Genomic DNA, 48,782 nt, shown 5'->3' with positions numbered 1-48,782 from the left:
TGGCCGCGCGATCAATCTCGAAGACGATGCGACGATCACCAACGAGGCCGGCGGCCTGATCAACACGGTCGGCGACAACGACACGATCCAGACCGGCGACAACCTGGTGCTGGTGAACGCGGGCACGATCTCGAATGACGGTTTCGACACCAAGATCGTCGATGCGGGCGACAATTTGACGGTGACGAACAGCGGGCTGATCACGTCCGACTGGAAGGGTGTCGAAGGCGAGGCGGATTTCACCCTCACCAACACCGCGACCGGGCGGATCGTGAGCACGATGGACGAGGCGGTCGAAGCCGACGGGCCGGGCCTGACCGTGGTGAACGACGGAGAGATCATCGCGCCGATGGACGATGCGATCGATGGCGGCGCGGACGTGATGATCACCAATAACGGCCTTATCCGGGGCGGCGAGAACGACGCGGTCGAGCTCGACAACGGCATGATCATCAACACCGGCATCATCGAGAGCCTGGGCAGCGATCCGGGCGGCGATTTTTCCGATCCGGGCCTGACCAATCGCGAGCTCGATGCGGGGATCGATTTCGACGGTCTCGACGATGCCAGCGCCAACATGGACGGCACGGTCATGAACATGGCCGGGGGCATCATCCGCGGCGATATCGGCGTGAATGCGAGCTCGGGCAATTTCGTCGATGACGGCGAAGGCGGCTCGGAGCCCGGTTCGGCGCCCAATCTCGGCGACCAGACGGTGGTCAATTTCGGCACCATCACCGCCAATGCGGTAAACCCGGTGACCGGCCGCAGGGACGCCGTCCTCCTCAGCTTCGGCGACGACGAATTCCAGCAGTGGAGCGGCGCGGTCGTGAACGGCTGGATCGACCTCGAGGCGGGCGACGACCTGTTCATCCTCGAAGGGTCCAATTCGTCGGTCACCGGCGGCATCAGCGGCGGCGTGGGCGATGACACCGCGATCCTCGCGGGCACGCTCGACAGCGACAACTTTGCCGGTTTCGAGACCTTTCAGCTCGGCTCGACCCTGGGCGGGACGCTGAACGACCTCGCCATCGACGGCAACCGCACGGTGGACGGCAACGTGATCCATGTCGGCGAGGTGCTCGTCGATCTCGGGGTCGACAGCCTTACCGCGACCGGGTCGATCACGCTCGAGGAAACCGGCACGCTGACGATCGCCACGCCGCTCGACTTCGCGCTTGTCGGGCAACGGGTCACGGTGCTTCAGGACGGTGCCGGCTTCACGAACAATGGCGCTACCGTGAACATCCTCGACGACGACCTGCTGCTCGATTATCGGGCCGTCATCGGTTCGCTCGCGGTGCAGGTCAGTGCGGTGAACCCGCTGGTGAATTCGGCCGACAGCAATCTCGCCGCTTTCGGCAATGCCCTGCGCGTCGGCGCCAATGCGGGCACGGTCGACGGCGCGATCCTCGCCCAGCTCAACGCCCTGCCGGACGCCACCGCTCTCGGAATTGCCGGCGCGGACGCGCTGCCTTCGCTGAGTGAGGGTATGGGACGCGAGATTTTCGAGACAGCGAATCTCGCATCGGCCGCTCTCGACCGGCACCTTGCGGGCGAGGGCACCGGGGTCTGGGGCCAGATCGCGGTGCGCGGGGCCGAGCAGGACAGTCTCTCGCTGACAGCCGACGGTTACAATTCGGACCAGCTGGTCTTCACCGTCGGCGCCGATTTCGCGCTCATGGAAGATGTGCGGCTCGGCCTGCTGGCGAGCTATGCCGACATCGAGACGCGGGATGTGCGGGGAGACAGGATCCCGACCGAGCTGAACGAAGCGGAGAGCATCAAGCTCGGCGCCTACATGGCCGTCGCCTTCCTCGGGCGGGGCTTCATCAACACCGAGATCGGCTATCTCACCGGTGAGATCGACAGCCGGCGCGACGGGGCTTTGGGCGCGATTCGCTCTAATTACGACTTCGACGGGCTCACCTCGCGGACCACTGCAGGCTATGACCTGATCGCCGATGAGAACATCTCGGTCACCCCGACGATCGGCGTCAACGCGGCGCGGATCGAATTCGACGACGTTACCGAAAGCGGCGGCTTCGGTTTCACCGTCGAACGCGGCGACGCGGCGTTCGTTGAACTGCGCGCCGGGCTCGACATTGCAGCCCAGCTTTCCGAGGGCGTTAGCGGCTTCGTGTCCGGCACGGTGATTCACGACCTTACCGACAGCGAGCGCAGCTTCCGCCTCAGCTCATCGCAGCTCGGCACGTTCTTCACGGTGCTGCCCCTGCGCGAGCGCGATCGCTTCGAGCTGGCCGCAGGCGCATCGATCGACGTATCGGAGAGCTTCGCGATCGATCTCGGCTATCTCGGCGATTTCAATCAGGGATACCGGGCGCATTCGGCCAGGGCGACCGCACGCATCGTTTTCTGATCCGCCTTATCGAAAAGGTTGGGGGCCGGCTGCGCGAGCGGTCGGCCCCTTACCTTTCGTCGCCCGGATCAGTCCGAACGCGCGGCCAGGATTGCCTTGTTGCGCTTCTCGAGAGCGAGAAAGGCCTTGAACGGCGCAAGGTCCTCGCCGTGACCCTCATGGCCGAGGCTCCATAGCTGCTGGTAGAACCACGCCATCCCGGCAAAGCCGTTCACCGCCTTCATCATCTGCAAGCGTTTGAGAAAGCCGAGCCACCCGGGGATCACCTCGAGATCGTCCTCATAGCGCGGCAGGCGTTCCAGTCCCTCGATCAACCGGCGCGGCGCGTCGGTCATGACGCACATCGGCCGGCCCAGCCCGATCACGTCCGCCGCGCCGATCTCCAGCGCCTGCACCATCGCTGCGCGGGTGCGAAAGCCGCCCGTCACCATCAGCGGCACGGCGACCTCGTCCTGCATCGCCTTGGCGAAATCGACGAAATAGGCCTCGCGCGCGGCGGTCGAGGGGGCGATGTCCTGCGCTTCCTCTTCTTCCATGCCTTCCATGCCCATCAGCTTGGGCTGTTCGTAGGTCCCGCCCGAAATCTCGATCAGATCGACGCTCGCCGCCTCGAGCCATTTTGCAACCGCGAGACTGTCGGAAAAGGCAAAGCCGCCCTTCTGGAAATCGGCGCTGTTCAGCTTCACCGAGACGGGGAATTCCGGCCCCACCGCCGCGCGCACGGCGCGAACGATGTCGAGCAGGAAACGCGCCCTGTTTTCGAGGCTGCCGCCATAGTCATCGTCGCGCAGGTTCGCGCGCGGGGAGAGGAATTGCGAGACGAGATAGCCGTGCGCGGCGTGCACCTGCACCCCTGTAAAGCCAGCGTCCCGGCACGCCTTCGCCGCGATTGCCCACCGCCGGACAAGCTCCGCGATTTCATCGCGCGTGAGCGGCACGGGCCGGGCGAACTGGCCGCCCGGAAGCGCCAATTGTACGTCCGAGGCGGATTTGGGCGCAGGATTGACGCTTTTCTGGACCTGCCGCCCGCCATGGCTGATCTGCGCCCACAGATGATTGCCCGCGCGCGTCCCCACCATCGCCCAGCGCTCCAGCGCACGGGCCATGGCCGCATCGGGCGGGCGATCGATCACGACATTTCCCGGCCTTTCCAGATGGTCGCGGTCGACGATAACATTGCCGGTGATGAGCAGGCCCGCCCCGCCATCCGACCACAGGCCGTAGAGCCGTTCGAGCGCGCCTGTCGGCACGCCTTCGGGAGTGGCGAGCCCTTCGGTCATGGCCGCCTTCGCCAAGCGATTGGGCAGAACCGCGCCGCAGGGCAGGGTGATAGGTGTATCAAGCATGGCCATATCCCTCCGCTCCTGCTGAAAAGCACACGCTGTCTGGACTATCCCCGGCTGACGCTCAAGCGAGAGTCGCGTCGGCACCATGCCGGCGCGCGCGCGTTGGGAAGGCAAGAGGCCGATCATGATCTATATTATACTGAACCTGCTGCCGATCGCCGCAGCGACCCTCGTGGGGCTGGCCATCGGCCTCGTCTGGCTGCGCGCATCGGACATTCTGCTGCCCGGCTGGAGGACGCTCGCCGCGGCGGCGCTGGCCGAATTCTGGCTCGCGTCCATCCTCGCCGGCGCGCTGATCCTCGCCCCGCCGCAGGCGGGCGAATGGGTGATGGCGCTGGGCAGTGCGGTGGTAATCTGGATCGGCTTTGTCGTGCCGGTGCTGTGGGTCACGTTCATGGCCTATGAAATGCGCCTCGGCCAGACGATCTCCGCGGGGCTGCACTGGCTCGCCGTCATGGTCGGGCAGGCATGCCTGATGCAATATATCGGCCTCGCCCCGCCACCCGGGGCGTGATGGGGTGCGGTTCGCGCCCTGCAGGCGGCGGGTCAGCGCCGCTCGCTCACCTGCCGTCGAATGCCAGCTGGATTCGCTTCGGCTCGGTGATCCCGTTGGCGATCAGCGCCATCAGCAGCACGCGCGCCTTGGCCGGGCCCAGCGCTCGGGCGGCGACGAAGCCGTGTGCGTCATCGTCCACCTCGACATTGCGGTCGACCATGCCTTCGTCGACCCGTGCCGAGCGGACCACGGGGACGCCTCCGGCCGCCGCCTGTCCTAGCGCCTCGATCACCACTTGCGGCGCATTGCCCTGGCCCATGCCGGCCAGCACGAGACCGGCGCACCCGATGCCAAGCAGCGCCTCGACCGGCTTTTCGTCCATGCCCGCCCCGGCCGTCAGGATCCCGACGCGCGGCAGGGCATCGGGCCAGGCAAAGCGCGCGGCGCTTCCGGTGCGGTGGGTGGGCGCGAACCAGTCGAGGCTCGACGGGGTGACGCGCGCCAGCGGCCCGCGCGGATAACCCCGGAACGCATCGACATTGGCGGTGGCCGCCTTGCGCACGTCGGCGGCGGCGAAGACCGTGTCGGCCATGACCACCAGCACGCCGCGATCGGCGCTTTCGGGATCGCCCGCCACCCGCACCGCATTGGCGAAATTGCGCATCCCGTCGCTGCCCACCGCGTCCGAAGGGCGCATCGCCCCGACCAGCACGACCGGCTTTCCCGCAGGCAGGGTGAGGTCGAGCAGGAAGGCCGTCTCCTCCGCCGTATCGGTGCCGTGGGTAACGATTACCCCGTCGATTTCGGGATCGGCCTGCGCGGCCGCGATTTCGCGGTGGAGCGCGTCCCATTCCTTCCAGCCGATATCCTGCGAGCCGATCCGCGCGATGGGGCGCGCCGCCAGTTCCGCCTCCAGCTCCAGCGTGCCGATCTCATCCAGCATCGTCTCGAGCGCGACCTCGCCCGCGCCATAGGCCTTGCCCGTGCGCGAGCGGGCGGCCCCGGCGATCGTGCCCCCCGTGCCGAGCACGAGGATGCGGGGGCGCGGGTGTGCGTGCGTCATTGCTGCGCCGCGCTGTCGAGCGCCAGCGCAATGCGTGAGCCCGCCGCGATCAGTTTGCCCGGCTCCCCGTCAAGCGTTTCCGGCCGCTCGGCCCCCGGATAGGCGGCGGCGAGCAGTTCGAGCGCTTCGCGGATGCGCGCGGCGAGATCGGGTCGCGCGGCAAGGATAGCGGGCTCTGCATCCTCGAACGCGCTGGCCGCAGCGCGGTAGAAGCCGTAACCGTCGAGATAGGGCTCGTAGCGCCGGGAGCTTTGCGCCTCGCGATACATCGCGGCGGCACGCTCTATCAAGTCGGCGACGACGCGCGATGCGACTTGCGCCCCGTCCACGCCGGTTTCGGGGGCGTTTTCTTCGGCTCGTTCAAGCGCGGCGATGACCGCGCCGTAGCGTTCGCCCACCTCGATCTCGCTGCGCCCGTCGAGCACCGCCTGCGAGGCCTCGTTGAAGCGCGGGGCGAGGTCGGCGACACCGCGTTCGGTGAGAACCGGCTCCATCTCCGCCAGCACCTCGGTGACGGGATGGCCGAACATTTCGGCGGCGGGATCGGTCTTTCCCGCAAGATAGGCCTCCCAGGCGGCAATGGCGTGCGCCTCGGCCACGGCGAGGGCGGTCAGGTAGGCGACCGGATCGCGCGCGGCGGCGGCGGCATCGATCCCGCCTTCGCCGCTTTCGCCCCCTTCACCGGCCTCACCGCCTTCGCCGCCTTCGCCCTCCGGGCCGGGCTGCAGGCCTGCGGCAACGCGGTCGGTGTCACCCTCCGTCTCGGGTGCTTCATCGCTGCATCCGGCGATGCCCGAGCCCGCCAGGGCGCCCGCAAGGCCGAGCGCTGCCCATGTCTTGATTTCAACCTTCATCGCCAAGCTTTTTTTCCCCTGCACCATGCATGCACCGCGCCTGCTCGCGGGCCAGCCCCTAGGCCTGCCGCGAGCGCCAGGCAAAGAAAAGCGGGCGGAACCAGGCCCGCCCGGTCCGTGGGCCGGGAGCGGGTGCTTGACCGGCTTTCCGCCGCACCGTAATCGCCTTGTCCTGCATAGGGGCGATTAGCTCAGTTGGTAGAGCATCTCGTTTACACCGAGAGGGTCGGCAGTTCGAGCCTGTCATCGCCCACCAGCAATCCGCGACTCGAAATCGTCCGGGGACGATTTCGGCCGGATTGCTCCCGACCGCAAGGGAGGGGTTCGGACACGTCACCGCCATCCGGGGGGCGGATTTCGGGTCGAAACTGCCGATTGCGAAAGGCCGCCGGGTGACTTCTCTCCCCCGACCCCTAGTCCGCCAGCGCCTCGTCGATCAGCGCGCGCGCCTCGGCCGAATCCCATTCATAACCGCCCGCCACGCGCAGCACTTCGCGTCCGGAGGCGTCATAGAGCACGGTGAGCGGCAATTGGCCGCCCTCGCTCATGCGCACGGCAAGTTCGCTGTCCGGGTCGAGCCACGGCTCGAGCGCAGCGAAGTCGCGCTGCTCGAAGAACGGCACGACCTTTTCCGCCCCGCGAATGTCCTGGCTGACGGTCACGACCCTGAGTTCGCCTGCCGCGTCGCGCGCCAGGGCGTCGAGCAGCGGCATCTCCACCACGCAGGGCGCGCACCATGTCGCCCACAGGTTGAGCAGGACCGGGCGGCCTTCGAGAGCGGTGAGATCGAGCTGCTGTCCGTCAGGATCGGCAACGGTGAAATCGGGCAGCGGCGTGCCCGCAAAATCGCGCGAGACGATCCCTGCCAGGGCCTCCGGATCGCCCGCCTCGCCGCTCGCACCACGCGTAGCGGGCGCGCTCGCCGGTTGCGCCTCGCCCTCGCTCGCCCTATCGCAGCCGCCGAGCGCACAGACCATCGCGGCGAGAATGAACGAGACACGCAACATCAAGGGCACCCTTTCCCGGTCCGCGCCCGCAGCCGCCTCCCCCGGCGAGAGCGGGGGCAATGCGATGTGGGGCGGACGTTTCGCCGAAGGCCCTAGCGCGATCATGCGCGAAATCAATGCCTCGATCCCGTTCGACAAGGCGCTGTGGCGGCAGGACATCGCCGCATCCGAGGCGCACGTCGCGATGCTTGCCGCACAGGGCATCGTCTCGGCCGAGGATGCGCGCGCGATCAGCGACGGGCTCGCCGAGATCGCCGCCGAATACGAACGCGAAGGCGTGCCCGAGGACTGGGACCTCGAGGACATCCACATGACGATCGAGGCGCGGCTGGCCGAGCTGATCGGGCCGGCTGCCGGGCGCCTCCACACCGCGCGCAGCCGCAACGACCAGGTGGCGACCGATTTCCGCCTGTGGGTGCGCGAGGCGATCGACCAGATGGACGAAGGCCTCGCCGCCTTGCAGCGCGCGCTCGTCACCCGCGCGGGCGAACACGCAGGCGACATCATGCCCGGTTTCACCCATCTCCAGACCGCCCAGCCGGTGACTCTGGGCCACCACCTGATGGCCTATTACGAAATGGTCCGGCGCGACCGGTCGCGCCTTGCGGATGCGCGCGCGCGATTGAACGAATGCCCGCTGGGATCGGCCGCGCTCGCGGGGACAGGCTTTCCGATCGACCGCTTCATCACCAGCGAGGCGCTGGGTTTCGAGAGGCCGACCGCCAATTCGCTCGATGCCGTCTCCGACCGGGATTTCGCGCTCGATTACCTCTTCGCTGCGAGCACCTGCGCCATGCACCTTTCGCGCCTGGCCGAGGAACTGGTGCTGTGGGCGAGCCAGCCTTTCGGCTTCGTACGGTTGCCGGACAGCCTTTCGACGGGCTCTTCGATCATGCCGCAGAAGAAGAACCCGGATGCCGCCGAACTGGTGCGCGGTCATGCGGGCCGGGTGATCGGCTGCGCGACCGCGCTGATGGTGACGATGAAGGGCCTGCCGCTCGCCTATTCCAAGGACATGCAGGACGACAAGCCGCCGGTCTTCGAGGCCGCTTCCTTGATGGCGCTTTCGATCGCGGCAACGACCGGCATGATCGCCGATGCCACTTTCATGACTGCGCGCATGCGGCATGCGGCCGAGATGGGCTATGCCACCGCGACCGACCTTGCCGACTGGCTGGTGCGCGAGGCGAACATTCCCTTCCGCGAGGCGCACCACATTACCGGCGCGGTCGTCAAGCTCGCGGACAGTCGCGGCGCGGCACTGGACGAGCTTTCGCTCGAAGATCTGCAGGCTATCGACGCGCGGATCGACGGGCGCGTGTTCGAGGCGCTGTCGGTCGATGCCTCCGTCGCTGCGCGCATGAGCCATGGCGGCACCGCGCCCGCCGAAGTGCGGCGGCAGGTCGAGCGGGCGCGCTGTGCGCTCGGCATGGCGGCAGGCGAGGAGGCGGGCGAATGACCGGCAGGACGCGGAAAATCGTTTTCGTGCTGCTCGCCGCAGCTCTCGGCGCGTGCGGGGCGCGTGCACCGCTGGCCCCGCCGCCGGGCGAAAGCCTGCCGCCCGCTCCTTATGGTGCGCCCGGTCCGCCCGATGCCGAGGAATTGCTCAAACTCGATGCCCTTGCCGCTCCCGAACGCTCGGTCGAACTGCGCCGCCGTTCGGAAGAACGCGAGGACGACCCCTTCGACCTTCCCCCCGAATAGACCCCTTCCAGGCCACAGGACCCATGGACCATTTCGAATATCGCAGCGGTGTCATGTACGCCGAGGACATTCCCCTGCCGCGCATTGCCGAAGAGGTGGGCACGCCCGTCTACGTCTATTCGCGCGCCACGCTCGAGAGGCATGCGCGCGTCTTCCGCGAGGCGCTGGAGGGCGTGCCGGACAAGCTGATCGCCTTCGCGGTCAAGGCCAATCCCAACCTCGCCGTGCTCAAGGTGCTGCAGGGGCAGGGCTATGGGGCGGACGTGGTCTCGGCCGGGGAGATGCGGCGTGCGCTCGCCGCCGGGATCGCGCCCGAAAAGATCGTGTTCTCGGGCGTCGGCAAGACGGCGAGTGAGCTCGCCGCCGCGCTGGAGGCGGGGATCGGGCAGTTCAACATCGAAAGCGCAGAGGAAGGCGAGGAGCTCGCCGGCATTGCGCACGGCATGGGGCGGTGCGCGCGTTGTGCACTGCGTGTGAACCCGGATGTCGATGCGGGCACGCATGACAAGATCTCGACGGGCAAGGCGGACAACAAGTTCGGCGTGCCGATCGACCAGGCGGGCCAGATCTTCGGCCAACTGGCGAGCCTTCCGGGTGTCGAAATGCGCGGGATCGCGGTTCATATCGGCAGCCAGCTGGCCGATCTCGCCCCGCTCGAACGCGCTTTCGGCAAGCTCGGCGAGCTGGTCGAGGCCCTGCGCGGGGCGGGGCATACCATCACCCATGTCGATCTGGGCGGCGGTCTCGGCGTGCCCTACAGGCGCGGCGAGGAGCTGCCGAGCCCGGCCGAATACGGCGAAATGGTCGCAAGGGTGACGAAGGATTGGGGCGTGACCCTGATTTTCGAGCCGGGCCGGGTGATCGCGGGTAATGCGGGTGTGCTGCTGACCCGCGTCGTGCGGGTGAAGCGCGGGCTCAACCATCCCTTCGTGATCGTCGATGCGGCGATGAACGACCTTGCGCGGCCCGCCCTTTACGGAGCCTATCACGATTTCGTCGCGGTCGAACCTACGGGCGAGAGCATGACGGGCAACATCGTCGGCCCGATCTGCGAAACCGGCGACACCTTCGCCATGGGGCGCGACTGCGACCGGCTGGCCGCCGGCGATCTCGCAGTGTTCCGAACCGCAGGTGCCTACGGGGCGACCATGGCATCGAGCTACAATTCACGGGGTTTCGTTGCGGAAGTGCTGGCCGACGGGGACCGTTATGCGGTCGTTGCGGACCGTATCGAGGCGAGCGCGATCATGGACGCCGAACGCGTGCCGGAATGGCTGTGAGCGCGCGCGCCTGACATGCCCGAACTCGCCAGTCTCCCGCTGTTCCACCGGGTCGCGGGCCAGCCCGTGCTGGTGCTCGGCGACGGGCCGGCAGCCGAGGCGAAGCGGCGGTTGGTCGAACGTGCGGGCGGGAGGATCGCCACCGAGATGCAGGGCGCGATCGACGAAGGTGTGCGACTCGCTTTTGTCGCGTTCGAGGATGCGAAGGCGTGCGAGGTGGCGGCGATCAACCTGCGTTGCGCGGGTATGCTGGTGAATGTCGTCGACCGGCCGGACCTGTGCGATTTCACCACGCCGAGCGTGCTCGACCGAAACCCGCTGCTCATCGCGATCGGGACCGGCGGCGCATCGGCGGGGCTCGCCAAGCATGTCCGCTTAAGGCTCGAACGCCTGCTCCCGGCCTCGTTGGGCCGTCTCGCCGAGGGGCTTTTCGCTGCGCGCCCGCGACTTCGCGAACGCTTTCCCGACGGGACCGAGCGGCGCCGGGCGATCGATGCGGCTCTCGGCGAAGGCGGCACGCTGGACCCGCTCGATCCCGCCTCCCACGAGCGGGTCGCGGATTGGGTCGAAGGGGTCGCGGAGACAAAGCCACCCTTCGCGGTCGAATTCGAGATCCACAGCGACGACCCCGAGGATCTCACTCTCAGGCAGGCCCGTCTGCTTGGCGAAGCCGACCGGGTCTGCGCCGATGCGACCGTATCCCCAGCCATCCTTGCGCGGGCGCGGGCCGATGCGCAGCGCGTGACCTGTGACGGCGTTTCCTGCCTGGCGAATGGCAGGCCGGCTTGCATGGCTGACGTCTCGGGATCGGAAGGCGGCGGGCTTACGGTCATCCTGCGCCGCGAAAATGCCGCGGGCTAGGCCGCCTCGGCGAGCGGCACCTCGATTTCGGCGAAATAGCGGGCCATCGCCTCGAGAGCGCTCTCGGACAGGGCGATAAAGGCGCGGCGGCGATCGGTTTCGTCCGCGATCCGCCGGAAGATGCCCGTATCGACCATCTGCTTCAGCCAGCGCAGCGCCGTCGTCGCAGGCACTTCGGCCGCGATGCACAGGGAAGTGACCGAGACCTGCCGGCCTTCGCCATGGGCGGCGACGAGATCGAGCAGCATGTCCCAGGCCGGATCGGCGAACAGCGCCGCGTCGAAGAAGCGCGAGCGCGCCCGCCTCGCAGCGATGAGCTTTCGCACCATGCGCGGGTCGGGCAGGGGAGGGTGTTGCGAATCGTAAAGCCGCGCCGGGCTCGAAGGCTGGCGTGCGGCCGCATCCGATGCGGAGCGTGCTGCCGGACCGGACAGGGCCTGTCCCTGCGGGGCGAACCCGGCAGCGCTGCCCGAAAGGCCTTCGAGCTTGCTCGCGATCGCTTCGACCTGCTGCGACAGGCGCAGCAGGCTGAGACGATCTTCTTCGGTCAACTCGCGCACGCGCGGATCGGCGATGTCGGCCATGGCGCGTCCGACCGCAACGATCCGGTCCGCCCGGCTCGGCGTGACGAGGATCTGCGGTTCGCACTGATCGAGCGCGGCGAAGACATCATCGAGCGCTTGCATCGACGTGGAGACGATCAACCGCGCCCCCGACTGGGCAACGCGCATGTCGAGCCGGGTCAGCGCGGCAAGGTGTCGTGCCTCCACATCGGGGCAATCGACCAGCACGACATCGCCCATCAATGCGATCGGCCCGTCGATGAGCCCGCCCAGCGCGCCGGCGTCGATCGTGCGGAAACCGGCCCCGGCAAGGTCGCCGAGCATTTCCGCGCGTCGCGGCGAACCATCGGCGAAAACGGCGATGCGAGAGGGAAGTCCGGCGGCATCGCTTGCCGGGTCGTAGGTGAAATCGCTCGCACTCATTCGAATCGCCCTTTCGCTTGGTGAGAACGAGAGTAGAACAAAGGGCGATCAAGTCAAGTCCGACAGTTCTTTCATCAGGATGTAAGGTCTCGGTTCATGGGCGGATCTCGATCGGTGTCCCGTCGGGAACGAGCCGCCATAGTTCCTCGATCTCGGCATTGGAGAGTGCGATGCAGCCGTCGGTCCAGTCGCCCTGAAGCGGCGGTCCCGGATAGCCGTTGGGCTGGCCGTGGATGAAGATATTGCCCCCCGGCGAACGCCCGAGGCTCGCGGCATAGGCGCGGTCGCGCTCATCGGGGTAGGAGATGCGCAGGCTGAGATGATAGCGGCTGTTCGGGTTGCGCCAGTCGATGGTGTAGGTCCCCTCCGGCGTGCGTTCATCGCCTTCGAACCTTTTGTGTCCCATCGGCGCGTCACCGAAAGCGAGGTCCCGGTAGGCGCGGATCGGCCGGCCATTGTTATAGGCGACCATCAGCCGCTCGGACTTGTCGACCAGCAGGTAGTCGGCGACCAGCCTCCGGCCTGAGGGCAATTCACGCGAGGCCGGCCCCCTCATGCCCGGTCGCATATCCGAAACCCCGTCGCCCGGAGCGCGCACAATCTCCTCCGGCGGCCCGGCACAGGCGGAGAGGGCGAACAGCAGGAAAGCGGCGAGAAGGCGGTGCGTCACGCCTGAAGCATACAGGCGCACCGGTTACCGGACAATTGCGCGGGCCCTGCGGCCGCGCCCGTGCCTCAATCCTCGAACGGGTCGCGCACGAGGATCGTGTCGTCGCGTTCGGGACTGGTCGAAACCAGCGCGACGGGACATTCGATCAGCTCCTGCACGCGCTGGATATACTTGATCGCATTGGCCGGCAGGTCGGCAAAGCTGCGCGCGCCCGCGGTCGATTCGCGCCAGCCCTCCATCTCTTCGTAGATCGGCTCCACCGCCGCCTGTTCCCCGGCATGGCTGGGCAGGTAATCATAGACATTGCCGCGCAAGCGGTAACCGGTGCAGATCTTCACCCTGTCCAGCCCGTCGAGCACGTCGATCTTGGTCAGTGCGATGCCCGTCACCCCGCTGATGGCGCAGGTCTGGCGGACCAGTACCGCGTCGAACCAGCCCACGCGGCGCTGGCGCCCGGTGACCGTGCCGAATTCATGGCCCCGCTCGCCCAGCGCCTTGCCGGTTTCGTCATCGAGTTCGGTCGGAAAGGGGCCGGAGCCCACGCGCGTGGTGTAGGCCTTGACGATGCCGAGCACGAAGCCCGTCGCATTCGGCCCGAGCCCGCTGCCGCTCGCCGCCGTGCCGCTGACCGTGTTCGAGCTGGTGACGAAGGGATAGGTGCCGTGATCGACATCGAGCAGCACGCCCTGCGCGCCTTCGAACAGCACCTTGGCCCCGGCCTTGCGCACCTTTTTCAGCCGTTTCCACACCGGCTGCGCGAAACGCAGCACGAAAGGCGCGACGTCGCGCAGTTGCTCGAGCAGCGCCGCGCGATCGACCGGCGGTTGGTCGAACCCGGCGCGCAGCGCATCGTGATGCGCGCAAAGCCGGTCGAGCTGCGGCTCCAGCGTATCCAGATGGGCGAGGTCGCACACCCGGATCGCGCGCCGGCCCACCTTGTCCTCGTAAGCGGGGCCGATGCCGCGCCCTGTCGTGCCGATCTTGCCCTTGCCCGCCGCGCCTTCGCGCAGCGCGTCGAGATCGCGGTGCAGCGGCAGGATCAGCGGGCAATTGTCGGCCACGGCCAGGTTGTCGTCATTGATCGTAACGCCCTGGGCCTCGAGCTTTTCGACCTCCTCGCGCAGGGCCCAGGGATCGAGCACCACGCCATTGCCGATCAGGCTCGTCGTCCCCGAGACGATGCCGGACGGCAGCAGGGAAAGCTTGTATGTCGTCCCGTCGATGACGAGCGTGTGGCCGGCATTGTGGCCGCCCTGGAAGCGCACCACGGCATCGGCGCGGCTCGCCAGCCAGTCGACGATCTTGCCCTTGCCTTCATCGCCCCACTGGGCGCCGATCACGGTGACGTTGGCCATGTGTGTCCTTTGCGAGTCTTCGCCGCGCTCGCCTGTCGGCCGCGCAAACCGGGCGGGGTTAGGCGCTTGCACGGTGCGGGGCAAGCGCCTCGCGCCGGGTTACGGACATGCTTGCCCTTGCGGTGGCGCGCGAGCCGGGCGAAGGGTCGGGCGGCGCGTGCGTTCACCTTTCATCGAACGCAAGGAAAGGGGATTTCTCATGAACCGACAACAAGCCATCGCCGTCCTTGTCGCGGGCTGTCTGGCTGCGACGCCCGTTCTCGCCCAGCAAAGGCAGGGTGAGCGCCTGTCGCAGGATTGCCGCGAGGAACTGATCACGCTGTGCTGGGAGACGGATGAGGCCGACCGCGCGGCTTTCCGCGCCTGCCTGCGCGAGCGCCGGGCGGAGATTTCCGACAGCTGCACCGCCGAACTGCGCGAACGGATGCGCGGGCGCGGGCGCTCCGGACGCCTCGAAAGCCGCCCGGAAGGCCTGCGCCCGACCGCGCGGCCCGCGCGCACCGTGCTCTATGGCGAAGATCCTCGCCAGCAGGTCGATGTCTACGAGCCGGCGACGGCCATCGACCCGCTGCCGATGGTGGTCTTCATCCATGGCGGCGGCTGGCGGGCGGGCAACCACAAGCGTGTGCAGGTAAAGCCCGCCCACCTCAATGCGCAGGGCTATTACTTCGCCTCGAGCGGATACCGCCTGGTGCCGAACGTGACGGTGAGGCAGCAGGCCGAGGATATCGGAGCGGCGCTGCGCGCGCTGGTCGGGCAGGCCGAGGCGATCGGTTTCGATGCGGACCGGATCGTGCTGATGGGTCACAGCGCGGGCGCGCATCTTGCCGCGCTGGTCGCGACCGATCCGCAATATGCGGGCGATGCGTTCGAGGCGATCCGCGGCGTCGTCATGCTCGACGGGGCGGGATATGACGTGAAGGCGCAGATGGCCTCGGCGGGGCCGCAGATCTGGCAGATCTACTACAACGCCTTCACCACGGACGAGGCGATGCAGGAGGCACTGTCACCTGTAACCCATGTCGGCGGGCGCGATGCGCCGCACTGGCTGGCGCTCTACGTCGCGGACCGCGAGGCGTCGGCGGCGCAGTCAGACATGCTCACCGAGCGCCTGCGTGCGGCGGGTGTGGAGGCGGAGGCGGTGGCAGTCGAAGGGACCGACCACGGGCGGATGAACCGCGAACTTGGGACCGAGGCGGGCGAGGCGCAGACGCGGGCGGTGGATGCGTTCCTGGCGCAGGTGCTGGGGTAGCGGCCCGGAGACAGAAGCCGGAACGTCCGGTTACGACCCCGTTATAGCCACTTGCGACTTGGCATGCGGGTTGTCCCAAGCCTTGACAATCGACTGCCATTCCTTTCCCTCTGCTCAATCCGGGGGGTGAAACAAAAAACGGGGCGTCCGCCTTTCGGCCAAAAGGATGGCGATGACCGCCATTCTTCAACGAAAGGAATTCGCATGAACAAGACCTTGTTTGCGGCGGGAGCTGCTCTTTCGGCTTTGCTGTTTACCCCTTCGGCTGTGGCTGCTCAGGATCAATGGCCGGTGGAGCCTGCCGAGTATGTCGAGGTGAGCGCGATACACATCGATGATGGTTTCGAACTTAAGTACATGAACCATCTGGCCAATATGTGGCGCAAGAGCATGGAGTTTCGTGTCGAGAAGGGTTGGATCGAAGGATATGAGATCCTGCGGAACATCCATGCCCGAGCAGGAGAGCCTGACCTTTATCTGCTGACACGCTTTACCAAGATGGTCTCACCTGAGGAAGGCCGAGCACGGGCCAAGGAGTGGCGCGCTTTTAACGAAGCGACAACAGAGGAAATGCAGGAGGCTTCGGCTGGGCGCGCAGAATATCGGACGCTTGGCAGCACGATGATGCTGCGGCGGCTCGTCTGGGACGACTAACCGGTCCTGCGGCTCGAGATGACCGCATTTCAAACTTGAGTATCGTTGGGGGGCGAACGGATCGCCGGTGTACGCAACTGGTTCCGTCCGCACCCCACTCACAAGCGGCCACTAAAACCGACGCGCCTCGATCTCTCACACCACCGCCGTAACGTCGATCTCCACCATCAGTTCAGGCAGCGCCAGCCCCTTGACCTCGACCGTCGTGTCGGCGGGGTAAGGCGGTGTGAAGTATTTCTGCCGCGCCTCCACGATCTTCGGGAAATGCGCCATGTCGGTCATGTAGATCACGACCTTGACCACTTTCGACAGGTCGCTCCCCGCCGCGGCCAGAACGCGCTCGATATTGGCGAAGGTCCGGGCCAGCTGGGCGTCGAAATCGCTCTCGCCCACGATGGTCCCGTCCTCGCCGATGCTTGCCTGGCCGGAGCAAAGGACGAGGTCGCCCACCCGCCATGCAGGGGCGATGAAATAGGGCGCGAGCGGGTCGTTTTCGAGCGCGACGGGGGTGGCTTTCCCGGTCATTGCGATGCCTCCAGTTCTTTGGGCGTCTCGCCTTCGAGCACATGGGTGCAGCCCAGCGCGCCGGGGTCTTCACCTTCGCCCAGCTGTGCGAGCGTGCGCCAGCCTTCGGCGCGCAGCCTTGCCGCTGTCCCGGCATCATGGCCGAGCGGGAGATAGGCCACCCGCCCGCCTTCCGCTTCCGGAGCGGCCTCGGCGAGATGGTCGACATAGAGCGAGAAACCCGTTGCGGCTTCCTCGCTCCCGCCGATGCGATAGGTCCCGCCGCGCCCGGCCGCGCCGCGCAGGGCATCGCAATAGAGCGTGAAACCGAACCAGCTCTGATATTCGAAGCCGTAGCGTTCGGTCGGGTCGAGAGTCAGGCGCACGTCCTCGCCATGGGCTGCGGCGATGCGTCCGGCGATTGCCTCGAGCCCGTCGAGCCGGGTGGAAAGCGCCCCGCGGGCATCGTAATCGCGCAGTTCCGCAAGCGCGCTGTCGAACGGGCCCGTTGCGTAAAGCAGCGGGAGATAGGTCGCACCGCCGACGGCCCTGAGACCGCCCGCATCCTTGGTGTCGAGCTCGCGCCGCACCGCCGCGATATGGTCGGGATCGGTGTCGCCATCCCGCGCGGCGAGCGTATCGACCAGGTCGGGCAGCGTGAAATCGACGCTGATCCCCGAAAGGCCCGCCGCCTGCAGCGCTTCGATGGCGACCATCACGACCTCGCTCGCCGCGGCAATCGTATCCGCCCCGACGAGTTCGGCGCCCAGCTGCAGCCGCTCGCGCGCCGGGTCGAGCTGGCTCGCCCGGATCAGGGCTGTGTCCCCGCAATAGGCGAGGCGCAGCGGGCGGGGGGCATCGCGCATGCTCGTCGCCGCGATGCGCCCGACCTGCGGGGTGATATCGGAGCGCAGGGCAAGCGTCCGCAGGCTGGCCGGATCGACGAAGCGGAACATGGCCTGCGTGCGCAGCCCCCGCATCCGGCTCGCCAGCGAACGTTCGAATTCGAGCAGCGGCGGGCGCACCCGGTCATAGCCATGCTGGTGCAGCACCTCGAGGCAGGCGCGCATGGCGTGGGTGATCCGCGCGGCGGAAGCGGGCAGGCGGTCCTCGAGCCCTTCGGGCAGCAGGTCGGTCGGTCGGGTCATCGCTCTCTGTCGTCGTCCACGGCGGACTTTGGCCGGCGCAGGCCGGGATCCAGCCTGCGCCGCGTGTGGATCCCGGCCTTCGCCGGGGTGACGATGAAATTCAAGGGCGATGGCTCAGAACGAAAGCGCCTTGACCAGCTTTACCCCCTCGAGGCGCTCAGCCTCGGCCATGATTTCCGTGCCGGGATGCTCGTCGAGGCTGAGCAGCAGCACCGCCTCGCCCCCCGCATCGCGGCGGCCGAGATTGAACGTGCCGATATTGATCCCGTGGCCGCCCAGCATGGTCCCGATCCGGCCGATGAAGCCGGGCTTGTCGTCATTGACTACGTAAAGCATGTCGCCGTCGAGTTCGGCCTCGATCCCGATCCCGAAGATTTCGACCAGGCGCGGGGATTGGGTTCCGAACAGCGTGCCCGCGACCGAGCGCGGACCGGACGAGGTTTCGACCGTGACCCGGATCAGCGTGCTGAACGCGCCTTCGCGGTCGTGGCGGATCTCGGACACGTCGAGCCCGCGTTCCTTGGCGAGATAGGGCGCGTTGACCATGTTCACCGTGTCGGAATAGCGCCGCATGAAGCCCGCCAGCACCGCGCCGGTGATCGGCTTACCGTTGAGCTCGGAGGCCGCGCCTTCGCGTTCGATGCTGATCTTGGTCAGGCTGCCATGGGCGAGCTGGCCGACAAGGCTGCCGAGTTTTTGCGCGAGTGCCATGTAGGGGCGCAGCTTGGGCGCTTCCTCCGCGGAAAGCGAAGGCATGTTGAGCGCATTGGTGACGCCGCCATTGACGAGATAATCGCTCATCTGTTCGGCCACCTGCAGCGCGACGTTCACCTGCGCTTCGGTGGTCGACGCGCCGAGATGCGGCGTGCAGATGAAATTGGGCGCATCGAACAGCGGATTGTCGGTGGCCGGTTCCTCCGCGAACACGTCGAGCGCCGCGCCTGCGACCTGCCCGCTTTCAAGGCAGTCCTTGAGCGCGACCTCGTCGATCAGCCCGCCGCGCGCGCAATTGACGATGCGAATGCCGGGCTTCGCCTTCTCCAGCCGCTCACGACTGAGGATATTGCGCGTCTCGTCGGTCAGCGGCGTGTGCAGCGTCACGAAGTCGGCCCGGGCGAGCAGCGTGTCGAGATCGACCTTTTCGATGCCCAGCTCGATTGCGCGGTCCTCGGTCAGAAAGGGATCGTAGGCGATCACCTTCATGCGCAGCCCCTGCGCGCGCGAGGCGACGATCGAACCGATATTGCCGGCCCCGATCAGGCCGAGCGTCTTGGCCGTGACCTCGACCCCCATGAAATCCTTTTTCGGCCATTCGCCCGCCTTGGTGCGGGTGTTGGCCTCGGGGATCTGGCGAGCCAGCGCCATCATCATGGCGATGGCGTGTTCGGCGGTGGTGATCGAATTGCCGAACGGCGTGTTCATCACCACCACGCCCTTGCCGCTGGCATAGGGGATATCGACATTGTCGACGCCGATCCCGGCGCGGCCGATAACTTTCAGGTTCGTCGCGGCGTCGAGAATTTCAGGCGTGACCTTGGTGGAGGAACGGATCGCGAGACCGTGATAGTCGCCGATCACGGCCTTGAGTTCATCCGGGCTCATGCCGGGCTTCACATCGACGTCGCAGCCGCGCTCTTCGAAGATGCGTGCGGCGTTGGAGTCCATCTTGTCGGAAATCAGTACCTTGGGCTTGCTCATGGGAAAATTCCAATCCTGCGGGTCCCCGCGCAGGCGGGGCCTCTGGCGGCAGTGGGGAAAGCATGGGGAATGAGGCCCCGCCTGCGCGGGGGCTCACCCGTAAGAATGGCTCAGGCCGCGCCCTTGACGGTGGCGTAGGCCCATTCGATCCACGGCAGCAGGCGCTTGATGTCCTCCTGCTCGACCGTGCCGCCGCACCAGATGCGCAAGGAGGGCGGTGCATCGCGATAGCCGTTGAAATCGTACCCGACATTGCGCTCTTCGAGCAGCTTGACGATTTTCTTCGGCACGGCGGCCTTGTCCTCGTCAGTCAGGCTGTCGTACCACTCGCCCTGGAAGACCATGCACACGCCGGTATTGGTGCGCAGGGCGGGATCATCCACCATGTTGCGCAGCCACGGCGTCGCCTCGATCCAGTCGTGGAGGATCGTCGCATTGGCATCGGCGCGTTCGATCATCGCCTTGCGCCCGCCGATCGACTTCGCCCATTCGAGCGCGGCGATGTAATCCTCGGTCGCCAGAAGCGAGGGCGTGTTGATCGTCGCGCCTTCAAAGATCGCGCGGTTGAGCTTGTCGCCCTTCTTCAGGCGGAACAGCTTGGGCAGCGGCCAGGCCGGGTCGTAGCTCTCGATCCGCTCGATGGCCTTGGGGCTGAGGATCAGCATGCCGTGCTGCGCTTCGGAGCCCATCACCTTTTGCCACGAATAGGTCGTGGCATCGAGTTTCGGCCAGTCCATCTCCTGCGCGAAGATGGCGCTGGTCGCATCGTTGATGGTGATGCCTTCGCGGCCCTTTTCGAGCCAGTCGGTGTTCGGGATCTTCGCGCCGGAGGTCGTGCCGTTCCACGTGAAGACGACGTCGTTCCTCTGCGGGATCGTCGAAAGGTCGGGGATCTGGCCGTAATCGGCGGAAAGGACCTGCAGGTTCGGCAGTTTCAGCTGCTTGACCGCGTCCTGGATCCAGATGTTGCCGAAACTTTCCCACGCCGCGACCGTCGCGGGGCGCGCGGGATCGAGCATGGTCCACATCGCCGCCTCGAGCGCGCCGGTGTCGCTCGCGGGCATGATGCCGACGAGGTAATCGTCGGGAACGCCCAGCAATTCGCGGCTGAGGTCGATCGCGTATTTGAGACGGCCCTTGCCTTCGGCCGAACGGTGCGAGCGGCCGAGCGAGGCGGTCTTGAGCTTGTCGAGGGACCAGCCCGGGAATTTCACCGTCGGACCGGAGGAAAATTGCGGACGTTCGGGTTTGACGGGCGGCTCGTGCAGCAGCCCGCGTGCATATGCAGTCATGTATTCTCTCCTTGCAGAGAGCTCGCGCGGCGTTGGGACCGCGTGGCCCACGGGCGGACCTAGACGGGTTGCGCGACAAGTCAATGACGACGCGCAAAAACTTCGCCGAAGCGTTGCCCCGGCGACGTTCTGCGTTCGACTTGCCCATGTGTGTGCTTGTCGCGCTACCGCTTCGCTGCTTGAGCGAGTCCTCGTCGCGCTACCGCTTCGCTGCTTGAGCGCGGGGAGCCGCTCCCCTAAACGAACTCTCTCATGCACACCCGAGACCTCCGCATCGCCCTGTTCAGCGGCAATTACAACTACACCCGCGACGGGGCGAACCAGGCGCTCAACCGACTGGTCGGCTCGCTGCTCGAGAACGGGGCGGCGGTGCGGGTCTATTCGCCCGTGGTCGAGAAACCCGATTTCGCGCCGACCGGCGACCTTGTCGGCGTTCCCAACATACCCATGCCGGTCAAGGGGCGCGGCGAATACCGCCTGCCCACCGGGCTGGGCAGCAAGGTAAAGCGCGACCTCGAACGCTTTCGTCCCAATGTCGTGCATCTCTCCTCGCCCGATCCGGCGGGGCACGCCGCGCTGAAGTGGGCGCAGGATCACGACGTGCCGGTGCTCGCCTCGGTTCACACCCGGTTCGAGACCTATCCGCGCTATTACAAGATGGGCTTTCTCGAGCCGGTCGTCGTGCGCCTCCTGCGGCGCTTCTACAATCGCTGCGACGCTCTGGTCGCGCCGTCGCAGAGCATGATCGACGAGCTTCTCGCCATGGACATGCACGACGATATCGGCCTGTGGAGCCGCGGGGTGGACCGCACGGTCTTCGCCTCGAAGCGGCGCAACCTCGAATGGCGCCGCTCGCTCGGGCTCGCCGACGATGACGTTGCGGTCGTCTTCCTCGGGCGGCTGGTGATGGAAAAGGGGCTCGACATCTTTGCCGAGACGATCGTCCAGCTGCGCAAGCGCCAGGTTCCGCACCGCGTCCTGGTGATCGGGGACGGGCCGGCGCGCGGCTGGTTCGAGGAAGCGCTTCCGGGCGGCATCTTCGCCGGCTTCAAGACCGGGGCGGCGCTGGGCGAAGCGCTGGCCAGCGGCGACGTGTTCTTCAATCCGAGCGTGACCGAGACGTTCGGCAACGTCACGCTGGAGGCAATGGCGAGCGGGCTGCCGGTGGTGGCTGCCGGGGCGACCGGCGCCTCCAGCCTCGTCGTCGAGGGCCAGACCGGCCGGCTGGTCCCCCCCGGAGACGCGGGCGCCTATGCCGAGGCGATCGCGCCCTATTGCACCGATGCGGCCCTGCGCGCGGCCCACGGCGCGGCGGGCGAAGCGCGGGCGCGCGAATACAGCTGGGAGGCGATCAACCAGGTTGTCGCCCAGCTCTATATCCGACTGGTCGAGGATCGCCGGGCGCTGCAGGAGCAAGAGGCGGCGGCGTAACCGCGCTCGGCCTCGCCCGGAGCACGCCGTTACGCTTCGGACCGAACCGCCGATCAGGTCAGCACGCCCGCCTTCGCCATCCACCTTGCATAGAGCCATTGCCCGATGATCGTTGAGAAGATCACCGCATTGAAGCCCCAGAAGAACACGCCCGCGCTTAGCCCCTCGAGGGGCGCGACAAGCTGGTAGACAACACCGAAAACGAATCCGATCGCCGAAAGCGCGAAGGCCAGCCCGGCGAAGCGGCTCCGCAGCAGGAGAAGCACCGATCCCGCCACCGCGCCCCACACGCCGAAGCCATAGGCGATGTCGGCCCACAGCGGGTAATTGGCGAAATAGTCGCTCACCACCTCGGGTGTGGTTCCGAGCATCTCGGCCTGCTGGGCGAAGAATTCGGGGCTCGCCTGTTTGACCTCCAGGTAGTTCGCCGCCCCGCCGCCGCCATTCCAGAGCAGGCCGATCACGCCCACGACCCACACGTGCCACGGCGTTCTTGCGCGTGCGCCATTTCCCACGATCCTATCGGCCATTGCCAAGCCTCCCCTTCCCCCCGAGGCGCGACCCAATGCGGAAGGTTAGTCCGGGCAGGCCAGCGCGGCAATCGCCTTTGCCGACGAACGGCGCCCGCGCTTCTGCCAAGGATGGCGGGCAAGGCGGCGCTGGTCAGAGCCGCTCGATGCGCTTGGCGACCTCGTCGATGATATCGACGATCTCTTCCAACGCCGCCTTGTCGAGCCCTCCGCTTGTCGCCTTGTTGCGCAGGACATTGGCAAGATTGCCGAGCGCCCGCATCAGGTCGGGCGAGCGGGTCTTTTCCGCGCGGCTGCCCTGTTCATCGAGCCGCCCCATCAGCGTATCGACCTCGTCCTTGCGCTCTTCGAGTTCGGCGCGGCCTTCATCGGTCGCCTCGAAAGGCTTCTTCGCCCCTTCCGCTTCGGCCTCTTCGATCTTGCCCTCGTCGGCAAGCAATTGCAGCGTGGGATAGACCGCGCCGGGGCTGGGCGCATAGGTGCCGCCGGTCATGTCCTCGATCGCCTTGATCAGTTCGTAGCCGTGGCGCGGCTGCTCGGCGATGAGCGCGAGCAGGGCGAGGCGCAATTCGCCGGTTGCGAACATGCGCCGCCGACGACGGCGCCGACGCCCGCCGCCACCGCCGGGTCCCCATTCCTCGCTCCAGTCGGCGTTCCAGTCCGCGTCCCATTTGCCCCGGCGCCCGCCGGCCGCGGCCATGGCCATGAGCGGGGCGTAGAACTGCCACGCCGAACCGCGCCGCGGGTGGCGACCATATCCGAATCCTGTCATCTTCTCCTCCTTTTTCGACAGCATCAAGATATATCGTGAATGGTTCTATGCAAGCGTGCCGTGGCATTTTCCGACCGAGAGCTTATGTCGCCGGACGAATGGCAGACCTGTTTGGAGACAACACACCGCCGTCCCCGCCGCGCGGCATTACCGACGGCCCGGAGCGCGACGACGCACCGCTGGCGGAGCGCCTGCGCCCGCGCGTCCTCGGCGAGGTCATCGGGCAGGAGCATCTGACCGGTCCCGAAGGTGCGATCGGGCGGATGGTCGCAGCCGGAAGGCTCGCCAGCATGGTGTTGTGGGGCCCGCCGGGAACGGGCAAGACGAGCATCGCCCGACTGCTGGCCGATGCGGTGGGGATGCGCTTCGTCTCGATCAGCGCGGTCTTTTCAGGTGTCGCCGACCTCAAGAAAGCCTTCGCCGAAGCGGACCGGATGGCCGAGGCTGGGCGCAAAACCCTGCTTTTCGTGGACGAGATTCACCGTTTCAACCGGGCCCAGCAGGATGGATTCCTGCCCTATGTCGAGCGCGGCACAGTGACGCTGGTCGGCGCGACGACCGAGAATCCCAGCTTCGCCCTCAATGCCGCGCTCCTGTCGCGCGCCCAGGTCCTGATCCTCGAGCGGCTGGGCCACGAAGCGCTCGGCAGGCTGCTGGCACGGGCCGAAGCGGCGGAAGGCCCCTTGCCGCTCACCGACGAAGCGCGCGCCGCCCTGATCGCGAGCGCCGACGGCGACGGGCGTTTCCTGCTGGGACAGGCGGAAACGCTCTACAATGCCGGGCTTGCCGAGCCGCTTGGCTCCGGCGAACTCGGCGCGTTCCTCCAGCGCCGGGTGGCGGTCTATGACAAGGACCGCGACGGGCATTACAATCTCATCAGCGCGCTCCATAAATCCCTGCGCGGCAGCGACCCGCAGGCCGCGCTCTATTACCTCGCACGGATGCTGACCGCCGGCGAGGAGCCGCTTTATGTCCTGCGCCGCCTCGTGCGCTTCGCCAGCGAGGATATCGGTCTTGCCGACCCGCAGGCGCTTACCCAGTGCCTTGCCGCGACGGATGCTTACCGGTTTCTCGGCAGCCCCGAAGGCGAGCTCGCCATCGTGCAGGCCTGCCTCTATTGCGCCACCGCGCCCAAATCGAACGCCGCCTATGCCGCGCAGAAGGCCGCCTGGCGCAGCGCAAGGGAAACCGGCAGCCTGATGCCGCCCGCCAATATCCTCAACGCGCCGACCAGGCTGATGAAGGATATCGGATACGGCGAAGGCTATTCCTACGACCACAACGCCGAAGAAGGCTTTTCCGGCGACGATTACTGGCCCGAGGCAATGGCGCCGCAGGAATTCTACACCCCGGTCGATCGCGGCTTCGAGCGTGACGTGCGCGAGCGTATCGCCCACTGGAATCGCCTGCGCGAAGAGCGGCGCGGTGGCTAGGGCGTCCCCATTTCCCGGCATGGCGGGCACCTGCCTTGACGCTGCGCTCCGTCGCCCCCAGTCTCGGAATTTGGAGGAATTTCCGTTTTGACGCGATCCTTCGACCATTTCCTTGCCGTCGACTGGTCGGGCGCGGCGGGCGAGCGGCACCGCGGGATTGCGCTGGCGCTCGCCCATGCCGAGGGCGGGCCGCCGGTGCTGGCGAAACCGCCCCATGGGCGCGGCTGGTCGCGCCGGGAGGTGCTCGCACTGCTCAGGGAACTGCCGGACGAGACGCTGGTCGGCATGGATCTCGGCATTGCGCTACCCCATGCCGATTGCGGGGCCTTCTTTCCCGGATGGGAGGGTTCACCGGCCGATGCGCGCGGCCTGTGGGCGCTGGTCGACTCACTCGCCGCCGGAGACGATCACCTCGCTGCGGGCAGTTTCGTCGACCATCCCGAAATCGCCCCCTATTTCCGCCGCCATGGCGGGCGCCAGGGCGCGCATTTCGGGGCGGACGGAGCAGAACACGGGCGCGGGCGGCTGCGTGTGACCGAACATGCGCAGGCGGCAATGGGTCTCAAGCCCTATTCCAATTTCAACCTCGTCGGGGCGGCGCAGGTCGGCAAGTCCTCGCTCACCGGAATGCGGCTGCTGCACCGGCTGGCGGGGCGGGTGCCCGTCTGGCCGATCGACCCGCTGCAGCCGCGCGGCTCGGTGGTGTGCGAGATCTACACCTCGCTCGCCGCGATCGAAGCAGGCCGCAGCGCCGCGCGCGCCAAGATGCGCAGCGTCGAGGAACTGAACGCCGCGCTTGACCAGCTCGGTTCGCCGCCAGTGGCCGGGGAGGGGGCCCTTGATGACCATTCCTGCGACGCGGTCCTCACCGCCGCCTGGCTGAGGGCGGTCCACCGCGAGGAGGAACGCTGGCGCCCGCCCGGCCTCACACCCCCGATTGCCGCGACGGAAGGATGGACTTTCGGCGCGTTTTGATCCGCCTTGCCGCTTCGCTACTTGAGGGCGGGGAAGGTTTCGCATAGGGGCCTTGCCTTTCCCGGAGCCGGCTTAGCTCAGTTGGTAGAGCAGTTGATTTGTAATCATCAGGTCGCGGGTTCGATTCCTGCAGCCGGCACCACTTTTCCGGGCCTTTCGGCCTTGTCTGTGTGGCGAGTTTACAGCGGTTCGAACTTTCGGGGCGGTCTGCAAGGCGGCGACCGGGCCGATTGCAGTGAAGGTGCCCCGCGCCCCGTTGGAGCCATCCTGCGGCCCCGCCTGCACGGGGCCGCTCGGCTGCTCAGCCCCAGGGCGTGACGAGATATTTCTCGCCCGTCTTCATCTGGCGGTAGTCGCAGATCGCTTCCTTGGTCAGCATCTCTTCCAGCGTGACCTTGGTCTTGTAATGCGAGGCGAAGGTGGTGGTGAGGTTCTCGAGCACGCGCTGGCGCATCTTGACCACCGTCTCCATGCCCGCGCGCTGGAGGAAGGGCGTCAGCAGCCAGCCCGACACGGTCCATTGCAGGCCATAGGACGGGGTCAGGATGGTCGGCGCGAAATCGAGCCGGCCGTAGATGTAGACCTTCTTGTCCTGGTTGGAGCCGTAGCGGGAAAACTCGCTCATCTGCGAGGCGGCGACCTGTTCCATCGCTTTTAACACATGGTCCGCGTTCTGCCCGCCGCCGATGGGATCGAAGCCGAGATAGGCCCCGGTCTCGGCGATCGTGGCGCGCAGCTGGTCCATGAAATCATCGTCCGAAGAATTGACGACATATTGCGCGCCCTGCGACTTCAGCAGGTCAACGTGCTCCTTGCGGCGCACGATATTGACAAGCTTGATCCCGTCCTCCTGGCAGATCCGGTTCAGCATCTGGCCGAGGTTCGAGGCGGCGGCGAGGTGGACGATCGCATCGTGGCCTTCCATCCGCGCTGTCTCGACGAAGCCGAGCGAGGTCATCGGGTTGACGAAGGAGGACGCGCCTTCCTCCGCGCTGTGATCGCCCAGCGGCAGGCACATCATCGCATCGGCAATGGCGTATTGCGAGAAGGCCGTGCCCGGCACGCAGGCCACCCGCTGTCCCATCAGCGCCTTGGCCGCATCGCTATCGCCCGTGGCGACGACCGTACCCGCACCTTCATTGCCGGCCGGAAGCCGCTGGCCGTGGCGGCCCTTCTGGCCCGACAGGAATGGCTCGGGCATATCGGCCACGACCTTGCCGGGCGAATAGTCGGCATTGTCGAAATCGGCCGCACCCGTCAGGATTGCGAGATCGGAGGGATTGATCGGCGCGGCCTCCATCTTGACGAGGACCTGGTTGCCGGTGGGCTCTGGGAAGGTCTCCTCGGCCACTTCGAGCGTCAGCTTGCCGTCGGGGTCAAGCGTGGTGAAGAGCTGTTTTCCGGTCGTTGTCATGGTGTTTCCTCTCCGGTTTCGGGATAGATGGCTTCGACGAAGTAGAGGCCGTGAGGCGGGGCGTTAAGCCCCAATTCGGCGCGGTCGCGCGCGGCCAGCGCGGCGGCGATGCGGCGTTCGGGCCAGCTTCCGGCTCCGACCAGCGTGAGGCAGCCGACCATCGAGCGGACCTGGTGGTGGAGAAAGCTGCGCGCCTCGGCGCGGATGTGGATTTCGGGTCCGAATTCGCCTTCGAGCGCGCTTACGTCGAGGCGGTCCAATGTCTTGACCGGGTCCTTCGCCTGGCACTGGACCGAGCGGAAGGTGGTGAAATCGTGCCGCCCGACCAGCGCCTGCGCCGCGCGGTGCATCGCGTCTGCATCGAGTTCGGTCGCGACATGCCACGCGCGCCCCCGTCCGAGCGTCAGCGGCGCGCGGCGATTGACGATGCGGTAGAGATAGCGCCGCCCCACGCAGGAAAAGCGCGCATGCCAGTCGCCCGGCACGACCTCGCAATGCGTCACGGCGATCGGATCGGGCCGCAGGTGCGCGTTCAGCGCCTCCATAAGCCGGAAGGGGGCGATGTCCTTGGCAATGTCAACATGGCTGCGCATGGCGAGCGCGTGGACCCCGGCATCGGTTCGCCCCGCGCTGTGGAGCGTCGCTTCCTCGCCGGTGATGCGGTGAAGCGCCTCCTCGATGCTCTGCTGAACGCTGGGTCCGTGAGCCTGTCGCTGGAGGCCGTGAAAGGGCGTACCGTCGAATTCGAGAGTGAGCGCGAAGCGGGTCAAGAAAGCCGCGTCCCCGGCTCCACGGGTCGCCCGCGCAGGACGTCCTCGCGGCTCATCGCGGGCTTGCCCGCGCGCTGCAGGCGAAGCGGGCGGATCGCGCCGGACCCGCAGGCGATGGTCATGTCGCTATCGAGCACTTCGCCCGGCTCGCCCGACCCTTCCGCAAGTTCGGCGAGCAGCAGCTTGACCCGCTCCGCATTATCGTCATTCGGCCATTCGAACCATGCGCCGGGAAATGGGGCAAGGCCGCGCACCTGCCGCTCGATGGCCTCGGCGTCGCAAGTCCAGTCGATGCGGGCTTCGGCCTTGTCGATCTTGGGGGCATAGGTGGCCTGCGCGTCGTCCTGCGGCTGCGGCGGGAAGGCGGGAAGGTCGGCGAGGACATCCACCATTGCCCGCGCACCGATCTCGGCGAGTTCCCCGGTCAGCTCGCCCGTCGTCTTCCGCGCGATCGGCGTCCTGACGACATGCAGCATCGCACCCGTGTCGAGCCCCGCTTCCATCCGCATGATCGTAACGCCCGTCGCCTCGTCCCCGGCAAGCACCGCGCGGTGGATCGGCGCCGCCCCGCGCCAGCGCGGCAGGATGGAGGCGTGGATGTTGAGGCAGCCGTGAGTGGGGGCATCGAGGATCGGCTGAGGCAGGATCAGGCCATAGGCCGCAACCACCGCGACATCCGCCCCGAGCGCGGCGAATTCGGCCCGTTCCTCCGCCCCCTTCAGCGATTTCGGATGCCGCACGGAAAGGCCCCGCTCCTCCGCCTTCGCCTGGACCGGGGAGGGGCGCAGCTTCTTGCCTCGCCCGGCGCGCGCGGGCGGCTGGGTGTAGACGCGGGCGATTTCGTGACCGGCCTCATGGCAAGCCACCAGAGCCGGGACGGCGAAATCGGGCGTTCCCATGACAATGATGCGCATAATGCCGGAGCCCGAGCTTTGTGAAACTGCCCTGCGCCCCTATCTGTCCCCCCATGGCATCGCAAGAGATCGAGACCCTCGCGAGCGCACTCGCCCGGCTGCCCGGCCTTGGCCCACGCTCGGCGCGGCGCGCGGTGCTGTGGCTGGTCAAGAACCGCGAAGCCGCGCTGCCCGCGCTGCTCGAGGCGCTCGATGCGGTTTCCCAGACATTGGTCGAGTGTTCGACATGCGGCAATGTCGACACGCGCGATCCCTGCGGCATCTGCGCCGATCCCAAGCGCGACGGGCGGGCCATCTGCGTGGTCGAGGACGTCGCCGATGTCTGGGCGCTCGACCGGGCGCGATTGTTCGACGGGCGCTATCACGTGCTCGGCGGGCGCCTGTCCGCGCTGGACGGGGTCGGGCCGGAAGACCTTGCGATTCCCGGCCTGCTCGCCCGGGTCAAGGACGGGGCGGTCGACGAGGTCGTGCTGGCGATGAACGCGACGCTCGAAGGGCAGACCACCGCGCATTACCTCGCCGAACGTCTCGAGGTGCACGGCCTGCGCATCACCCAGCTCGCCCACGGCCTGCCGGTCGGCGGCGAACTCGACTATCTCGACGAAGGCACGCTGGCGCAGGCCCTGCGGGCAAGGCGGCCGTTGGGATGAACCTCGCGCAGCGCCTTGCGAAATGGATGCTCGGCCCCGGCGTCGAGCGCGAATCCCGCCAGTGGATGGTCGAATGCGGTCATTGCCACCAGGCCGAAAGCGTGTGGAATCTCGGCGGCATCCGCTACAAGGCGGCCGGGACGAAGCGGACCCGGAGCCGTTGCCGCGCCTGCGGGCACGTCTCCATGCGCACGGTCAGCCGATCACCCTGATCGAAGCAGCCCGCTTGCAGCAAACGCACTGCGCGACTATCTTTTCGTCCATGGCTATCCGCGAAATCCTCGAAGTGCCGGACCCCCGGCTCAAGACCGTCTCGACCCCGGTGGAACCGGACGAATTCAACGACGAATTGCGCACGCTCGTCTCCGACATGTTCGAGACGATGTACGATGCGCCCGGCATCGGCCTCGCCGCGATCCAGGTCGGCGTGCCCAAGCGTGTTCTCGTCATCGACCTCCAGCCCGAGGACCCGGACGCCGAGCCGGTCGAATGCGATCACGACCATGGGCACGACGGGCACAAGCACACGCACCCGGCGACGAAGAAGGACCCGCGCGTCTTCATCAACCCGGTGATCGTCGATCCGGCGGAAGAATTGTCGACCTATCAGGAAGGCTGCCTGTCCGTCCCCGACATCTACGCCGACGTCGACCGGCCCGCGACCTGCACGGTGCGCTACCAGGACCTCGACGGGAACCATCACGAGGAACATCTCGAAGGGCTGCTGGCGACCTGCCTCCAGCACGAGATGGACCATCTCGAAGGCATCCTGTTCATCGACCATCTGTCGCGGCTCAAGCGCTCGATGGCTTTGAAGAAGCTCAAGAAGCTGCGCCAGGCGGCGTAGCTTGTTTGCGAAGGCGCATCCGCGCCTTCGTCCTCGCTAGACGCGCGGCGGAGCCGCGCCCGCTGCGGGGCGCGCGCTTGCGCTTGCGGCGCTCCGTGCCGAATCAGCGCGACATTGCGATAAAGGGGGTCAGTCCGCGTCTTCGCTGTCGACGAGGCCATGCACGGCGGCCTTCGCGTCGCGGATCACTTCCTCGCACATCCTTGCGCAGCGCTGGCAATGCGCGTCCTCGTGCTGCTTGCACAGCGCGTGGCATTCCTCGCAGGCGATGATCGCCGCCGCACCTGCCGCCTTGATCGTCTTGACGTGCCCGCCCACCCGGCGCGAGGCGATAAGCGTGAACGCGGTGCAGGCATCCGAGGCATCGAGGCAGCGGCGGATGCATTCGGCGCGGTCCTTCGCGTCGGCTTCCGCAAGGCAGGCATCGGCGCAGGCATTCATGATCGCCGCGCCATACATGGCGTGCTTCACCGCCTCGCCCAGCTGGTCGCCGTGGTCGCCGGCCGAAAGCGGGTGTTCTTCGAGCATTTCTGTGATCGACATGGGGTTCGCTCCTCCTTTGCGAATGAAGCGAGCCGGGCTGGGGATAGGTTCCGAAATCGTGCCGGAGGGATCGCAGGCAGGAGCGCACGCCGTGACAGACAAGGTCGGGCGGGCAGGCGCGCCGATAGTCGGGGAAATCGTTGGGAAGCCTCTGGCGTTCCCTACATGTTCTGTTAACATCGGACCGATTCGCAAGCAGGCGATGCGAATTGCGAGGATACGCCTCGCGTGGCTAAGCTAGTGGAATAAGGTTCTTTACCTCAACGCATTGCCCTCATCTTGAGTAGCGTGCGAGCGGGTACGCATCCTTCTCCAATCTGCGATGGCTACAGCCCAAGCACAGGAGGTGGCATGATTAGCCATCTATATGACCTGTGTTGCCTGGCAGATGGTTGGCATTGGCTCGTTATCGACGCTGATGGGACTATCGAACGTTCCTCTCGCCGCGGGTTCGCGTCGCGGGCAGAGGCATACTTCGATATGGTCCGCCACTGCCGGGGCTAGCAACACCGTGCCGTCGGCGACTTATGTCGTCGACGGCAATGGGGAGAAATTATGGACCCGACAATTCTCGCTCTCGCCGCGCTGCTGGTCGGCGCGATTTTCGGCCTTGCCGCCGGCCACTGGTTCGGCGCGCGCCCGGTCGCCGACCTGCGTGAGAGGCTCGCCTCGCGCGAGGAGGAATTCAAGACGGCAGCGGCCGAACTGGGCGAGGCGCGGGTCGATCTTTCGGATGCGAAGGCGGCGCTGTCGGCGGCGAACGAACGCGCCTCGCACGCCGACCGCCTTTCGAGCGAACTCGAAAAGATGCGCGGCGAGAACGCGACCTTCCGCGCCGAACGCGCCGGGTTCGAGGAACAGAAGCGCCTGCTCGAGGAATCGCGCGAGAAGCTGCTCAAGGAATTCGAGAATACCGGTGCCAAGGTGCTTGAGGCCGCGCGCGAACGGTTCGACAGCGAAGCGACCAAGCGGCTGGGCGAAGCGCAGGTGCAGCACAAGGAAGCGGTCGCCAACCTGCTCAAGCCGGTGAGCGAGCGCCTGCAGAAATACGAAGAACAGGTCGGCAGTCTCGAAAAGCAGCGCTCCGATGCCTTTTCGCGCCTGCACCAGCAGATCGAAAGCATGCGCCTGTCGCAGGAGGAAGTCCGGCGCGAGGCGCAGCGGCTCGGCAATTCGCTGACCAATGCGCCCAAGGCGCGCGGGCGCTGGGGTGAACGGGCGCTGCAGAACGTGCTCGAACAATGTGGCCTGTCCGAGCATACCGATTTCCATCTCGAACAATCGGTCGATACGGGCGAAGGCGGCAGGCTGCGGCCCGATGCGATCGTCAACGTGCCGGGGCAGAAGAAGCTGGTGATCGATGCCAAGGTGTCATTGAACGCCTATCAGGCCGCGTTCGAGGCGGAGGACGATGCCGAGCGGGTGCGCCATCTCGATCTTCACGCGAAATCCATGCGCAACCACGTCCAGACGCTGGGGTCCAAGGGGTACCAGAGCCAGTTCGACGATGCGCCCGATTACGTCGTCATGTTCGTCCCCGGCGAACATTTCGTCGCCGCCGCGCTCGAACACGATCCGGAATTGTGGGACTTCGCCTTCCATAACAAGGTCCTGCTGGCAACGCCCACCAACCTCGTCGCGATCGCGCGCACGGTTGCGCAGGTCTGGAGGCAGGACAGGATGGCAGCCGAAGCCGCCGAAATCGGACGGATGGGCGCGGAGCTTCACGACCGCCTGCGGGTTGCGGCAGAACACATGAAGCGGGTCGGCGGCGGGCTGGAGACAGCGGTCAACAATTACAACAAGTTCGTCGGCAGCTTCGAACGCAACGTGCTGACTTCCGGCCGGCGAATGGCGGAAAAGGGACTCGAGATCGCCAAGGAAATCGAGGAAGTCCCGCTGGTCGAAGCCGCGCCGCGCTATAGTGCCGAGGATGCGGCGGCGGTGGAAAAGGACTATCCGGCGCTCGGTAACGACGGCAAGGGCGCGCGCGACGCAGCGGAATAGCGGGCGCTCACCCTTCCAGCGCCGCCAGCACCTCGTAGGCCAGCACCGCGCCCGCCACGGCTGCGTTCAGCGAATCCGCGCGGCCGCGCATCGGCATGGTCACACGCAGGTCGCATGCGGCCTCGTAGGACTCGGGCAGGCCCTGAGATTCGTTGCCGATCAGGATGAAGCAGGGCGCGGCATAGGGCGCGCCGCGATACGGCACGGCATCGCGCAGGGACGCAGCAACGAGTTGGCCCTCCCCGCTGCGCAGCCATTCGGCGAATTCGGTCCACCGAGCCCGCGCGATCGCTTGCGTGAACACCGCCCCCATGCTCGCGCGGACGGCTTCGGCGCTGAAGGGGTCGGCGCAGTCGTCCACCAGGATCAGCCCGCCCGCGCCGACCGCATCGCCCGTGCGCAGCATGGTGCCCAGATTGCCCGGATCGCGCAGGTCCTGCGCGACCAGCCAGATCGCTGCGGCGCCGCGGTCGAGCCGGGCCAGCCCCGTGTCCCATTCCCCGAACACGCCGGCAACCGCCTGCGGGTTCGCCTTGCCGGTGATCTTGGTGAGGATGTCGGGCGTCGTGGTTACGATCTCGCCGCCCGCCGCCACGACTTCGGACTCGATCCGGGCAAGTAATTCGTGCGTCTCGCGCCCTTCGGCCTTCACGAGCAGCCGCGGCAACCGCCCGCTCGCGCGCGCATCTTCCAGCAGGCGCAGCCCTTCGACCAGGAATTCGCCCGCTCGTCGGCGGTGCTTGCGATCGCGCAGGGATCGCAGGTGCTTGACCGTCGGATTGGAAAAGCCGGTGATGTGCCTGTGCATGGATTTCCCGGCGGCCCGACGCGCCTATTCCTCGCCGAAGCCGTTTTCGACCAGCGCGGCAAGGTCTTCCATCACCGCCGCTGCGTTCGCGCCCGCGACGACCAGTTCGACCTCGTCGCCCTTGGCCGCGCCGAGCATCATCAGGCCGAGGATCGAGCCGCCCGAGGCGCTGTTGCCGTCCTTCGCCACGCGCACATCGACGCCGTCGGCAAGCGCACTGACGGCGCCGACGAAACGTGCGCTCGCCCGGGCGTGTAGGCCGCGGCGGTTGACGATCGTCACCGTGCGGCGGATTTCGGTTTCGCTTTCGCTCATGTCCAAGGCCCCTCTCCCCGGCCCGTTCCCGCTGTCAGCCCGACCCGCCGCTCGCCTTGCGCGGCGGGGTGCGGGAATCCTCGCCGAGCAGCTCGCTCGCCACGGTGATGTAGGTGCGTCCGGCGCTCTGCGCGGCCTCGACCGCTTCGACCACGCCCATCGTCTTGCGCGCGCCGGCAAGGCGGATCAGCATCGGCAGGTTGATGCCCGCGATGACCTCGACCCGTCCCGCGTCGAGCAGCGAGATGGCGAGATTGGAGGGGGTCCCGCCGAACAGGTCGGTGAGGATGATGACCCCCTGGCCCGCATCGACCGTGCCGATCGCGTCGGCGATTTCGGCCCGGCGCTGTTCCATGTCGTCATTGGGGCCGATGCAGACCGTCGCAATCCCGTCCTGGCGTCCGACGACATGCTCCATCGCTTCGACGAACTGGTCGGCAAGGCGGCCATGGGTGACCAGTATCAAACCAATCATGCGGGAGAAAATTCCGTGTTGTCCGGGCGTTGTCACGCTGCGTTGGAGAGAGGATCGGTCATGTGGCCCCGGCCCGCGTGCGCTCCAGCTCGTCGGCGGCGCGCGAGCCGAGGTTGCGATGGCGGACAGTGGGCGAAAATCCGTGCTCGCGCAAGGCCCGCGCCATGCACTCTGCGGTGTAGACCGAACGGTGTCTTCCCCCGGTACAACCGAAAGCGACATGGACATAGGCCTTGCCCTGCGCGTGGTAGCGCGGGAGCAGGGTCAAAAGCAGGTCGCGGATGCGTGCGAAGGCATCGCCGAAAGCGGGATCCTTTTCGATATGCGCGCCCACGCTTTCGTCGCGCCCGGTCAGCTCGCGCAGGCTCTCCACCCAGTGCGGATTGTCGAGGAAGCGCATGTCGAAGACGAGGTCGGCGAGCGGGGGCATCCCGCGCGCAAAGCCGAAGCTCGACACGGTCAGCGTCAGGTCCGTCCCGTCCTTCTCGCCGAACAATTCGCGCATCCGCGCCTGCAGGTCGTTGGTGGACAGGGCGGTGGTGTCGATCACGATATCGGCCCAGCGCCTGAGCGGCTCGAGCAGTTCGCGCTCTGCGCCGATCCCGTCGCGCACCGGGCGACCCTGGGCCATCGGGTGGCGGCGGCGGGTTTCGTTGTAGCGCCGCTCGAGCTCGGCATCGGCGGCGTCGAGGAACATGAAGCTGGTGGTGAGATGATCGCGCCCCGCCAGTTCCTTGGCGAGCGCGATGACATCGGCGGGCACGAAACCGCGCGTGCGCGAATCGAAGCCGATCGCGAGCTTCCCGTGCTCATCGCCCGGCCGGGCGACCAGTCGCTTGAGCATGCGCACGGGAAAATTGTCGATCGTCTCCCAGCCAAGATCCTCCAGCACGTCGAGCACGGTCGACTTGCCCGCGCCCGAAAGGCCGGTGACGAGCAGCAGGCGCTGGCGGGATTCGCCGGGCGGGGCCTCGGGATCGGTCGAGCGGGTCATGCCGCCCATTTTCGCTGCATGAAGCGGTTAAGGAAAGCGCCTTTTTTGCACCTGCTCGCACAGGACCCGGCCGCCTCAGCGCGGATCGAGCCCGTGCAGCCGCAGCGCCCATTCGGCGCGGCTCGCCGGGGCAATCGTGCCGGGATCGAAGCCGAGGACGGGGATCTCGCAGCCGAGCAGGGTGCGCCGCTCCGCGCGTTCGGGCAGGCGCTCCGGCGGCGGATTACCGGGGGAGGGCAGGGTGAGGATCAGCCCGACCGGGGCGGGCGGGGCGGTTTCGAGGCGCACGATCCCGATCCCGCGCAGCTCGATCATCCCGGCGATGTTGGGCGGCGGGGCGGCGAGAAGGGCGCCGCCGCTCGCGCGGGAAAGGGTCACGCCGTCGTCGCCGATCAGCATCGCGCCGCGGTCGATCAGCGCGAGAGCGAGGCTCGACTTGCCGCTGCCCGGTGGTCCCTCGACAAGCAGCGCGCGGCCCGCAATCGCCACCGCGCTCGCCTGTATCACCGTGCTCTGCTTGCCGGTCATGGGCTCTCAGGCGGCGGGAAGGCACAGGCGCAGGCACGCGCCGCGCTGTCCGTCGGGGCGGCTTTCGGCGGTCAGCGTGCCGTCATGCGCCTCTGCGATGGCCCGCGCGATGGCCAGGCCGAGCCCGGAATGGTTCCCGAAATCCTCCTGCTCGGGGCGGACCGAATGGAACCGCTGGAACACCTTGTCGCGCGAATCCTCGGGAATGCCGGGGCCGGCATCGCATACACACAGCGTCACCCAGTCGCCGTCATTGTCGATCGCCACCTCGATCGGGGCATCGGGCGGCGAGAACGAGACCGCATTGTCGAGCAGGTTCTCGACCACCCGTTCGAGCCGCGCGCCCACGCCCGCGACCACCGGCGCGAACCCGCGCGCCTGCAATTCGATCGCGCGGCCCTCGTTCTCCGAACGATTTTCGCGGCTGCCGACGATCGCGCCTACGAGATCGGCAAGATCGATCCGCTCGAGCGTGGCGCGGCTCATTTCGGCATCGATCCGACTGGCATCGGAAATTTCCGAGACGAGCCGGTCGATGCGGCGCACGTCATGGGTGGCGATCTGCTGGAGTTCGTGGCGCAGCCGGGGGTCCTCGACGCTGGCGAGCGATTCGATCGCGCTGCGCAAGGATGCGAGCGGGTTCTTGATTTCGTGCGCGACATCGGCGGCGAAGCTGTCGACCGCGTCGATCCGGTGGCGCAGAGCGCCCGTCATGTCCGAAACGGCGCGGGCGAGCAGGCCGATCTCGTCCCGGCGTTCGGGCAGGCGCGGGACCTCGACCTCGCGCTCGCGCCCCGCGCGCACGCGCATCGCCGCCTTGGCGAGCTGGCGCAGCGGGGTGACGATGGTGCGCGCAAGGAACAGCGAGAGCAGGATCGAGGCGGCGAGCACGCACAGCACCGCGATTCCCAGGGTCGAGCGCGCGGCGCGCACGCTTTCGGTGATGTCGACCGCATTGCGCACCGTCAGCAGCGTCGCCCCGTTGAGCCCGACCGGCGCGGCCGCGGTGATGACCGGCGTGCCGTCGCGCCAGTCGTAAAGCCGCACCTGGCTCACCCCCTCCTCGCGCGCGCGGGCGAGTTCGGGCCAGGCGTCCGCCTCCTGCGCTTCGGGTTCGACATAGTCCTGCACCGGTTCCGCCGAAACGATCGTGTCCACCGTCCGGTCGAGCCAGCGCGCGAATTGCTGATCCCAGCCATCGTCGCTGATGTCGTCGAACTGGAAGGCAGGCTCGTCGAGCGCGAAGCTGTCGGCGAGCAGCCGCCCCTCGGCATCGAACATCCGCAGGCGCATGCGCTGTTCCTTGCCGATTTGCACAAGCAGCGCCTCCTGCCGCTCACGCGTCGCCCCGGCGAGCGCCTCGGCGGTGATCTGCGCCTCGATCCGGGCGAGCTTGAAACGTTCGTTGATAAGCTGGGTGCGATAGGAATCGAGATAGAACAGCCCGCCGCCCAGCAGGACAAGCGGGAGGATGTTGACGACGAGGATGCGCGCCGTGAGCGCGAAGCGGCCCGTGGTGGTGAATTGCTCGCCCCAGCGCACGCCGGCTTGCGCGTCGGTCGCGCCGCGCCGCGCACCCGGCGGCAGGCGCCCCGGAACCCGCGCAGGGGAAGGCATGCGCGCAAGGCCCCGGCGATCAGACATGGCAGGAACCATCAGGGAGCCGCAGGTCAGGCATCGCTGAAACTGTACCCCGCACCATACAGCGTTTCGATCGCGCCGAATTCGGGATCGACACTGCGGAACTTGCGGCGCATCCGCTTTATGTGGCTGTCGACCGTGCGGTCGTCGACAAAAACGTCGTCGGGATAGGCCGCATCCATCAACTGGTTGCGGCTCTTGATCACGCCGGGCCGCGCGGCGAGCGCCTCGAGGATCAGGAATTCCGTCACGGTCAGGCTGACCGGGCGATCGTCCCAGGTGACGTGATGGCGCGCCGGGTCCATGAACAGCCGCCCGCGCGCGATCATCGGGTGGGCGGGCGCGGCCTCCCCGCTTTCGACGGTGCCCGTGCGCACCGGCTCGGCCCGCCGCAGGATTGCCCGGATGCGCGCGATCAGCAGGCGCTGGCTGAACGGCTTGGAGATGTAATCGTCCGCGCCCTGTTCGAGCCCGGCTTCCTCGTCGCCCTCGTCATCCTTGCTGGTCAGGAAGATGACCGGCAGCGGAGAATGCTCGCGCACCCGGCGCAACAGTTCCATCCCGTCCATCTTGGGCATCTTGATGTCGAACACGGCAAGGTCGGGCGGGTTGTCGAGCAGCGCCTTCAGCGCCGTTTCGCCGTCCGAATAGAGCCGCGTGACGAATCCTTCGGCCTGCAGCGCGATCGAGACGGTGGTGAGGATGTTGCGATCGTCGTCGACCAGCGCGATCTCCGAGCCGCCCGTACTCCGCTCGCTGCCGCCCGCCGGGAGCCCGGCTGCTGCGTTTCCGGCGGCTTCGGATTCTGAGCCGGGTGCGCCACCGCCACCGCCACCGGAGCCGGGGCCGGCTTGCGCCCAGCTTTCACCTGATGGCCCGCTCTCACCGTATGGATCGCCGCTGGCCGGCATCGGGTGTCCTTCCTTTCTCGCGCTTGCTCGCCCGCCGCCCGGCTGGCCGGGCGCATGGGCAGGTTGCGAAAACAAAGTGCCCCCGCAGCGAATTAGCGCCTGCGACCGGCCAAGACAATGTCGGCGGGATCGCGCCGTGCCTTGGGCGGGCCCTTGCAGCCCGGTTTGACGACGCGGCGGCGCGTCCCTATGCCGAACAGGCTCGGGGGGCCGGATGCGCCGCGAATCGCCTTTCGGTCGCGTGAGTGTCGGGTGCATGCACTGGCCTTCCAGCCCAGACGGAAACAATCGAGTTTGCATCAGCGCCATCCGGTTCAGGAGACACCAAAGTTGACCCCGCTCGCCCATTCGCTTGCCGGCCAGGGCATCCAGACCCCCGCCGAAATCCACCCCAATCTCTCCGCTCCCGAGCTTGTCGAGGCCGCGCTTGCCAATGGCGAGGGTGCGTTGTCCCGGCATGGCGCGCTGGTGGTCAAGACGGGCGCGCATACCGGCCGCAGCGCGAAGGACAAGTTCATCGTCCGCGATGACGAGACCGAGGACAGCGTGTGGTGGGGCAAGGTCAACGTGCCGATGACACCCGAACATTTCGCCGCGCTCAAGGCCGATTTCATGGAGGCCGTGGCGGAGAAGGACACGCTCTACGTCGCCGACCTGTTCGGCGGGTCGCAGCCGGAACACCGGGTGAACGTGCGCGTCATCAACGAGCTGGCCTGGCACAACCTGTTCATCCGCACCCTGCTGGTGCGCCCCACGGCTGACGAACTCGCCGGTTTCGCGCCCGAATACACGATCATCGATCTGCCCAGCTTCCGCGCCGACCCGGAGCGTCACGGCACCCGCAGCGAGACGGTGATCGCGGTCAATTTCTCCGAGAAGCTGATCCTGATCGGCGGCACGAAATATGCCGGCGAGATGAAGAAGAGCGTTTTCGGCATCCTCAACTACCTCCTGCCGACCCGCGGCGTGATGCCGATGCACTGCTCGGCCAACATTTCCGCCGACGGCAAGACCAGCGTCTTCTTCGGCCTGTCGGGCACGGGCAAGACCACGTTGTCGGCCGATGCCAGCCGCACGCTGATCGGGGACGACGAGCACGGCTGGTCTGACACGGCGGTCTTCAATTTCGAAGGCGGCTGCTATGCCAAGATGATCCGCCTGTCCGAAGAGGCCGAGCCGGAAATCTACGCCACCACGCGGCGTTTCGGCACGGTGCTGGAAAACGTGGTGATGGACCCGGACACGCGCGAACTCGATTTCGACGACAACTCGCTCGCCGAGAACACGCGCGGGGCCTATCCGATCGATTTCATCCCGAACACGAGCGAGAAGAATCTCGGCCCCGTGCCGAGTAATGTGGTGATGCTGACCGCCGATGCCTTCGGCGTGCTGCCCCCGATCGCGCGGCTGACCCCGGAACAGGCGATGTATCACTTCCTGTCGGGCTACACCGCCAAGGTCGCCGGGACCGAAATCGGCGTGACCGAGCCCGAAGCGACGTTCTCGACCTGTTTCGGCGCGCCTTTCATGCCGCGCCATCCGAGCGTCTATGGCAATCTGCTCAAGGAACGCATCGCATCGGGCGGCGTGCAGTGCTGGCTCATCAACACCGGCTGGACCGGCGGGAAATACGGCGTGGGCAATCGCATGCCGATCAAGGCGACGCGGGCGCTGCTCAATGCCGCGCTCGACGGGGATCTCGACAATGTCGAATTCCGGCAGGACCCCAATTTCGGCTTCGACGTGCCGATCTCGGCCCCGGCGCTGGCCGAAGCGGGGATCGAACAGTCGATCCTCGACCCGCGCAGCACCTGGGCGGACAAGGCCGATTACGACGCGACGGCGGCGAAGCTGGTGCAGCTGTTCATCGACAATTTCGCCGAGTTCGAAGCGCATGTCGACGAAGGCGTGCGCCAAGCGGCCCCTGCCGCGGCATAACAAGACACGGCCCCTGCCGCGGCCTGACACCGGGGGCGCTGGGCCGGTTGCAAGGGCGCGGAAGCGTCCTTGCACCGTCACACCGGTCTGCCATGATCGGACGAAGCGTGATTCCCATCGTGCGTAAACAGGGAGGACAGACATGAGCATGCTCGACGGTATCTTGAAAAACATCGGCGGTGCGCCCGACGACGTGGCCAATCTCGCCAGCACGGTCGGGATCGATCCGGCCATGGCGGAAAAGGCGATCGCCGTGCTCGGCCAGACGCACCAGATGGACGGAGACACGGTCGAACTCGCGTCCGAGCGGACCGGGCTCGACACCGGCGTGCTCTCGCAGATCGTCTCGGCTGTCGGCGGAGAGGGTTCGCTGTCCGAATTCGCCCGGATGGTGCAGGAGGACCCGTCCTCGCTCGCGGAGCTGCTCGATTTCGACGGCGACGGCAATCCGATGGACGATATTGCCGGCATGGCGAAGGGGCTGTTCGGCGGGAAGAGCTGAACCGGCGCGGGCCGGTCAGAGCAGCTTGCCCTGCGTCGACCTGTCCTCGCGCTTCGCCTTTTTCTGGCCGGACGTATCGACCCACGGAATATCGGGCCGCTTGTTCTGGAATAGCTCCGCAAGCGTCAGGATTTGCAGGCGCGGATGGGTGCGTCCGGGTCAAGCCCGCATCGGCGAGGGGGGATGCCGGGCATCCCGCCCGCAATAACCCCTCACCCGCGCGCGGAGGCGATGTAGCGGCTCACCGTGTTCTCGACGACGTTGAGCGGCGCATTCCCGCCAAGGATCACGGCGGTGTTGAATTCGCGCAGGTCATAGGCCGTGCCCAGCGCCGCTTTGGCGCGCGCGCGTTCCTCGACGATGCGGGTGTGGCCGACCTTGTAACCGCAGGCCTGCCCGGGCCAGCTGCAATAGCGATCGACCTCGGATGCGACTTCCTCGGGCTTGGACCCGTTCTCCTCGACGAAGAAGCGGCGGCCTTCCTCGCGGGTCCAGCGTTTCGCGTGGAGCCCGGTGTCCACCACCAGCCGGCAGGCGCGAAAGGCGAGGCTTTGCAGGTAGCCCAGCCGCCCGACCTTGAATTCGTCATAGGCGCCCAGTTCATCGGCGAGCTGTTCGCCGTAAAGCGCCCAGCCTTCGCTGAAGGCGTTGAAGGCGAGGATCGAGCGGATCATCGGCAGGCGGTTGGAAAATTCGCCCTCCCACACATGGCCGGGAATCGTCTCGTGGAAGGTGAGGTCGGCGAGGTCGTATTTGCGGTGCAGGTCGGTGGTGCGCAGGTTGATCCACATCCGGCTGGGGATGGTCCCGTCCTTGCTCCCCGCCCCGCCATAGGCCCCCGGCGCGCCCGGTTCCTCGGCCAGCGGCAGGCGGCGCACCTCGAGATTGGGATCGACCAGCTGCGTGAAGGCGCGCGGCATCTGCGCCCTGATCCAGTCGATGCGCTCTTCGATGAAGGCCATGATCTCGGCGCGGCCTTCGTCGCCGGGGGCGAACTTGTAGCGCGGGTCTTTCGACAGCGCCTGCATCCGTTCGCCGACCGAGCCCTTGGTATAGCCGATCTCCTTGAGGATCGGGTCCATCCGGCCGTGCAGTTCGGCCAGTTCCTCCTTGCCCTGTCGGTGGATCTCGTCGGGCGAAAGCGTGGTCGTGGTCGAGGCGCGGATCGCCCAGTCATACCATTGCTCGCCGCCCGGGCGCGCCCACAGCCCCGCATCCGACGTGGCGACGGCGCGCTGGGCCTTGAGTTCGTCGAGCTGCTGTTCGAGCGCGGGCGCGATGTCGAGCCGGCTGATGTCGCGCGCCATTTCGACCTGTTCGCCAAAGCTGCCTTCGGGAAGGTTTTGCCCGATCCCCTCGGCCAGCGGGCCGGCATAGGGCGTGCCCTCGGCGGCCGCCGCAATGCTCGCTTCCATCTGCGCGATCGCCTTGTCGAGCAGGAAGTCGGGCGGGACCACGCCCAGCCCGCGCGCCGCGCGCATCCGCTCGCGTTCGGCATCGAGGATGGTGGGGACCTGGCTGAGCCGGTTGAGGTAGAAATAGACGTCCGAATCCGAACGCACCGGCTGGGTCGAGCCGAAAAAGCGCGGATAGTCGATATAGCCGCCGACATTCTGGATCACGACATAGGGCGCGTTGCGCCAGGAACCCACCGCGACCTCGCCATAGGGCAGGGCCATGCCTTCCAGCGCGCTTTCGAACGCGGTCTCGACCACTTCGAAGCCGATCCGCTGGTCCGCGGTCAGATCCTCGCGCGGATAGGCGCGCGCCTGGTCGAGCGCATCGCGCAGGGTCGCGGCATAGGCCTCGCGCCCTTCCGCGCCGACCTTGCCGAAAGTGCCGCGCCACCCAGCATGGTCGCCATTGTCGATCCCCAGCCCCGTCGCGCGGCCCGGCTCGTGTTCGAGCATGGCATAGGCGATCGTGTCCAGCATCCGGTCGGGCGAAAGCGAGGCGGGCGGGGTATCGCGCAGGCTGGGCTGTGAATAGCCGCCCGCGCAGCCCGGCAGCAGGGCAAGCGCGGAGGTTCCGCCGAGCCCTGCAAGAGCCTGGCGGCGGGAAATCGAGGTGCGGGGGAAGCGATGTCTCTCTCTCATGCGGGCGGGTGTTAATGCCCGCCCGCATCGTGTCAATCGCACCGCGAGCGGTGTCAGTCCCTGAGATCGGCGGGCACGCGACCGCCCGCTTCGGCCAGCCTGGTCATCACGTGCCGGTGCAGCGCGATGTTCTCTTCGGCCTCTCCCGAATAGTCGGTCATGCCCATTTCCTCGGCCAGTTCCTTGCGATTGGCGTAGCTGGCATCGAGGCCGATGAGCTTCATCAGGTCGACGATCGAGGTGCGCCAGTTGAGACTGTCGGAGCCGTCGATCGAATCCAGCTTGAAGGCGACGTCGACTTCGCTCATCGGTTCGGGCGCTGCCGGTGCGGCGGGTTTGGCCGCCGGGGCCGGGGCGGGCTTTTCGGCCTTGTCCGCGTCGTCCGCTTCGTCCTCGCCCCAGATCGCATCCTTGATCGAACTGAAAATCCCCATACTCTTCCTCCTGTGCTTGTCCGACCCCGCGAAAGGTCTATCGCGCCCATGTTACATAATCGATCAAGCGCCCCTGATCTTCGCGGAAGTGGGGAAGCGCGGCCATGACAACCGATATCGTGCTTTCCATCGTCATGCTGGCGGCGCTCGCATTGCTTGGCGGCGCTTTCGTGCTGTGGCGGCGCACAGGCGAGGTCAGGAACCCCGCGCTCATGGTGCTGCTGGCGCTGATCGCGGTGGCGAACGTGCTGATCTGGACGGTGCCGACATCCGACGGGACGACCCCGCTCGAAGGGCTGGAGCGGGCCGGGGAGGGCTAGTATTCGGGCGCAATGGCGGTGACGGCAGGCCCTGCAACGATCCGGGCGGCGATCGCGGCGGGCACGCCGAGACCGCCGAGACGCGTGGCCGGGTTGGGTGTCGCGCGATAGGCGGGAGGGTTCATGGGACGGAGCCTTTCCCTGTGCCTGCGGGCGCTGGAAAAGTAGGAAGGCCCCCGCGCGCAGGTCAGGATAAGACCGTGCAGCCGAATAACAAAATTGTTTCGGGTTGGCGATCGGGACCCGTTGCTAATCAGGTCCTATCCTAAAACTGCAACAAAATTGCGCGATGCTTTCGCCGAACAAAGCCCCCGTATGTACGAAGTCACTTTATCGGACAATCGGGCGAGAGCCGGAAATCGAGGTAATTGTCGACCGAACCCATCAATTCCTCCATCTCGTTCTCGAAGAAATGGTTGGCGCGCGGGATTTCCTCGTGGTGGATGGTGATGTGCTTTTGCGTGCGCAGCTTGTCGACGAGCTTCTGGACCGCGGTCGGCTGGACCACCGTGTCTGCCGCGCCCTGCACGAAGATCCCGGAAGCGGGGCAGGGGGCGAGGAAGGAGAAATCGTACATGTTCGCCGGCGGCGCGACCGAGATGAAGCCGCGCACTTCCGGCCTGCGCATGAGCAGTTGCATGCCGATCAGCGCGCCGAAGGAATAGCCTGCGACCCAGGTCTGCTGCGCTTCGGGGTGGATCGACTGCACCCAGTCGAGCGCCGAGGCCGCATCGCTGAGTTCGCCGACGCCCGAATCGAAGCTCCCCTGAGAGCGCCCGACACCGCGAAAATTGAAGCGAAGGGTGGCGAAACCGCGATCGGAGAAGGTCTGGTAGAGGCGCTGCACGATGCGGTCGTTCATCGTCCCGCCGCCTTCGGGATGGGGATGGAGGATCAGCGCGACCGGCGCGCGCGGGCGCGGGGGCGGGGAGAAACGGCCTTCGAGGCGGCCTTCGGGGCCGGGGAAGATGACTGAGGGCATCCGGGTGTGAACCTTGCGTAGAATCGAATGCGGGCGACCGGTTGGTCCCCGCCAAAGCGCGCTCTATATAGGCCGTGATGCCATTTTCGCAATTTTTTGTCGGGTGAGGCCAGCGTGAGTCGCATTTACCTCGATCATGCGGCGACTTCGCCGCTGCGCCCCGAGGCGAGGGCAGCCATGGAACAGGGCTTTGCGTCCTGGGCCAACCCCTCCAGCCCGCATGCCGAGGGGCGCAAGGCGCGCAGCTTGCTCGAAGATGCGCGTGCCCGGATCAAGGCGGCGCTCGACTGGAGCGGGGAGCTGATTTTTACATCGGGCGCGAGCGAAAGCGCCGAACTCGCCCTGACACGCGCGCAGGCGGGTGCGCGCCTGGTGAGCACGGTCGAGCATGACGCGATCCTGAAAGCTGTCCCCGATGCCGAGCGCCTGCCGGTGCGCCCCGACGGCGCGCTCGACCTCGAAACCTTGTGCGAAGCCGTCCGGCGCGAGCGACCGCTGGTCGCGGTGCAGCAGGTCAATTCGGAAACCGGCAATGCCCAGGATCTCGCGGCCGTTCACGCGATCGTGCGCGATGCGGGCGGGCTCCTTCTGGCCGATTGCGCACAGAGCGCGGGCAGGTTCGCGCTGCCGCCCTGCGACATGGCGATCGTCTCGGCACACAAGTTCGGCGGGCCGATCGGTATCGGTGCGCTGCTGGTGCGCGATTTCGCCATGCTCGCACCCACCGGCGGGCACGAACGCGGATATAGACGCGGGACCGAGAACCTGCCCGGCGCGCTTGGCATGGCCGCCGCGCTCGAAGCCTGCGCCACCCCTTACGTCGCGCCCGAAGTGCTCGAACCGCTCGATTCGCTGGCCGCCGATTGCCGCGCGGCAGGCGGCACGTGGCTGGGCGATATTCTCTCCGACCCGATGCCCTATGTCCGCGCGCTCGCCATGCCGACGATGAGCGCCAGCGCGCAGGTCATGCGGTTCGACATGGCGGGCCTAGCCGTCTCGCAGGGGTCGGCCTGTTCCTCGGGCACGATGAAGACGAGCCATGTGCTGCAGGCAATGGGAATGGACGAGGGCATCGCCGCGAACACGATCCGCGTCTCGCTCGGGTGGTCGACAACCCGCGAGGAGGTAACGCGCTTTTGCCAGCGATGGCTGGAGTTCGCGGACGCATGATCTATCTCGACTACCAGGCGACGACTCCGCTCGCGCCCGAGGCGCGCGAGGCGATGCTGCGCTGGCTCGAGGGGCCGGGAGGCAGCGGCTTCGGCAACCCGCACAGCGCGCATCGCATGGGCCGCTCGGCCTCTGCCGCGGTCGAGGCAGCGCGCGAGCGGGTTGCCGCGCTGCTGCCGCCGGGCGGACGCGTGGTCTTCACGAGCGGGGCGACCGAGGCGCTGAATACCGCGCTGAGGGGGACGCGCGGCGACGTGCTGACTTTCGCCACGGAACACGCCGCCGTGCTCGATTGCGCGCGCCCGGTGGAAGCTCGGGGACGACGCTTCACGGTCCTGCCGGTGAAACGCGACGGGCGCGCCGACATTGGCGCGCTCGAGGATGCGCTCGGATCGGGCTGCGGGCTGGTCGCGGCGATGGCGATCAACAACGAGATCGGCACGCGCCATCCGCTCGGCGAGATAGCCAAACGCGCGCGGAAGCAAGGCGTGCTGGTGCTGGTCGATGCGGTGCAGGCCTATGGCCGGGTGCCGCTCACCGAACTCGATGCCGACATGATCGCGATTTCTGCGCACAAGATCCACGGGCCGAAGGGCATCGGAGCGCTGTGGCTCCGGGACGGAGTGGAGGTCGAGCCGCTGATGTTCGGCGGCGGGCAGGAAGCAAAGCTGCGTTCGGGCACGCTTTCGCCCGCCCTGTGCGCCGGGTTCGGGGCGGCTGCCCAGATCGCCGAGGAACGAATGGCCGCGGATTGCGAACATATCGAGGCGCTGTGGACCCGCGCGCGCGAACTGTTCGCGGGCTGGACCCTCAACGGCAGCGCGACCGAAAGATGGCACGGCAATCTCAACATCCGCCGCGAAGGGCTCGATGTCGCCCGCCTGATGTCGGATTGCCGCAATGTCATGTTTTCCGCCGGAAGCGCCTGCGCCAGCGGATCGGGTCGGCCAAGCCATGTGTTGACGGCGATCGGCTTGTCCGAGCGCGAGGCGAAAGCCTCGATCCGCCTGGGCTTTGGACGGTATACCAAGGTGGACGAAATCGAACGCGCGGCCGAGGATATCCTCGATGCCGCGGGCGGGCAGTGGCCGTGAGGACCTGAGGAGGTATGGGCATTCGCGTCAATTTCATCGATCCGCTCGGCCGCGTGGTGGGGGCCGAGGGCGAACCCGGAGACAGCCTGCTGCGCGTCGGCCAGGCGGCTGGCCTGCCGCTTGAGGGAACCTGCGAGGGGCAGATGGCCTGCTCGACCTGCCATGTCATCGTCGCGCCCGACTGGTTCGACCGGCTCGGCGAAGCGAGCGAGGAGGAAGAGGACATGCTCGATTTTGCGGCCGGCGCGCGCCGCACGAGCCGCCTGTCGTGCCAGATCGCGCTGACCGAGGCGATGGACGGGCTGACCGTCAGCGTGCCGGGCGAAAGCGTCGACGCGCGGCGGATGTAGCGAAGGGCGCCGCGAGCAGGACGATCAGGGCCCGTGGCCGCCGTGTATGCGAGAGACGGGCAGCCGGGAAAGGCGAAACCGCCGCGCGCCTTGCTGCCTTGCGGCCGGATCGCCAGCCGCCGGAACAGGCCCGCGCGCGCCTCGTTTGTAAAAGTTGCATGGAACAGAACACGTCACGCAATACGCGCCCCGATAGCGCGCCCGGCCGCAGGACCGGCGCACGCAACGCCTTTCTCGGCGCGATCGCCTTCGCCGCGATTTTCTGGCTCCTCATGGAGACGATGACCATCGCCATGCCGTTCTTCGCCGCTCTGCTGCTGGCGCTGGGCGTGTGGCCGCTGGTCGAGCCGATCCGCGAACGCATGCCCCGGCGGCTGGAGTGGACAGGGGCGCTTGCGGGCCTGTTGCTGGTGGTCGCGATCCTCGCGATTTTCCTCGTCGGGCTCGGTCTCGCTGCGCAACAGGTCTACGGCCTTGCCCGCGATGTCGGTCCGGCCCTGCGCGAACGGCTCGGAGCGCTGCCCGGGCCGATGCCCGATTTTCTCGGCGAATCGCAGGGAGGCGGTGCGCTATCGGCCGACGGTCCGCTGGTCTCCACCGCGCTCGCCGCACTCGACATGACGGCGAGCACGCTGGGCGGGCTCATCCTCATCGTCTTCCTCATGCTGCTGATGCTGACCGAAGCGGAGAACTGGCACGGCAAGCTTCTCACCCTGTCGAGCCAGGGCGGCGATCGCCGCTGGATCGAGATCGGGCGCAGCGTGGGCCAGAAATTCCGCGCCTATTTCACGACTCGCTTCGTCATCAGCCTCATCAGCGCAGCCCTTTACATGGGCTGGCTGGCGCTGTTCGGGGTGGATTACCTCGTCCTGTGGGGCATTCTCACCGTGCTGCTCAATTTCGTGCCGACAGTGGGCTCGATCATCAGCGGGGTGCTGCCCGTGCTTTATGTCCTGTTCACGCGCGACATCGGCACGGCGGCGATCATCGGCGGGGGGTTGCTCGCCATCGAACAGGTGATCGGCAATTTTCTCGATCCCAGGCTGATGGGTAAACGGCTCGCCATCTCTCCGCTGGTCGTGCTCGTTGCGCTGATGTTCTGGTCGATCCTATGGGGCATTCCGGGCGCATTGCTGGCTGTGCCGCTGACGGTCCTGCTGACAATGGTCATGGCGCATTTCGAAGCGACCAAGGGCTATGCCCTGCTGCTTACCGACTGTTCGACGATGGAAGAGCTCGAGGAGTACCGCAGGCCCGACTAGGCCCGCGCCGGATGCGCAAAACCCCGCCGCGCCTTGCGGCACGACGGGGCGCTTGCCACGACCGGCCCCGCAGAGGGGAGGTCGAGACCGGCCGCAGCTTTGACGAAGTCAATGACGGCCGACTTT

Annotated in this window: 50 protein-coding genes and 2 tRNA genes; 24 read left to right on the top strand and 28 right to left on the bottom strand. The window is 67.0% G+C overall.

The window, feature by feature from the left end; all coding sequences use genetic code 11:
• A partial coding sequence (locus RIB52_RS05875; protein ID WP_350173865.1) for an autotransporter domain-containing protein occupies positions 1 to 2,380 on the top strand: 2,380 nt, incomplete at its 5' end.
• Positions 2,381 to 2,448: 68 nt separating this feature from the next.
• Here RIB52_RS05875 and RIB52_RS05870 read toward each other — a convergent pair.
• Entirely contained in the window at positions 2,449 to 3,726 is a 1,278-nt protein-coding gene (locus tag RIB52_RS05870; RefSeq protein ID WP_350173863.1) for an NADH:flavin oxidoreductase/NADH oxidase family protein, read from the bottom strand.
• 124 nt (positions 3,727 to 3,850) lie between these two features.
• Between RIB52_RS05870 and RIB52_RS05865 the strand changes: the two genes are divergently transcribed.
• The gene (locus RIB52_RS05865) at positions 3,851 to 4,240 is read left to right on the top strand and encodes a hypothetical protein (RefSeq protein WP_350173861.1); all 390 of its coding nucleotides are present in this window, start codon (positions 3,851 to 3,853) and stop codon (positions 4,238 to 4,240) included.
• A gap of 46 nt (positions 4,241 to 4,286) precedes the next feature.
• Here RIB52_RS05865 and RIB52_RS05860 read toward each other — a convergent pair whose 3' ends face one another.
• Positions 4,287 to 5,285, bottom strand: coding sequence for an asparaginase (locus tag RIB52_RS05860; RefSeq protein WP_350173859.1), 999 nt, complete (start codon positions 5,283 to 5,285; stop codon positions 4,287 to 4,289).
• A complete protein-coding gene (locus tag RIB52_RS05855; RefSeq protein WP_350173857.1) occupies positions 5,282 to 6,139 on the bottom strand; it encodes a hypothetical protein in 858 nt (285 codons plus the stop codon). Before RIB52_RS05855 ends, RIB52_RS05860 begins: the two co-directional genes overlap by 4 nt.
• Before the next feature lie 180 nt (positions 6,140 to 6,319).
• On the opposite strand from RIB52_RS05855, the gene RIB52_RS05850 reads away from it, so the two are divergent.
• Positions 6,320 to 6,395 (top strand) — tRNA-Val (locus RIB52_RS05850).
• 157 nt (positions 6,396 to 6,552) lie between these two features.
• Here RIB52_RS05850 and RIB52_RS05845 read toward each other — a convergent pair.
• Entirely contained in the window at positions 6,553 to 7,146 is a 594-nt protein-coding gene (locus RIB52_RS05845; protein ID WP_350173855.1) for a TlpA family protein disulfide reductase, read from the bottom strand.
• 64 nt (positions 7,147 to 7,210) lie between these two features.
• Here RIB52_RS05845 and argH point away from each other — a divergent pair, with 64 nt between their 5' ends.
• The 4 genes from argH to RIB52_RS05825 are packed head-to-tail and all read left to right on the top strand — an operon-like array spanning position 7,211 to position 10,991.
• Positions 7,211 to 8,605, top strand: a complete 1,395-nt coding sequence (gene argH, locus RIB52_RS05840) for an argininosuccinate lyase (protein WP_350173897.1) — start codon at positions 7,211 to 7,213, stop codon at positions 8,603 to 8,605.
• Entirely contained in the window at positions 8,602 to 8,850 is a 249-nt protein-coding gene (locus RIB52_RS05835) for a hypothetical protein (protein WP_350173853.1), read from the top strand. The genes argH and RIB52_RS05835 overlap by 4 nt, the downstream gene beginning before the upstream one ends.
• A 23-nt stretch (positions 8,851 to 8,873) precedes the next feature.
• On the top strand, positions 8,874 to 10,130 hold the full coding sequence (gene lysA / locus RIB52_RS05830; protein WP_350173851.1) for a diaminopimelate decarboxylase: 1,257 nt from the start codon (positions 8,874 to 8,876) through the stop codon (positions 10,128 to 10,130).
• A 15-nt stretch (positions 10,131 to 10,145) separates the two neighbouring features.
• Positions 10,146 to 10,991 carry a precorrin-2 dehydrogenase/sirohydrochlorin ferrochelatase family protein gene (locus tag RIB52_RS05825; RefSeq protein WP_350173849.1) on the top strand — a complete coding sequence of 282 codons (846 nt, stop codon included), beginning with the start codon at positions 10,146 to 10,148 and terminating at the stop codon, positions 10,989 to 10,991.
• On the opposite strand, the gene RIB52_RS05820 is transcribed toward RIB52_RS05825, so the two are convergent.
• The 3 genes from RIB52_RS05820 to RIB52_RS05810 form a co-directional block, all read right to left on the bottom strand.
• Entirely contained in the window at positions 10,988 to 11,977 is a 990-nt protein-coding gene (locus tag RIB52_RS05820) for a MarR family transcriptional regulator (protein WP_350173847.1), read from the bottom strand. The genes RIB52_RS05825 and RIB52_RS05820 overlap by 4 nt on opposite strands.
• Before the next feature lie 94 nt (positions 11,978 to 12,071).
• The gene (locus RIB52_RS05815) at positions 12,072 to 12,533 is read right to left on the bottom strand and encodes a L,D-transpeptidase family protein (RefSeq protein WP_502879478.1); all 462 of its coding nucleotides are present in this window, start codon (positions 12,531 to 12,533) and stop codon (positions 12,072 to 12,074) included.
• Positions 12,534 to 12,712: 179 nt separating this feature from the next.
• Positions 12,713 to 14,002, bottom strand: coding sequence for an adenylosuccinate synthase (locus RIB52_RS05810; protein WP_350173843.1), 1,290 nt, complete (start codon positions 14,000 to 14,002; stop codon positions 12,713 to 12,715).
• Between the two features lie 199 nt (positions 14,003 to 14,201).
• On the opposite strand from RIB52_RS05810, the gene RIB52_RS05805 reads away from it, so the two are divergent.
• Both RIB52_RS05805 and RIB52_RS05800 read left to right on the top strand, forming a co-directional pair.
• Positions 14,202 to 15,254 carry an alpha/beta hydrolase gene (locus RIB52_RS05805; RefSeq protein ID WP_350173841.1) on the top strand — a complete coding sequence of 351 codons (1,053 nt, stop codon included), beginning with the start codon at positions 14,202 to 14,204 and terminating at the stop codon, positions 15,252 to 15,254.
• 204 nt (positions 15,255 to 15,458) lie between these two features.
• Complete coding sequence (locus RIB52_RS05800; RefSeq protein ID WP_350173839.1) at positions 15,459 to 15,908, top strand: hypothetical protein; 450 nt, start codon at positions 15,459 to 15,461, stop codon at positions 15,906 to 15,908.
• A gap of 135 nt (positions 15,909 to 16,043) precedes the next feature.
• Here the strand turns inward: RIB52_RS05800 and RIB52_RS05795 are convergent, their stop codons facing one another.
• From RIB52_RS05795 to RIB52_RS05780, 4 genes are all read right to left on the bottom strand, one after another.
• Positions 16,044 to 16,433, bottom strand: a complete 390-nt coding sequence (locus RIB52_RS05795; RefSeq protein WP_350173837.1) for a RidA family protein — start codon at positions 16,431 to 16,433, stop codon at positions 16,044 to 16,046.
• Entirely contained in the window at positions 16,430 to 17,560 is a 1,131-nt protein-coding gene (locus RIB52_RS05790) for an ATP phosphoribosyltransferase regulatory subunit (RefSeq protein WP_350173835.1), read from the bottom strand. Before RIB52_RS05790 ends, RIB52_RS05795 begins: the two co-directional genes overlap by 4 nt.
• A gap of 114 nt (positions 17,561 to 17,674) precedes the next feature.
• Positions 17,675 to 19,258 carry a phosphoglycerate dehydrogenase gene (gene serA / locus RIB52_RS05785; RefSeq protein ID WP_350173833.1) on the bottom strand — a complete coding sequence of 528 codons (1,584 nt, stop codon included), beginning with the start codon at positions 19,256 to 19,258 and terminating at the stop codon, positions 17,675 to 17,677.
• 110 nt (positions 19,259 to 19,368) lie between these two features.
• Positions 19,369 to 20,550, bottom strand: coding sequence for a phosphoserine transaminase (locus RIB52_RS05780; RefSeq protein ID WP_350173831.1), 1,182 nt, complete (start codon positions 20,548 to 20,550; stop codon positions 19,369 to 19,371).
• A gap of 252 nt (positions 20,551 to 20,802) precedes the next feature.
• Between RIB52_RS05780 and RIB52_RS05775 the strand changes: the two genes are divergently transcribed.
• On the top strand, positions 20,803 to 21,981 hold the full coding sequence (locus RIB52_RS05775) for a glycosyltransferase family 4 protein (protein ID WP_350173829.1): 1,179 nt from the start codon (positions 20,803 to 20,805) through the stop codon (positions 21,979 to 21,981).
• A 53-nt stretch (positions 21,982 to 22,034) separates the two neighbouring features.
• On the opposite strand, the gene RIB52_RS05770 is transcribed toward RIB52_RS05775, so the two are convergent.
• Both RIB52_RS05770 and RIB52_RS05765 read right to left on the bottom strand, forming a co-directional pair.
• Positions 22,035 to 22,511, bottom strand: coding sequence for a hypothetical protein (locus RIB52_RS05770; RefSeq protein WP_350173828.1), 477 nt, complete (start codon positions 22,509 to 22,511; stop codon positions 22,035 to 22,037).
• A gap of 133 nt (positions 22,512 to 22,644) precedes the next feature.
• Complete coding sequence (locus RIB52_RS05765; protein WP_350173826.1) at positions 22,645 to 23,283, bottom strand: PadR family transcriptional regulator; 639 nt, start codon at positions 23,281 to 23,283, stop codon at positions 22,645 to 22,647.
• Between the two features lie 98 nt (positions 23,284 to 23,381).
• On the opposite strand from RIB52_RS05765, the gene RIB52_RS05760 reads away from it, so the two are divergent.
• The 3 genes from RIB52_RS05760 (at position 23,382) to RIB52_RS05750 (ending at position 25,833) form a co-directional block, all read left to right on the top strand.
• The gene (locus RIB52_RS05760) at positions 23,382 to 24,716 is read left to right on the top strand and encodes a replication-associated recombination protein A (protein ID WP_350173824.1); all 1,335 of its coding nucleotides are present in this window, start codon (positions 23,382 to 23,384) and stop codon (positions 24,714 to 24,716) included.
• A gap of 87 nt (positions 24,717 to 24,803) precedes the next feature.
• The gene (locus RIB52_RS05755; protein ID WP_350173822.1) at positions 24,804 to 25,691 is read left to right on the top strand and encodes a hypothetical protein; all 888 of its coding nucleotides are present in this window, start codon (positions 24,804 to 24,806) and stop codon (positions 25,689 to 25,691) included.
• A gap of 66 nt (positions 25,692 to 25,757) precedes the next feature.
• A tRNA-Thr gene (locus tag RIB52_RS05750) sits at positions 25,758 to 25,833 on the top strand.
• Positions 25,834 to 25,992: 159 nt separating this feature from the next.
• Here RIB52_RS05750 and RIB52_RS05745 read toward each other — a convergent pair.
• From RIB52_RS05745 to fmt, 3 genes are read right to left on the bottom strand one after another with little or no spacing between them, the layout of a single operon-like run.
• A complete protein-coding gene (locus tag RIB52_RS05745) occupies positions 25,993 to 27,105 on the bottom strand; it encodes a zinc-binding dehydrogenase (RefSeq protein ID WP_350173820.1) in 1,113 nt (370 codons plus the stop codon).
• Positions 27,102 to 27,875 carry a tRNA pseudouridine(38-40) synthase TruA gene (truA, locus tag RIB52_RS05740; RefSeq protein ID WP_350173818.1) on the bottom strand — a complete coding sequence of 258 codons (774 nt, stop codon included), beginning with the start codon at positions 27,873 to 27,875 and terminating at the stop codon, positions 27,102 to 27,104. The genes RIB52_RS05745 and truA overlap by 4 nt, the downstream gene beginning before the upstream one ends.
• Complete coding sequence (fmt, locus tag RIB52_RS05735) at positions 27,872 to 28,789, bottom strand: methionyl-tRNA formyltransferase (protein WP_350173816.1); 918 nt, start codon at positions 28,787 to 28,789, stop codon at positions 27,872 to 27,874. The genes truA and fmt overlap by 4 nt, the downstream gene beginning before the upstream one ends.
• 53 nt (positions 28,790 to 28,842) lie before the next feature.
• Here fmt and recR point away from each other — a divergent pair, with 53 nt between their 5' ends.
• Genes recR through def form a run of 3 tightly spaced genes read left to right on the top strand, consistent with a single transcriptional unit; the run spans position 28,843 to position 30,286 of the window.
• Positions 28,843 to 29,439, top strand: coding sequence for a recombination mediator RecR (gene recR / locus RIB52_RS05730; RefSeq protein ID WP_350173814.1), 597 nt, complete (start codon positions 28,843 to 28,845; stop codon positions 29,437 to 29,439).
• Positions 29,436 to 29,651 carry a thioredoxin domain-containing protein gene (locus RIB52_RS05725; RefSeq protein WP_350173812.1) on the top strand — a complete coding sequence of 72 codons (216 nt, stop codon included), beginning with the start codon at positions 29,436 to 29,438 and terminating at the stop codon, positions 29,649 to 29,651. Before recR ends, RIB52_RS05725 begins: the two co-directional genes overlap by 4 nt.
• 50 nt (positions 29,652 to 29,701) lie before the next feature.
• Positions 29,702 to 30,286: a peptide deformylase gene (gene def / locus RIB52_RS05720; RefSeq protein ID WP_350173810.1), complete on the top strand. Its 585-nt coding sequence runs from the start codon at positions 29,702 to 29,704 to the stop codon at positions 30,284 to 30,286.
• 129 nt (positions 30,287 to 30,415) lie between these two features.
• On the opposite strand, the gene RIB52_RS05715 is transcribed toward def, so the two are convergent.
• A complete protein-coding gene (locus RIB52_RS05715; protein WP_350173808.1) occupies positions 30,416 to 30,829 on the bottom strand; it encodes a four-helix bundle copper-binding protein in 414 nt (137 codons plus the stop codon).
• A gap of 555 nt (positions 30,830 to 31,384) precedes the next feature.
• Between RIB52_RS05715 and RIB52_RS05710 the strand changes: the two genes are divergently transcribed.
• Positions 31,385 to 32,836 (top strand): DNA recombination protein RmuC, encoded by a 1,452-nt coding sequence (locus RIB52_RS05710; RefSeq protein WP_350173806.1) that lies wholly within the window; start codon positions 31,385 to 31,387, stop codon positions 32,834 to 32,836.
• 7 nt (positions 32,837 to 32,843) lie between these two features.
• On the opposite strand, the gene RIB52_RS05705 is transcribed toward RIB52_RS05710, so the two are convergent.
• The 7 genes from RIB52_RS05705 to RIB52_RS05675 all read right to left on the bottom strand — a co-directional run bounded on the left by RIB52_RS05705 (position 32,844) and on the right by RIB52_RS05675 (position 38,508).
• Positions 32,844 to 33,644, bottom strand: coding sequence for a TrmH family RNA methyltransferase (locus RIB52_RS05705; protein ID WP_350173804.1), 801 nt, complete (start codon positions 33,642 to 33,644; stop codon positions 32,844 to 32,846).
• Positions 33,645 to 33,668: 24 nt separating this feature from the next.
• Positions 33,669 to 33,959 carry an HPr family phosphocarrier protein gene (locus RIB52_RS05700; RefSeq protein ID WP_350173802.1) on the bottom strand — a complete coding sequence of 97 codons (291 nt, stop codon included), beginning with the start codon at positions 33,957 to 33,959 and terminating at the stop codon, positions 33,669 to 33,671.
• Positions 33,960 to 33,993: 34 nt separating this feature from the next.
• Positions 33,994 to 34,434 (bottom strand): PTS sugar transporter subunit IIA, encoded by a 441-nt coding sequence (locus RIB52_RS05695; protein ID WP_350173800.1) that lies wholly within the window; start codon positions 34,432 to 34,434, stop codon positions 33,994 to 33,996.
• A gap of 58 nt (positions 34,435 to 34,492) precedes the next feature.
• On the bottom strand, positions 34,493 to 35,428 hold the full coding sequence (gene rapZ, locus RIB52_RS05690) for an RNase adapter RapZ (protein ID WP_350173798.1): 936 nt from the start codon (positions 35,426 to 35,428) through the stop codon (positions 34,493 to 34,495).
• Between the two features lie 75 nt (positions 35,429 to 35,503).
• Positions 35,504 to 35,956, bottom strand: a complete 453-nt coding sequence (locus tag RIB52_RS05685) for an HPr kinase/phosphorylase (protein ID WP_350173796.1) — start codon at positions 35,954 to 35,956, stop codon at positions 35,504 to 35,506.
• Positions 35,957 to 35,962: 6 nt separating this feature from the next.
• Positions 35,963 to 37,600, bottom strand: coding sequence for a sensor histidine kinase (locus tag RIB52_RS05680; RefSeq protein ID WP_350173794.1), 1,638 nt, complete (start codon positions 37,598 to 37,600; stop codon positions 35,963 to 35,965).
• Between the two features lie 26 nt (positions 37,601 to 37,626).
• Positions 37,627 to 38,508, bottom strand: coding sequence for a response regulator transcription factor (locus RIB52_RS05675; RefSeq protein WP_350173792.1), 882 nt, complete (start codon positions 38,506 to 38,508; stop codon positions 37,627 to 37,629).
• Between the two features lie 330 nt (positions 38,509 to 38,838).
• Here RIB52_RS05675 and RIB52_RS05670 point away from each other — a divergent pair, with 330 nt between their 5' ends.
• Positions 38,839 to 40,446 carry a phosphoenolpyruvate carboxykinase gene (locus RIB52_RS05670; RefSeq protein ID WP_350173790.1) on the top strand — a complete coding sequence of 536 codons (1,608 nt, stop codon included), beginning with the start codon at positions 38,839 to 38,841 and terminating at the stop codon, positions 40,444 to 40,446.
• Positions 40,447 to 40,588: 142 nt separating this feature from the next.
• Positions 40,589 to 40,948, top strand: a complete 360-nt coding sequence (locus RIB52_RS05665) for a hypothetical protein (RefSeq protein ID WP_350173788.1) — start codon at positions 40,589 to 40,591, stop codon at positions 40,946 to 40,948.
• 212 nt (positions 40,949 to 41,160) lie between these two features.
• Here the strand turns inward: RIB52_RS05665 and RIB52_RS05660 are convergent, their stop codons facing one another.
• Entirely contained in the window at positions 41,161 to 43,044 is a 1,884-nt protein-coding gene (locus RIB52_RS05660) for a DUF885 domain-containing protein (protein ID WP_350173786.1), read from the bottom strand.
• A gap of 53 nt (positions 43,045 to 43,097) precedes the next feature.
• Complete coding sequence (locus RIB52_RS05655) at positions 43,098 to 43,478, bottom strand: DUF3597 domain-containing protein (RefSeq protein WP_350173784.1); 381 nt, start codon at positions 43,476 to 43,478, stop codon at positions 43,098 to 43,100.
• A 104-nt stretch (positions 43,479 to 43,582) separates the two neighbouring features.
• On the opposite strand from RIB52_RS05655, the gene RIB52_RS05650 reads away from it, so the two are divergent.
• Positions 43,583 to 43,798 (top strand): hypothetical protein, encoded by a 216-nt coding sequence (locus tag RIB52_RS05650; RefSeq protein ID WP_350173782.1) that lies wholly within the window; start codon positions 43,583 to 43,585, stop codon positions 43,796 to 43,798.
• On the opposite strand, the gene RIB52_RS05645 is transcribed toward RIB52_RS05650, so the two are convergent.
• Together RIB52_RS05645 and RIB52_RS05640 are read right to left on the bottom strand one after the other, a co-directional pair.
• Positions 43,795 to 43,923, bottom strand: a complete 129-nt coding sequence (locus tag RIB52_RS05645) for a hypothetical protein (RefSeq protein WP_350173780.1) — start codon at positions 43,921 to 43,923, stop codon at positions 43,795 to 43,797. The two genes, RIB52_RS05650 and RIB52_RS05645, sit on opposite strands and share 4 nt — an antisense overlap.
• A gap of 200 nt (positions 43,924 to 44,123) precedes the next feature.
• Positions 44,124 to 44,780 carry an alpha/beta hydrolase gene (locus RIB52_RS05640; RefSeq protein WP_350173778.1) on the bottom strand — a complete coding sequence of 219 codons (657 nt, stop codon included), beginning with the start codon at positions 44,778 to 44,780 and terminating at the stop codon, positions 44,124 to 44,126.
• A 114-nt stretch (positions 44,781 to 44,894) separates the two neighbouring features.
• On the opposite strand from RIB52_RS05640, the gene RIB52_RS05635 reads away from it, so the two are divergent.
• The 4 genes from RIB52_RS05635 to RIB52_RS05620 all read left to right on the top strand — a co-directional run bounded on the left by RIB52_RS05635 (position 44,895) and on the right by RIB52_RS05620 (position 48,656).
• Positions 44,895 to 45,950 carry a cysteine desulfurase family protein gene (locus RIB52_RS05635; RefSeq protein ID WP_350173776.1) on the top strand — a complete coding sequence of 352 codons (1,056 nt, stop codon included), beginning with the start codon at positions 44,895 to 44,897 and terminating at the stop codon, positions 45,948 to 45,950.
• Positions 45,947 to 47,044: a cysteine desulfurase family protein gene (locus RIB52_RS05630; protein ID WP_350173895.1), complete on the top strand. Its 1,098-nt coding sequence runs from the start codon at positions 45,947 to 45,949 to the stop codon at positions 47,042 to 47,044. Before RIB52_RS05635 ends, RIB52_RS05630 begins: the two co-directional genes overlap by 4 nt.
• A gap of 14 nt (positions 47,045 to 47,058) precedes the next feature.
• Entirely contained in the window at positions 47,059 to 47,394 is a 336-nt protein-coding gene (locus RIB52_RS05625) for a 2Fe-2S iron-sulfur cluster-binding protein (protein ID WP_350173774.1), read from the top strand.
• Positions 47,395 to 47,552: 158 nt separating this feature from the next.
• On the top strand, positions 47,553 to 48,656 hold the full coding sequence (locus tag RIB52_RS05620; RefSeq protein WP_350173772.1) for an AI-2E family transporter: 1,104 nt from the start codon (positions 47,553 to 47,555) through the stop codon (positions 48,654 to 48,656).
• Positions 48,657 to 48,782 lie beyond the last annotated feature (126 nt).

It is taken from the genome of Erythrobacter sp. (assembly GCF_040217515.1).
In the GTDB taxonomy this organism is placed as follows: domain Bacteria; phylum Pseudomonadota; class Alphaproteobacteria; order Sphingomonadales; family Sphingomonadaceae; genus Erythrobacter.
This window is presented reverse-complemented; position numbering and strand designations above follow the sequence as displayed.

Coding starts and splice junctions, on each gene's coding strand:
- RIB52_RS05870 (WP_350173863.1), bottom strand. CDS start 3,726: ATGCTTGATACACCTATCACCCTGCCCTGCGGCGCGGTTCTGCCCAAT.
- RIB52_RS05865 (WP_350173861.1), top strand. CDS start 3,851: ATGATCTATATTATACTGAACCTGCTGCCGATCGCCGCAGCGACCCTC.
- RIB52_RS05860 (WP_350173859.1), bottom strand. CDS start 5,285: ATGACGCACGCACACCCGCGCCCCCGCATCCTCGTGCTCGGCACGGGG.
- RIB52_RS05855 (WP_350173857.1), bottom strand. CDS start 6,139: ATGAAGGTTGAAATCAAGACATGGGCAGCGCTCGGCCTTGCGGGCGCC.
- RIB52_RS05845 (WP_350173855.1), bottom strand. CDS start 7,146: ATGTTGCGTGTCTCGTTCATTCTCGCCGCGATGGTCTGTGCGCTCGGC.
- argH (WP_350173897.1), top strand. CDS start 7,211: ATGTGGGGCGGACGTTTCGCCGAAGGCCCTAGCGCGATCATGCGCGAA.
- RIB52_RS05835 (WP_350173853.1), top strand. CDS start 8,602: ATGACCGGCAGGACGCGGAAAATCGTTTTCGTGCTGCTCGCCGCAGCT.
- lysA (WP_350173851.1), top strand. CDS start 8,874: ATGGACCATTTCGAATATCGCAGCGGTGTCATGTACGCCGAGGACATT.
- RIB52_RS05825 (WP_350173849.1), top strand. CDS start 10,146: ATGCCCGAACTCGCCAGTCTCCCGCTGTTCCACCGGGTCGCGGGCCAG.
- RIB52_RS05820 (WP_350173847.1), bottom strand. CDS start 11,977: ATGAGTGCGAGCGATTTCACCTACGACCCGGCAAGCGATGCCGCCGGA.
- RIB52_RS05815 (WP_502879478.1), bottom strand. CDS start 12,533: ATGAGGGGGCCGGCCTCGCGTGAATTGCCCTCAGGCCGGAGGCTGGTC.
- RIB52_RS05810 (WP_350173843.1), bottom strand. CDS start 14,002: ATGGCCAACGTCACCGTGATCGGCGCCCAGTGGGGCGATGAAGGCAAG.
- RIB52_RS05805 (WP_350173841.1), top strand. CDS start 14,202: ATGAACCGACAACAAGCCATCGCCGTCCTTGTCGCGGGCTGTCTGGCT.
- RIB52_RS05800 (WP_350173839.1), top strand. CDS start 15,459: ATGAACAAGACCTTGTTTGCGGCGGGAGCTGCTCTTTCGGCTTTGCTG.
- RIB52_RS05795 (WP_350173837.1), bottom strand. CDS start 16,433: ATGACCGGGAAAGCCACCCCCGTCGCGCTCGAAAACGACCCGCTCGCG.
- RIB52_RS05790 (WP_350173835.1), bottom strand. CDS start 17,560: ATGACCCGACCGACCGACCTGCTGCCCGAAGGGCTCGAGGACCGCCTG.
- serA (WP_350173833.1), bottom strand. CDS start 19,258: ATGAGCAAGCCCAAGGTACTGATTTCCGACAAGATGGACTCCAACGCC.
- RIB52_RS05780 (WP_350173831.1), bottom strand. CDS start 20,550: ATGACTGCATATGCACGCGGGCTGCTGCACGAGCCGCCCGTCAAACCC.
- RIB52_RS05775 (WP_350173829.1), top strand. CDS start 20,803: ATGCACACCCGAGACCTCCGCATCGCCCTGTTCAGCGGCAATTACAAC.
- RIB52_RS05770 (WP_350173828.1), bottom strand. CDS start 22,511: ATGGCCGATAGGATCGTGGGAAATGGCGCACGCGCAAGAACGCCGTGG.
- RIB52_RS05765 (WP_350173826.1), bottom strand. CDS start 23,283: ATGACAGGATTCGGATATGGTCGCCACCCGCGGCGCGGTTCGGCGTGG.
- RIB52_RS05760 (WP_350173824.1), top strand. CDS start 23,382: ATGGCAGACCTGTTTGGAGACAACACACCGCCGTCCCCGCCGCGCGGC.
- RIB52_RS05745 (WP_350173820.1), bottom strand. CDS start 27,105: ATGACAACGACCGGAAAACAGCTCTTCACCACGCTTGACCCCGACGGC.
- fmt (WP_350173816.1), bottom strand. CDS start 28,789: ATGCGCATCATTGTCATGGGAACGCCCGATTTCGCCGTCCCGGCTCTG.
- recR (WP_350173814.1), top strand. CDS start 28,843: ATGGCATCGCAAGAGATCGAGACCCTCGCGAGCGCACTCGCCCGGCTG.
- RIB52_RS05725 (WP_350173812.1), top strand. CDS start 29,436: ATGAACCTCGCGCAGCGCCTTGCGAAATGGATGCTCGGCCCCGGCGTC.
- def (WP_350173810.1), top strand. CDS start 29,702: ATGGCTATCCGCGAAATCCTCGAAGTGCCGGACCCCCGGCTCAAGACC.
- RIB52_RS05715 (WP_350173808.1), bottom strand. CDS start 30,829: ATGTCGATCACAGAAATGCTCGAAGAACACCCGCTTTCGGCCGGCGAC.
- RIB52_RS05710 (WP_350173806.1), top strand. CDS start 31,385: ATGGACCCGACAATTCTCGCTCTCGCCGCGCTGCTGGTCGGCGCGATT.
- RIB52_RS05705 (WP_350173804.1), bottom strand. CDS start 33,644: ATGCACAGGCACATCACCGGCTTTTCCAATCCGACGGTCAAGCACCTG.
- RIB52_RS05700 (WP_350173802.1), bottom strand. CDS start 33,959: ATGAGCGAAAGCGAAACCGAAATCCGCCGCACGGTGACGATCGTCAAC.
- RIB52_RS05695 (WP_350173800.1), bottom strand. CDS start 34,434: ATGATTGGTTTGATACTGGTCACCCATGGCCGCCTTGCCGACCAGTTC.
- rapZ (WP_350173798.1), bottom strand. CDS start 35,428: ATGACCCGCTCGACCGATCCCGAGGCCCCGCCCGGCGAATCCCGCCAG.
- RIB52_RS05685 (WP_350173796.1), bottom strand. CDS start 35,956: ATGACCGGCAAGCAGAGCACGGTGATACAGGCGAGCGCGGTGGCGATT.
- RIB52_RS05680 (WP_350173794.1), bottom strand. CDS start 37,600: ATGTCTGATCGCCGGGGCCTTGCGCGCATGCCTTCCCCTGCGCGGGTT.
- RIB52_RS05675 (WP_350173792.1), bottom strand. CDS start 38,508: ATGCCGGCCAGCGGCGATCCATACGGTGAGAGCGGGCCATCAGGTGAA.
- RIB52_RS05665 (WP_350173788.1), top strand. CDS start 40,589: ATGAGCATGCTCGACGGTATCTTGAAAAACATCGGCGGTGCGCCCGAC.
- RIB52_RS05660 (WP_350173786.1), bottom strand. CDS start 43,044: ATGAGAGAGAGACATCGCTTCCCCCGCACCTCGATTTCCCGCCGCCAG.
- RIB52_RS05655 (WP_350173784.1), bottom strand. CDS start 43,478: ATGGGGATTTTCAGTTCGATCAAGGATGCGATCTGGGGCGAGGACGAA.
- RIB52_RS05650 (WP_350173782.1), top strand. CDS start 43,583: ATGACAACCGATATCGTGCTTTCCATCGTCATGCTGGCGGCGCTCGCA.
- RIB52_RS05645 (WP_350173780.1), bottom strand. CDS start 43,923: ATGAACCCTCCCGCCTATCGCGCGACACCCAACCCGGCCACGCGTCTC.
- RIB52_RS05640 (WP_350173778.1), bottom strand. CDS start 44,780: ATGCCCTCAGTCATCTTCCCCGGCCCCGAAGGCCGCCTCGAAGGCCGT.
- RIB52_RS05630 (WP_350173895.1), top strand. CDS start 45,947: ATGATCTATCTCGACTACCAGGCGACGACTCCGCTCGCGCCCGAGGCG.
- RIB52_RS05625 (WP_350173774.1), top strand. CDS start 47,059: ATGGGCATTCGCGTCAATTTCATCGATCCGCTCGGCCGCGTGGTGGGG.
- RIB52_RS05620 (WP_350173772.1), top strand. CDS start 47,553: ATGGAACAGAACACGTCACGCAATACGCGCCCCGATAGCGCGCCCGGC.